A 57,671-nucleotide genomic window follows, 5' to 3' on the forward strand; every position below is an offset into this window, starting at 1 on the left:
GTTGACCCGGTGTCAGACACCCCATCCACCCCATCCACGGCCGCGCCGTCTGGGGAAGTTGACCCAATCGATGTGTCAGACACCCCACCCACCCCATCCGAGCCCGAGACTAAGCCTGTGTCTGGCAATGCGTCCGGACCTGGTCAGGCTCCCATCGGCCAACCCGACTACGGCTCTTACGAGGAGATCGACGGCGATGGTGCCGCAAACAGGATCGTCGGAACCTCGGCTGCCGAGTTGATCGATGGCCAGTCCGGTAGGGATACGCTCTTTGGTGGGGATGGCAACGATATCCTTGAGGGCGGCAATGGGCGTGACCGATTGACGGGGGGGGGCGGCAACGACTTCCATGAAGGCGGCAGCGGTGCCGATGTCTTTGTATTCCATGAAGCCAACTGGGGTACGGATGTGATACTGGACTGGCAGGCTGGGATCGATAGACTCGATCTGCGCGAGACTGGTCTGGAATTTGACGACCTGGAGTTTGTCCCCACCGACATCGATGGCGATAGCGCCAGGGACGACGTGTTCGCAGTCAGCGACCATGGTAATATCGGCATGCTTGATATTCATGCCGTGGACATTCATAACTCCTCTTTCATGGTGTGACAGATTGGCCAGCGCGGACTCCGTTCGCGCTGGCTTTCCTTGTCCAATGTAGGACGACACTGCAAGCGTCCGGTGAGTCCTACCGGGCCTCACCGGACGCATACGACACTGCTGGCTCATCCTTCGAGTAGCTGGCGGTTTCTCCTGGATAACGACCCAACGTCTAGCTTATGTTATTAGGATATCCGTAGCGATAACCGCTACGCTTTCCGCCGTCGCGGCTTGATCGTATAATTCCATTCAGGATGGAACGCGTCGCCGGTGATGTCGAGGCTCGCCATCTCGGCATCCGAGACCTTGACGCCCTTCTCGTAGGTCCGCGTATCGAGCGCGCACTCGACTTTGAGCCCGGTCTTGGTCGTCGTCGCGCCGATCAGTTCGACCACGGCGAGGCGGTCCGATCAACGGACGGTCGCGCCAGTTCTGCGTGACGTGGCAGAACAGCTGGTGCTCTATTCTGTTCCATTTCGACGTGCCCGGCGGATAGTGATGGACGCGGAGCGTGAGCCCGCTCTCGTCGGCGAGCGTCTGGAGCTCGCGCTTCCACAGCCGCACGCGCACCCTGTTCGATCCGCAGCAGTCGGCCGTGATCGCAACTCGTGGGCACTCGGATAGCGCCCACGCCCCATGCGCTCGCGCCACGTGCGGATCGATTGGACTGCAAGCTCCGCCGCGTCGGCGGTGACCCCGACGCTGACCCAGCCCTCGTTGGCGGCCACGTCGTAGACCCCGTAGGGTGCCACCTTGCCAAGGGTCTTGTCCTCGAAGTCGTGCAGCTTCACGCGCTGCGGATCGCGCTGCGGACGATAATCGGTTCCGCCATTCTTGAAGTTGCCGACCAGCTCCTTCTTCTTCGTGTCGACCAGACGACGGGCTGGCCGGCGGCCTGCGCGGCGACGACTTTCGCGTTGATGCATTCGAACTGCGCGTTGCGGTCGGGATGCTTCGAGCCTTCATCCGCCTTGCGGTTGGACCTTGAGGCCGCGCCCGATCGTCGAGCGGGCGAGCCCGGTGATCGCCGAGATCGCCGCCAGCCCGCCCAGGCCCGCCGCGCGCGCCTCGCTCGCGGCGAACACCCGCCGGCCCCGCTCGTCCCGCTTCGAGCCGTCCGCCGCCCACCGCTGCTCATTTCCGCGCCGGTCGATCATGCCGCCTTGGGTAACGCGCACCGCTATAACAGGGAATCGCATCTCCCTGAGTCACATCGCCGCAGGCGCGCGCCAGCCGACCCGATTCAGTTATCGTTGCAGATGTCCTTAAAGGTTTGCGGCCCTCGCCACAAGCGCTAGGCTAGTCGCGTTACCGCCCCCCTTTGTCTGCCAAGGCAGGTTGCCGAGCGGGATAAAAGAAAGCCCCGCCGTCTCGCCTTTGATGCGGCTGGCGGCGACGGCTGGGCCTCCAATCATCGTTCCGTCAGGGGTCAATGGTTTGCAGTCAGGGTAGAAGTCGTGGAGCAGAATTAGACCGCCCGGGTTCAACATCTGAAGGGCAGCGCTTATCTCGCAATAGACCGCCAGCGCGGAATGGTCGCCGTCAAGAAAGATAAGATCGTATCGCTCCGGACCTTTGAGCATTTCGGCGGCTGACAGCACAACGAATTTGGCAGACAGACCAAGGCGGTTGATAAGGTCGCTGGGGGGCGCTGATACACCATAGGCTTTCCATGCGCCCAGAGCCCCGTTGACATCGGTAATATCTGCCGTCGTCAGCTTCCCGCCAAACCTGCGCGCTGCAGCTGCGATATAGAGTGTCGAGGCCCCAACGTGCGTTCCGATTTCGAGAATGTTATGCGGTTTGAAACGAGCGATTAGATGATACAGCGCGCGGCGGTCGCCGGGGTTCACTCCGCCGGATATCTCGCCTGCACCGTAAGCCTCGGAAATCCTAGCGTGATCCTCGGCAAAGTCAGAAGCTATCCTCGAGTCATTCATCATAGCGGGAATGTCGATCTCGGATCGCGATCGCAAGTTGAGATTTGGGAACGGAAGCGGGGGCTGCACGCGAAGGTTACGCGCATTTACATAGTCGCGGACAACTTGCGGGACAAGCTCCTTGATGGCTGCCAACATGATCGTCACTCCTGTTGAATGGCGGACTTCGTGTCCATCACCGAACACTGGTCGCAGTTAGGATATCCGTAGCGATAACCGCTACGCTTTCGGCCGTCGCGGCTTGATCGTATAATTCCATTCAGGATGGAACGCGTCGCCGGTGATGTCGAGGCTCGCCATCTCGGCATCCGAGACCTTGACGCCCTTCTCGTAGGTCCGCGTATCGAGCGCGCACTCGACTTTGAGCCCGGTCTTGGTCGTCGTCGCGCCGATCAGTTCGACCACGGCGAGGCGGTCGATCAACGGACGGCCGCGCCAGTTCTGCGTGACGTGGCAGAACAGCTGGTGCTCTATTCTGTTCCATTTCGACGTGCCCGGCGGATAATGATGGACGCGGAGCGTGAGCCCGCTCTCGTCGGCGAGCGTCTGGAGATCGCGCTTCCACAGCCGCACGCGCACCCTGTTCGATCCGCCGCAGTCGGCCGTGATCGTCAACTCGTGGGCACTCGGATAGCGCCCACGCCCCATGCGCTCGCGCCACGTGCGGATCGATTGGACTGCAAACTCCGCCGTGTTGGCGGTGACCCCGACGCTGACCCAGCCCTCGTTGGCGGCCACGTCGTAGACCCCGTAGGGTGGCATCCCGAACGCAACGCGCAGTTCGAATACATCAACGCGAAAGTCGTCGCCGCGCAGGCCGCCGGCCAGCCCGTCGTCTCGGTCGACACGAAGAAGAAGGAGCTGGTCGGCAACTTCAAGAATCGCGGAACCGATTATCGCGTCCGAAGCGCGATCCGCAGCGCGTGAAGGTGCACGACTTCGAGGACAAGACCCTTGGCAAGGTGGCATGCGTGGGAGCGCGGCGCTCATGCTGGCTGCCCGATGGCCGACAGCAGCTTGCCCGCTTCGACCGACACATCGAACTCGCGCTCGACGGTGCGGCGAGCCATGACCGCCATCTCGCGCGCCGAGGCCGGGTCGGCGATCAGGCGCTCGATGCACTGGGCCAGTTCCTTCGCATCGCCCGGTTCGGCCAGCAGGCCGGAGGAGCCGTGTTCGACCAGTTCGGGGATGCCCGACACCCGGGTGGACACCACCGGCAGGCCCACGGCCATCGCTTCCATCAGGGCCACCGGAATGCCGTCGCGGGCGCCGCGCGCGGTGACGACCGACGGCAGCGCGAACACCCCCGCGCGGGCGAGGTAAGCCATGACCTCCTCCTGCTTGAGGGCGCCGAGCAGGGTCACCCGGTCCGACAGGCCGGCCGCATCGATGCGCGACTGCAGCGCGAGGCGCAGCGGCCCTTCGCCGATCACATCGCATTGGAACGGGACCTTGCGGCGAGCGAGGAGTTCGCAGGCGTCGACGAGGTGGCGGAAGCCCTTGATCTCGTGGAGCCGTCCCACCGCCAGGATCAGCCCCGGCTGGCGCCCGGCGGGTGCGAACTTGAAATCGGCCAGTCGCACGCCGCAATGGACGATGCGCATGCACTGCAACGCGAGGGGCGACACCTTGTCGGCGAGGTAGCGGCGGTTGAACTCGGAGATGGTCACGCCGAACGCGGCCGTGCGCATCTTGTCGGCCAGCAGGTGGTCTTCGAGGAAGATGTCGTGGGCGTGCGCTGTGAAGCTGTACGGCTTGCCGAGCCGGCGCGACGCGAGCATGGCCGAGGTGGACGGGTACGTGGCCCAGTGCGCGTGCAGGTGGTCGGGCGCGAGGCCCCGCAGCGTTGGCAGCAACGCCAGCGTGCGCCACCACACCACCAGCGTCTTCCCCAGCGCCATGGGGTGCCGCCACAGGCCGCGCACCATGCCGGCCAGCGCGGAGAGCTCGCGCCACGGATGCCGCAGGCAGGCGCCGAGTGCCTGCGCCACGGCACGCACGCCGCGCAACGGGTACACGACCCGGTCGAGCAGCGCCGCCGCGTCGGACTGCACCATCTTTTCCACCGGGTGTTTCAGCGACACGATGTGGACGTCCACGCCTAGCCGGATCAGTTCGTCGATCTCGCGGACGATGAAAGTTTCCGACCAGCAGGGAAACAGCGACGTGAAGTAGAGGACTTTTATCATGGGGCGGGCCGGGCCCACGGCTGGCGTTGGGGGCGTGTCAAGTCGCCCAGTTTCTGACCCAGCATATTCAATCCTTATACGCCGTTGATTTTTCTACTGAACGCCGAAATATTCGAGGTACCAATCGACAAATTTTTTAACTCCAAGCGTCACAGGTGTGTCAGGCTTGTAGCCAACTGCGTGAACAAGGCCCGAGACGTCGGCATAGGTGTCTGGCACGTCGCCAGGCTGCAACGGCAGCAGTTCTATAGCCGCATTCCTGCCAAGCGCCTCCTCCAGGGCCTCCACATATGCCGTTAGCTTTACGCGATTGTTGTTGCCTATGTTGAAGATGCGCCAGGGTGCACTGCTGGTTGCAGGGTCCGGATCAGCTGAGTTCCAGTCCGCATTCGGAGCTGCAGGCTGGTCGCTTGCACGAATAACGCCCTCAGCAATGTCTTCGACGTAGGTGAAGTCGCGTGTATGATTGCCGTTGTTGAACAATTTGATGGGCTCCCCGGCAAGGATACTTTTGGTGAACAGGAAAAGCGCCATGTCCGGGCGGCTCCAAGGACCATAGACGGTGAAGAAGCGAAGGCCGGTGGTGGGCAAGCCGAACAGGTGACTGTAGCTGTGTGCCATCAGCTCGTTCGCACGCTTTGTCGCCGCGTAGAACTGCAGCGGATGGTCGGCAGGGCGATGCTCGGAAAAAGGCATGTTGGTATTCGCCCCATAAACGCTTGAGGTGCTTGCATATGTCAGATGAGCCACACGACTGGCGCGACACGCCTCAAGTATGTTGGTGTAGGCGATGATGTTGCTTTCCACGTAGGCATGTGGGTTCTCCAGGCTGTAGCGAATCCCAGCCTGGGCAGCGAGATGGATCACGCGATCAAATGCATGAGCAGCAAAGCAGGCATCCACCACGCCCTTTTCAGCCAGATTGCCGCGGATGAAATGAAAGCCAGAATTGGTTCTGCGGTTCGCTTCGTCCAGCAGCCGCAATCTCGCTTCCTTGATTTCAGGGTCGTAGTAGCTGTTGACGCTGTCTATTCCGACCACCTCATCACCGCGCTCCAGCAAACGCTTCGATACGTGATAGCCAATAAACCCAGCGGCGCCGGTCACCAGAACTTTCATCAGAAGCGTCCATCCGTGATTTCTTTGGGAAACAAGCCCTTGATGTCGTAAATGACACCCGGGGTCTTGCGAAGCGCTTGTAGACCGGCAGCCCCCAGCGCGTGAAATTGCCTGTGTCCCACCGCCACAATCACGCCGTCATAAGCCTCCGTGGGATTGTCCTTCACACTGAGCACGCCGAGTTCTCGAGCACATTCCTGCTGATCGACCCAAGGGTCCCAGAGGTCAACCTGGGCGTTATATTCCTTCAACTGTACAACAAGGTCGGCGACCTTGGAATTTCGCAAATCCGGGCAGTTTTCCTTGAAGGCTGCGCCCATGACAAGAACTCGGCTGCCAACGACCGGTATTCCTTTGCGCATCATCAAGCGAACTGTCTGGTCCGCTGCATGTTTTCCCATGCCGTCGTTGATTCGACGGCCAGCGAGTATGACTTCTGGATGGTAACCGAGTTCTTGCGCCTTATGGGTGAGATAGTAGGGATCTACGCCAATACAGTGCCCGCCGACGAGGCCGGGTGTGAACCGCAAAAAGTTCCACTTCGTGCCGGCGGCTCGCAGGACCTCTGACGTGTCTATGCCAAGCTTGCCGAAGATCAGCGAGAGCTCGTTCATCAGAGCAATGTTGAGATCTCTTTGTGTGTTCTCGATCACCTTCGCCGCCTCTGCAACAGCAATGCTGCTCGTCTGATGCGTGCCCGCAGGTACAATCGACGCATATAACGCATCAATGGCGTTGGCGGCCTCTGGGGTTGATCCGCTGGTGACCTTCACAATTGTCTGCAGCCGATGCTCGTGGTCGCCCGGATTGATGCGCTCGGGGCTATATCCCAAAAAGAAGTCTACATTGTAGCGCAGGCCAGAGTGTTTCTCGATAAGCGGTGCACACACCTCTTCGGTACAACCAGGATAAACAGTCGACTCAAAGATGACGACTGCCCCACGAGAGATGACCTCGCCAACCGTCGTAGATGCACTAACCAACGGTCTGAGATCCGGGCGGTTGGCTCTGTCGATCGGCGTGGGAACTGTTACAATGAAAATTCCGCAGTCGCGCAGGTCATCTTTGTTCGTCGTAAATTTAAGCCGCGACGCCAACCTGATTTCTTCACGACTAGCTTCAAGCGTATGGTCTTCTCCACGCCTGAGGGAATCTACCCTCGCCTGGCTAATATCGAATCCGACCACATCCCTCGTCGCAGCAAAGGCTATTGCCAACGGCAGTCCAACGTAACCTAGTCCGATGATGGCAATTTTCCTGGACTCTAAGTTCATTCTGTCTCCTGCCTACGTTTGTGGAACCGGTAATTACATGCGCGATCCAACTGGCTAGGAATCGGACGCACCTGGGGTTGCAGTTATCAGTCCAAAATAATGAGATCGCAGGAACGGAATGCCAGCCAGGAGCGGATAGATGATGGGTGCCGTACGACCCAGGCCATTAGCCAAAGGAGGAAGCAGGGAAATCGACTTGAGTTGTATGACAGTACCTGGAAACAGACGGCTAATTCGCCTTCTGGTCATTGCTCGAACCGAGCGATTCCTGGGACTTGGATAACGGAGATCGTACCACAAGATTGCTCCCGATTTCTTGAGCACTCGGAGCATCTCGGACGCGATGTTTTCTGCCATTTTGCTGTCGGTCACTGACGAGAAAATGATGAAAGCGATTACTATGTCAAAAGCATTATCTGGGAAGCTCAGGTGCTCGGCATTTGACTGAATCAAGTTGAAGGTCGGATAGCGTTTGCGTGCGATTTCAATGTGAGCGGCCAGGAGATCCACCCCGAAAAGATTCTCGGGCTGCACGCCACGATCATTGAACCAGCCGAGTTGGTTGCCGTAGCCGCATCCAACGTCCAGAATCCGGCATTGGCTGAGAGGAGGCCCGGACCAAACGTTGATCAAGGTTTCGATTGCATCGCTCCGCTCCTTGGCGCACTGCTGACGGCCGGGGCTATCGTGCCTCCATCGTCCGGCCCGCAGGTATGCGATATAGGTTTCTTGAAGCCGTTTAACTTCATCGCCGGTCACTGAAGTCTCTCCTGGGACTCTCGGCTCGCTTCGACGAGGTCGTTGGCAGCTGGCAACCGTTCCCCAAATTCCAAACGCGCATGGCAATCACCTCCCCGACCACCAAGGCCCGACAGAATCGATCCAAGTTGCCGCCTGTGAAACTCCAACGATTCCGGGTTTTGCGTCCAGCTCCTCCAGGAGGCTCCAACAGTTCGTGCGATCTGCGCACCGATCTCGCCGCAACCCTTTCGCTTGAGGATCTCGATGAATTCGTAGTCCTCGACTCCGTCGCGCAGCCATTTAAGCCTCATTGAGGGTACCACGCCCTCTACCCCGACGGGCTGCCCCGGGTAAAGAAGCATACCCTCTCCTGGGTAATCATTACCTCCCGTCCGATAAGTCTGCACGTCCTTCCAAGGATCGTTTGTCCAGAGATCGACGCGCCAATACAACAACCCTGTCAAATTGAGGCTCTGATTGATGAAGCCGGGCTGGATACGATAGTTGATCGGCGAAAAGTCTATCTGCCACTTGGGAGAATATTCGTCCTGAACGAGCGCGTTGTATGACCAAACCTCATCACCCTTGGCCAGGACCTCAGCAATCCGCTCCGGTGCGCTCTCATACATTGTGGGAAGAAGCACCCAGATATCGATCGCAGAACGCCCGCTTCCGGTGTCATCGTCAAAAAGCTCGGGGGTAGGCGTCATCGTAACAAGATTGTCGATACCTGCCTCATGCAGGACGCGTGCCCAAGCTTTCATAGTTTCATAGGTGCTGCTGCAGCGGTCGATTTCGTCGGCTGTGTAGTTGAAGAGATGGAGAGCGGGATGGTGTTGAGCTGCCGCCTGTTGCACCTCTTCGAGCGATGGCGGCGGCGCCATCGCGCATTGAGCGTTGCTGGCATCGCTCCACAGGCCGAGATTGATGGATTTTAGTCCGAACCTGTCGACGAAGGAGGCTTGGTTTTGAACGTGCACTTCACGCGGCATTAGTTTGTGCTTGAGTAACTCCGCCTGAGCCTGCGGAGTATTCGCATCCCAGATAACGAAAACTGAGTTCAACGAGGGGGTAAGCGGGAGTGTGAAGTTCCACACATGAAGCACAACCTCGCCGACAGCATTGCCCTGATCACTTGACACCATCACGGTGCCGCTATAGCGGCCGGGTGGCGTATCGGGTGGAACGAGTATGTCGATCCAGATGGGCTGGTTACGGCGCGAAGGCACGAAAAAGGGAGTTGCAGGTCGGGAAACCCCGTCTGCCGCTAGAGTGTTTCCCTCGGCATTCAGCGGTATTAGTGCATCAGCGTACCATCCCGGGCCGAGTGGTCGGTTTGACCCTTTCAGGTCGGGACTGGACCGCGCCACATGGACGTAGTGTTCGCGATAAAGCCTCACATTCTTTGCAGCGATACTGGCCCGGTCGCCTTTTTTGACCAGATCCTGGACCTGAATCGTCACGTTGGTGAGGCCGATGCCCGGCGCACGGATTCCAACCTGGAACGACTCGGTTTCACCACGAGCTGCATAAAGCTCGATCGCCAGCTGATCGCCGGGGGCAGCGTTATGGCTGATTCGTTCCAAACTGGGCGCGAGCCATATGGCCGGTTCTCTCTGCACAGCACCGGAAGGCAGCAGGAAGTAGAAGATGCTCAGCACGAGCAAGAGGGCTAGCGTCGCGGGGCGACGCCAGCGCCAGCTACCGGCTTTTCGGAAGCCGTGCAAGGCGAGTCCGCAAAGTGAACCGCATCCATAGCTCAGGTGCACCGCCACCAGCACCGCGGGAAAGAGGAGCAGATGCATGCCGGGCGCTGTGCAAGCGGCCAGTAAGGTAGCGGACAGCAAAACAATTCCATAAAGCAACAGCATACCTGCTGCGGGGAGCAGCGCGGGCGGCCAAAATAGAGAAACCGCTAACGGGATTGACAGGCTTGCTACCAGTGCGAGCGGAGCGAGATGTCGGAGCCGCAAAGCGCGCCAATTCTCGAGCAAGGCGAGGGCGCCGCCGAGCCCGTTGCCAAAATATTGCTTGCAAAGCGCAGGCAGGGATCGCCGTGGCTGATAGAAAGCTCGGATTTCCGGCGAAAGATAGAGACCATAGCCGAGCCGCCGTATTCTTTCGTTGAAGTCGTTGTCCGAAGCACGCCAAAGATCTTCTCGTAGTTGGCCGATTTGGTCTACGATGTACTTCCAATAGCAGCCATTCCAGACCGTGTCGGCCCATCCTGCCGCTTTTTCTCTGCGGAACTTGGCTACTCCGATCCCGAAGGGACTTTTATGTGCCGCCACGATCGCACCACCAACCATCGATCGTGAAGGTAATGGACGCGCGATTGCTCCTACCCCTCCCGCACCCGTCGCCAGCAGTGCCGAGACGCTTTGCCGGACGACGTCGGGTTCATAGCGGGCATGGGCGTCAAGACGCAGTACGATATCGGTCCGCATGCGAGGAAGCACCAAATTGACTGCAGCGGCTGAGCTACGACGCGGGTTCTCGATGACGCGCCATCGTGGGTCGGCTCGCTGCATCTCTTGCAGCATCTCGAGTGTTCCGTCAGTTGACCGCCCGTCAACGAACCAGATTTCGGCAATCGCAGGATAGTCCTGACTGAAAACGTCGGAAGCGAGTGTCTCGAGATGCGCGATCTCGTTGTAGATCGGGATAACGATGCCAACGGTAGGCTGCTCGGAAATCCGCGCTCCCGGGTAGTCGGCGAGCGCCGACCGGTATTCAGGCGATTTTTGAGAAGGCTTCAGCATGAAGAGCTCCAAATCATCCGTTCGCGATTGGCTTCCAAGGTGTTGTCGACCATCAGCGTGCGCCCATTGCTGCGCAAGCGCTCCCGCAATTCCGGGCGGCATACCACTTGCTCGATCGCAGCGGCCAGCGCAGTGACATTGCCTGGCGGAACAAGCATGGCCGTTTCATTGTCTCTCAGGAAAAGCGGAATTCCTCCCACGGCGGTCGCGATCGTGGGTAGACCAATGCAAAGCGACTCATTGATGACCTGCGGAAAGCCCTCCGTGAAGGATGGGAGCACGAGCGCTCCAGCTTGCCGGTAAAGTTCGAACAAAGCCGGCCCGTAAGGCACGAAACCGCGGAATGTGACACTATCGCGGAGGTCGAGAGCCGTTGATCGAGCCTTGAGCTCCGGCTCCAGCGGACCTGTCCCAACGATATCGAGGTGGCACGACACCCCGCGCTGCTTAAGCTGCGCGAGTGCTTCGAGAAGCACGTGATGTCCCTTTTCGGGAGCCAGCCGGCCAACGCAGATCAAACGCCTTGGATTGGGCCCGGAATGCATTTCTGAAAAGGTCCTGAGCTGCGCGTCCCTCATCAGACAGGGCATATGCTCGTGCACATGGTTGCTGAAGCGGCGGTACTCCCGAGCAAGGTCTCGGCCTACAGCGAACACTGTTCGGTTACGTGCACGCCGCTTGAAATGCCAATCAAGCGCTTTTGCGGCCGCCATGGCAGCAAGGCGTTTCAAACCCCGATGCGTGCCCATTTGCTGGAGCAGGTTCTGGCGAACCACGAGGCTCACCGGCACACCGAGGGCAATGCACTGCTTCGCGATCATCTGCCCGATCGGATTTGGACCGCCAATCAGGATCGCATCCCAACTCCGCGCCTGCTCGGAAATTCGGCGGCGTATCTCCAGGAACGTACGAGGGCTGAGGCGCCAGAGCTGATACAGGTTCGGATAGTAGGGGAGCGGGCATAGCCTGATCGCCGGGTGGTCGAGCAAATAGGGCGCGCGCCCGGCTTGCCTTGCCTCGCGCCCGATGAAGATGATCTCGTCGACGGACTCGATGAAACTAGCCGGAGAAAGGATGTAAGGCTCATCCGTCGAGAGAGTGTCGCCCTCGCGCCAGAAAACCTGATCGACGAAGATTGCGAGTCGCATGGCCGATCCACTCCTTTGTATCGGCGTCGTCGTTCCCCGCCGCGCATAACGTCCAGAGTTGGCCTGACACCGATTTCGGCTGGAACTTCCGCTCGATCCAGGCGCGCGCAAGGGCGCCGATCTCGCGCCGCATGCCGGGGTCCGTCCCGAGGCTAAGAACATGGCGCGAAAGCTCGTCCGGTTCGGGTTCGGCTATAATCCCGGTCACGCCGTTCTGGATCAGGTCGGCCACGCCGTTCACTCGCGTGGCTATGCAGGGCACTCCCGCGGCCATGGCCTCCAGCACAACATTGGACATGCCTTCATAGTCGGAAGTCAGCAGGAAAATGTCGGAGGCGCACATGAGTTCTCGGGCATCAGGCACGCTGCCGAGAAATCGGACTGTGTCGTCGAGTCCGAGGCGCGCCACTTGGCTCCTCAACTCGTCGAGGCAGCCGAACTCCTGTCCGGCAATCACGGCCTGCACCGTGCAGTGCCGACCTACTCGTGCGATCGTATCGATGAAGCGGTCGAAGCGCTTCTGAGGCGCTAGTCGGCCTACCCCAAGCACCAACACTGCGTCATCGCGCAGATCAAGGCGCCGACGCCACACGGCACGCCACTGTGCTATCTGATCAGATGGGAAAATCTCGACCGCGTTGGGCACATAGACAACAGACTTTTTTGAGCTAACGCGGTGCGCGAGTTGCTCCTGTGTCTCGCGCGAATTGCAAACCACGGTAGAGATGCCGGCCACGCTCATCCAAGACCATAAGCCGCGCAATTCTGTCGGCAGATCAGCAAACAACGCGTTGCGGAACGATCCGATGCTTCGGATGCCCAGCCCCGTCAAAGCGAGCGCGAAGACATTGGTATAGGACGACCACGAGAAGAGGCATCGCGTTTTCCGTGCGACGCATGCCGCACGCAATTGCCGCATCTTATCCATTCGGCCGCCCTTCAGCAACACCACAGGAATACCGAGCTTGCGGATCGGAGCTTCCCAGAACCCGAGCTCGCCGGATACGTAGACCGTGGGGGTCCAGCGGCTAAAATCACAATGCGAGAGAAAATGATAGAGTTGCCGCTCTGTTCCGCCTTGCCCAAGCTGTGGGACGACCACGGCGATCGCCTCCGGTTGCGTCGCTTGCATCGGACCGCGTGCCGCGCGCATTAGTCAAACTCGCTTTTGAAGGCGTCTTCCGCACTTGGGATGTTCGGGCCCTGTTTTTGGCGCGTCTGGATCGCAGCTGACTGTTCCGCAGGCTGTTCCGCAGTTTGGCGGCTTCGCGACGCCTTATCTATTTCCCCGATCGCCGCCACACGGCCCGGCATCTGGTTGGAAGGGAGCAAGACTTCAACGACGTCGCCGGGCAACAGCTCGGTATGCTCGTCTGCCGGGAGGCGGCGCCAATCCTGCTCGATTTTGCGCATGATCGTGATCACGGGCTGCGCAGCCGTTCCAGGCATTTCAGAGGGTGAAGTGGCCCCGCCAAGGCGAAGCTTCTCGCTGGCGGCCCTCAATCGCAACTCCGCTCCGGCTAGTCTCTCGCTCGTCTCTCTAATGTCCTGGAGGAGTCCGATCCGACGCAAGTTCATCGTCCTGTTGAGAGTCCGGGCTGAGTCCTCCCGTCCTCGCTGGATCTCCATCATGTTCACAGTTGTCTGAAGCCGGCGCGTGGAAGACAGGAGTACCGCGCGGCGCGCCTCCGAGACACGCGTAGTTGGTACGTTGCCGGCCTCGAATAGCTCGGTAAGCTTTTCAAGCTCTTCTGCATCAGACTGTGCTCCGCTTTCTTCCTTCTCTTTCTGTTGAGCGAGAATTGCAATCTGCCCGTCCGCTTGCTCCATTGCGGCATGAATAGAGGCGATTTCCTGATCGTGGTTTTCTCGTGCGATTTTCAGCAAATTCAGTTCAGACTGAACGAGGTTTGCGAGATCGGCAGCGGGAATCGGCAGGGTTGCCGGAATATTCTCTTCGAAGGAGTCCGCATCGTTCAGTTCGGCTTGCAGCCGTAACAGGTGCACGGTTTCTCTGGCATATTCCAATGCGTGAAGATTGTAATCTTCGCGGAAATCCACCATTCGGGTAGGATCAAGCATGGCATGGCTTGCTCGTATGGTGCTGTAGCCCCCGGAAAGGGCCACGGCCTGGCGGACCGCCATAAGAGGCCGGAACGCATATTGGCCCGGCGTCAGGACGTCGCCATCGACGTAGATCGGTCGGTATTCGACAACGGTTGCGGCGATATCAGTCGGGAGAACCAGAACGGTATATTCGCGGCCCTCGGAAGTCCTTTCCCGGAAGAGTCGTGTCGGCAGGGCGGCAGCAATTTTGTTCCGCATTTCTGCGGCCGTCAAACCTCCGATTTCGATAGTCCCAAGCGTCGGCAGAGATATCGTTCCATCGAACTGGATGGTGACGCGGTGATGCCACTCCGGCAATCCCGCGATGGTGACTTCTATCGCGTCGCCTGGCGCAAGCTTGTATCCCGTTGCGGCTGCATTGCACACGAGCGTGAACAGGAGTGGAATCCAGCCAACGCTTAGCATTCGGCGCCATTTGCCTGATCTTGCTGCTTTCATGACATCCCCGACGCGTTTGCTCGTGAACCGGTTGGCTCGCAACTATGTGGCTAAGTAGAACTCGATCTATCCAGACTTTCCAGACTAACGGAAGGTCGAGGCGCCGTGCCTCCCTGTCCGGCAGGCTGAATCACGGCTTTCATTCGAGCGTTCTGTTCGAATTGGCTAATAGTAGCAGCAAGGTTCGCAGGGTCTTCATTCGATTGCACGACAGAGGAAGGGATTGACCCTGAAGATCTTGATCCCGCTCCTCAAAATCGCATTTCTCTTCTGTCCGCCGACACCATTTGAATGCATGAAGACGCTCGTCATCGGGCTCCTTAGGAATTGATTATCGGTTTGCTCCAGACGGCGCGGCATCGGAGGCCAAGCATGCCATCGACATTTCCGCAAGTTGCCCTGACGAAATAGAAGGCCGCAAGTATGGAACTTATGGAACGCGTTAAAGTACCAGGCGGGAGATACTCCCGAATAGACGTTCCGGCGCCTTCGGATTCGCGACGTGATCCTGGAGTCCCATCTTCCAAACTCACCGACATCGTGAGGCGGCACAAGGGCTTAATAGGCGCCATGGCGGGGTTCGGTACTTTCGTGACTGTCATTGCCGCCTTGGCAGTCCCGCCATCTTACACAGCAACGGCTCAGCTCATGATCGACCCTGGCTCGCGCGATGCGCGCTCAAGGCATTCGACTATTTTCGAGACGGTCGATCCGACCGTGATCGACACGGCAATCGCTATTCTAACTGCCCAAGATCATTTCCGGTCGGTTCAGGCCAGCCTGTACGATCACCCCGTCTTTCGGTCGGCAACGCCAGCCGAATCCTCGGTACTGAGGAATTCCATCGAAGGACTACGGGCAGGGCTCCGGGCGTTCATTGGCTCGATCAAAAACATCTTTTCCATACCGGATCCAGAGGCTGAAGGTGATGCACGGCCAGGTGTTCCCACCATCGGGGAACTCAGAGCCGGCTTAACGGTCAACCAAGAGCGCCGCTCCCGCATCATTTCCGTGAGCTACACCGACAAGAGTCCTGAAAAAGCCGCAGCCATAGTGAACCAATTCGTCGACCTTCACGTCAATGAGCTGCGTGATCGGAACCGACGGCAGGCCGAACTTTCCTTGGCTTGGCTGGACCAGCGGCTAGTGGAGGTCAAATCCGAGGTTCAGCAAGCGGAAGAGAGGGTGCAATCGTTCCGCATTGTCCACGGCTTGAGCAATATCGAGGCCGACGCAGAACTGATCGCGCAAACGAGGCGGCAGCTTGCACGTGCGAAATCCGAAGCAATGGTAGGAGAGGCTGCTGTCGATACGCCTCGTGGTAACGAAGCCGTAGGGAAGGGGGGCGGCGAGAATGGCGAGCCGGCTCCAGAACCAGGCCCAGTGAGCGACCTGGAGAATGAGCTTCCGCAGGCGCGGTTGAACAACGAGGCCGAAATTATTCGCTCACAAGCGTCGATGATGGAGCAATATCTGGAGTCACTACAGAGCGATGCCGCCGGCCGTCTCGCTTCCGAAGCTGAACTTCGCTTTCTTGAGCGCCAAGGCGCTGCCGCGGCGAAACATTACGACGATCTTCTTCAACGCAAGCAAGATATAGCCGAGGATCAGGATCGCTCGACGGTGGCGACGCAGGTCCTCGCATCTGCCCGAGTGCCGACGCGCCCAAGCTCGATCAATCCGATCCTCTTTATACCAGCCGGCCTGATCGCCTTCTCGGCTTTCGGAGGGGCTATCGCGGTTGTTCTCGAGCGCATGGACCGCACCCTGCGAAGCGAACGTGACATAGTTGACGCCCTCGGCGTCTCCTGCATCGGCCTCGTCCCGAATATTCCGTGGATTTACCGCCGCCAGAGCCCCCGCTATTTGTTCGATGGAGTTTCATCAGCATACGGTCAGGCTATCTATTCGATCATGGCCGCAACCCTCCAGCCTGCTGGTCCGCGTGCTGAGCCAATGGTCATTCTCGTGACGTCCAGCGTGCCTGGCGAGGGCAAGACGACGCTTGCGACAAGTTTCGCAGCGTGCGCGGCGCGTCTTGGACGCCGGGCCCTCCTGGTCGACGGCGACCTAAAGGATCCGGACACTGCAGCTGCATTCGAAATGGTCGCACACGAGAATGCAGGCCACGCGCTCCCGCCGGAAGATACGAGCGCTGGGCCGATTGGCCGGATCCCAGATCTGGATTGCGACTATCTTCCGGTACGCCGGACAGGTACTGACCAACCTTCGCTTGTTGTGGCTCAGAAAATCGTGGATATCTGTCAACGGCTGCGCGGAAGCTATGATTGCGTCATCATTGACGGCCTGCCGACTTTCGCAGCGGAAACCCGCCTCCTTTCCGCCGTAGCCGACAAGGTGATCTTCGCGGTGCGATGGGGAAGTACCAGACGCGAGGTCGCCGGCAATGCCCTCCAGCAGTTGCGACACACCAATCGGTTCGACAGCCTAGCCAATGTTCATGCGGTGCTGACGCGTGTCCATCTGCGAAAGCATGCACAGTATCGACTTGGGGACATGGGTGAATTCCTCCAGAAGCACCGAAAACATTATTCACGCTCCGGCCTTTGGAGTTAACCCGAAACGATCAGCACACAATGCTTTTTCGCCAAACAGTGGGAGCTGAAATTTGCGGTGGTGCTTTGTTTCTCCTGGATGCACATCGACTCAGGTCCTCGCCGGCGATACCCGCTCATCGGGCGGTGCTGAAGCACAGATAGCTCATCTTGCCGCGGCTCTTGTGGGTATGGGCCACGAGGTAGGCCTCATATATGGCGACGGGCAAACGCAGTCTGTCAGCCAGATTTCGGGGGTCATGTGCATCGCAGCCGCACCGGCGTGGCGATTCCCTGCAAGTCTCCCAGCATTCTGGCGAGCCATGGACACGTTGCGCCCGGAGGTTCTCTATGCGCGCCTTCCAACTGATTTTCTTTGGCTCATGGGCCTTTTTGCCAGATCCCGTCGGGATACCCGCTTCATATATGCCCTGGCCAGCGATCTTCATTGCACGCCCTGGACCGCTTACGATCACAAGAAATGGTTTCACGCTCCGCTCTTCAGCCTTGGCATGCGAAGTACCGATGTGATTGCGGTTCAGCACCACCAGCAATCGGCCACCCTCAATCCGCATTTGCGAGAGCGCTCGGCACACGTGCCGAATCTGGTGCGCTCGGTCTGCGAACATCCTCGCGCCTACGACACGACCACCATTGATGCGATCTGGATAGGGAAGATTCGCAGTATCAAACAGCTTCATCTCTTTCTGGATTTGGCGGAAGCTATGCCCAGCCTGCGCTTCGCAGTGGTCGGTGGCTTCGATCCCACCGAAAGCAGCATGCTACAGGAGGCGCTCGTACAGCGGATCCGCAAACTTAAGAACCTGACCTTCTACGGCCCGAAGCCCGACGACGAGGTCATTTCCCTGCTTTCGAAAGCCAAAGCTCTAGTAAATACATCCCGCGCCGAAGGTTTTCCAAACACTATGCTTGAGGCTTGGAGTGTTGGGGTTCCGGTCGTGTCACTCTCGGTGGATCCCGGAGAAGTGATCGAGCAGCAGGGGATTGGCTTCGTCAGCCGAACCGTGACTCAGTTGGTCCAAGATGTGGATAGGATCGTTCGAACGAAGTCGCTCAATCAGCGGTGCGGAGAACTCGCGCTTTCCTATGTTCGTCGGCAGCATAGCCTCGAGGCAGTGTGCCAGGCTCTGGAAAGGGCTCTTCCCGGAGTGCAGTTAGGCCGGGCGCCCGACCAGGAACGTCGCGACCCCATCTATGGATCGCAGCTGAATCGGATTCGAAGGCAGGAGTGACGAGCGGTGCCGAACCTTTATCCTGCTCTACCATCGCCGATAAGCCTGATGCATGTGGCCTCGGCCGTCCTGCTTGCCATCTTGATGGCTTTGGTGCTGATCCTGTGGGGCGATCCCCGGGCTCCGATCTTGGCCATCGGTGGAGCCGGCGGCGCCGCCATCGCTGTTTATCTAGTCATACGGCCCTTGAGCGCCCTTTATGTCGCGATCTTCCTTGCGCTGATGCCAATGGCGCTTCGGTTCGGGATTGTCTACGATGTCGCCGCTAATTCGGCTCTCGCGTTAGCGTTAGGGGCGTGGCTGCTCAATATCATCGTTCAGCGGCAGCACATTCAGTGGAACGCCGTATACGTTCTAATGAGCCTCTATCTTGTCTGGGCGGTCGTCACGCTGCTTTGGGCTCCCGATCTCATCCTGGCCCGGAAAGAACTTGTCGCCTATGCCAGTGGGGTCATTCTGCTGCTACTCATTTCTGAGCAGGTCAGATCGATCGCAGCCATAGACGGATTGATGCGCGTCCTGATGTTGATGGGCTGGATCCTCGTCCTGGGTGGATTGCACGCAGTTTTCGCGGGCGGTTTCCAGCCTGGTGAGCGACTGCAAGTCTTGGGTATGAACGAGAATCTCTTTGGTGTGGCGCTGGTCCTGACGCTTCCCGGCCAGATTTGGCCGGTATTGCGCTCGTCCGGCCCGAACCGCGCATTCCACCTGGTCCTCAGTATTTTCTTCATCCTTTGCACCTTGGGTCTCGTGGCTCTCAGCGGGTCCCGGGGAAGTTCGATCTCGCTCCTGCTCGTGCTGCTCGCGTTCTTCTTCTACAAGCCCATGAGGCCGTTCGGCATCCTCGGAATAGTACTGGTGGTTGGCATGTTTACCATTGCACCACTCGCCACGGATGTCCTTGTGCAACGCTTCGAGGATCGTGAGGGCGGAGGTCTGGGAGGACGCGTTTTGCTGTGGCATGCTAGTTCGCGACTTGTAGCCGACAACCTGTGGACCGGGGTGGGAATTGGCAACGGCCCATCCGAGCTCTACCAATATGTCGCTTCCCTGACGAGCATCTACGCTGATCGTCCTGCTGTGACGAGTCACAATCCGCTGCTCGAGGTAGCAGTAGAGACAGGCGTGCTCGGCGTCTTTCTCTATGCTAGTGCCGTAGTTCTCGCCGTATGGCAATTTTTTCGGTACGGCAGCAGATTGCAAACTCACAATGAGCTGGTCGCAAGCTATTTCCCGCTGATGCTCGGTGTGTCCGTAGGGTACTTCGCCTCCTGGTTGAAGGGCGGAGGCATGGACGCTCATCCGACCTTCTTCATACTTCTCGGACTGCTCGTGTTCCCGGCCCGATTGTTAGCATCAGGGAGGACTTGCTGATACGGGCCAACCACGGTTCGCCGGCGTGGACCATTGCCGAGAGGTGGCCTTAAAAATCTGGACAATTGGAAAGTGGGAATTCTGCTGAAAGCGGCGATGATTGCCGCGGATCAGGAGAAGACATGACGAACGGACAGGCGGAACCACACGCCGACTTTCAGCGGCGGCAATCGGTGGCAGAATAAGGAAGTAAGCACATGTGTGGACTATTCGGCTGGTTCGGCGAGAAACCTCGTAGCGGCGACGAACAGGTCGGGGTTCTATCCAGGCTGCTTCAGCATCGCGGGCCGGACGATGCGGGCTACGAGAGTGGGGCGGGCTGGGGGCTGGGCTTCCGCCGCCTGAGCATCCTCGACCTGAGCCCGCTTGGCCACCAGCCAATGGTGTCGCCTGAGGGTCGCTACTGGCTCATCTTCAACGGCGAAATTTATAACTACATCGAGCTGCGGCAGACGTTGGAGCGCGAGGGCGAACAGTTCCAAAGCGGCTCGGATACTGAAGTGCTGGTTCATCTTCTGGCGCGGGAGGGTGCGCGCGCACTGTGCCGTCTGAATGGCATGTTTGGATTCGCCTTCGTGGACACCCACGCGCGGACCTTCATCATTGCAAGAGACCGTTTGGGCGTGAAGCCGCTGTACTACCATCTCGGGCAAGGAAGTTTGCGCTTCGCCTCGGAGCTGAAGGCGCTGCTCGCATGGTCTGACGCCCCGCGTGAGGTGGACCCTGCCGCAGTTGCCGAGTATCTGGCCCTGAATTATCTCTCCACTGACCGGTGCATTTTCAAGGGCTATCAAAAGCTCCCGCCCGCACACTATCTGGCAGGGAGACTTGACGAGCCGCACCGCGCCCGATTGGGCCAATACTGGCAGGTGGCTGATGAGGAGGCTGGCACAGATGCGCTCTCGTCGGCCCAACTGGACCACCTGTTGGCCCTCCTGACCGACGCCACCCGCATTCGCCTGCGAAGTGACGTTCCAGTCGGCATTTTTCTGTCCGGCGGCATTGATAGCGGGCTGGTGGCCGCGCTGGCGGGGGAGGCGGCAGAGGGAACGCGCCCGCTCGCGCTCACCGTCGGCTTTTCCGAGCGTGATTACGACGAGAGCGACTTTGCCCGCGCCACCGCCGAGCGTGCCGGGTTGGAACACCGCCTCATCGTGCAACAGCCTGCCAGCCTCTCCGATATAGACCGCCTCGCCTGGTTCTACGATGAGCCGTTCGGCGATGCATCCGCGCTGCCTACCTTTGCACTGTGCCAGGCTGCGGCAGAGCACGCGACGGTCTTTCTGACGGGGGATGGCGGCGACGAGGCGTTTGGCGGCTACCGCCGTTACGTCGAGGCGCAACGGTATCGTTGGCTTGCAGCGTTACCCCCCCCGATAGGTTGGGCGATGCGCGGGCTGTCGCAAATGTTGCCGGTTCTTTCATCGTACCGTCACCGCTTGCTGAAAAGTGGGCTGCGGGATGGGGGGTACGCCGCCGCCTTTGATGGTGTGCCAACCGATCCGGCTCTGCAACTCGCCATCGGCCCCGTTGTGCGCGACCATTTCGCGGGGGCAGGCGCACCGCTCTGGGAGCGGTGGAGTGCCACGCGCGGGCAAACGATTCAGGCGCGCCAACAGGCACTGGATTACGCGCTGTACCTGCCGGACGACATCCTTGTGAAGATGGACCGAGCCTCGATGGCGCATTCTATCGAGGTGCGTTCGCCTTTCCTGGACTATCGCGTCGTCGAGTGGGCCGCGAGGTTGCCCCGTGCGGCACTCCTCAACACCCGTGAGGGCAAACTCCCCCTGCGAAAGCTGGCGGAGCGGCTGTTGCCGACGCAGGTGCAGCGCGGCAGCAAGCGCGGCTTTGGCGTTCCGCTTCGCGCCTGGTTTCAGCAGCCGAGTGGGCAAACGTTCCTCCGCGAACGGCTGCTTTCCCGGGAGGCGAAGGCGCGCGGCTTCTGGGATGTAACGTGCGTGGAACGCATCATCGAGGCCCACACCTGGGCGGGTGGGCGAGACTTCGGGCCGCTGTTGTGGCGGTTGCTCTTTCTGGATGCGTGGTCGCGCACCTATGTCGACAGTGATACATTCTTACAGGGGCCACCCTCTGCAATGGGCAATGGAAACCCACCCCGGCTGAAAGAAGTGGCCTGAAGAATCTGGACAGTTGGATAGGTGGGAATGCTGCCTGAAAGCGGAGATGATTGCCGCAGATCAGGGGAAGACATGACGAAACGGACACAGCGGAAGGCAAAGTGGCGCTGGCAGCGGTCAGAGGGGAGAAGCGGTGGTCGGATTTGCCCAGCAGTTCGAAAGCTTCAGCAAAAGGAGGGGCTGCCGCTCGTGGCGCCGTAAGCGCGAACTTCAGACACTTATTGTACAGCAGATGTGCTGTGCGGCGGCCGAGCAACGAGAGACACCGTATATCGGTACTTGCCTGAGGGCAGCTTCGGAATGGTGTCGACGAACTCGAAGGCCACCTGACATGCGGATCCCATAACGCGCTGCAGCGAACTGCGGATCTCCGCCAGAGCACCCTCTGGCGGCGACGTGGATGTGACCATCTTCACCAGGATCACGTTATAGTCTTGCTGGATAATCTGGGTCTTCCTCAGCCAGCCAGAGTTATGCACAACTCCGATGAAGTGTATAAAGAAGTTTCCGGGGATAGTCGAGCCGTCCTCGCGGACAAAGGCATCGGTTATGCGACCCGTTACTGTTGTCAGTCTTTCGACGGAGGGCGTCGGGGTTCTGACCATAGCACCGACCACCGCGCGGTCGCCGATCCGGTAGCGAATAATCGGCATGGCGTAGTTCGTCAGGCACGTGACCAGCACTTCGCCTTCTTCGCCCGGCCCACATGGCTCGCCTGCCTCATCCACGACCTCGACAAAATTGCTATAGGTGAAGATTTTCAGCCCTGCTCCGGCCTCGCGCTCGCCGGCGATGCTGCCGACTTCTCGTGAGCCGTAACGATTTAATACCGGGCAGTCGAAGGCACGCGTGACCTCTTCACGAATGAAGGGATACAGAGTTCCGGCGCTCGTGACGACGCTCCTGATACGGGGCAACTTGATCTGCTCGGCATTGATGTAGCGCGCAAGTTCGTAGATGCTTTCGGCGTAAGCTTCGATGATGACCGGGCGCACACGCTGAATTACTCTTACGTAGTTCTGCATGTGTTGTCTGCTTAGATCGAAGGAGTTGAGGAACGTTTGGTTCCGTATGAAGTTGCTGAGCTTGTTGCGCCATCCTAACGTCCCGAATAGTATGTCGCGGTCCGACCCCCAAAGTTTGACGAGGGGCTCACCTGCGGTTCGGCCAGCCCAGGAATAGTGCATCTCGGTCAAGGCCTGTCCCATGTCGTTGTAGTAGCGGTCCTGCAGCAACGTCACCGGTTCTCCACTGCTTCCGCCCGAGCTGTTCTTGTACCACGCCCTCGAGGCCAGATCATCGCTCTTCAGAAGGTCGAATTTCGTGTGCAACATCTCCCTGGTAAGCTCCGGCACCTGCCGAAAGCGTTCGAGGTTCACTTGATCGCCGTGCACCACACCAGTAGCGGCCAGCACATCACGGTAATTCGGCACGTTGCGCGCAGCGTGCCGCAAGAGTTGCGAAAGCCGCTCGTGCTGCTCCTCTCGCTGCCGTGATACCGGCTGACTGTGGAATTCGTGCAAGAAGGAACAATAGCCGGGGATCGGATTACGAGAAATCCATGTGTCGTAGACCTTCAAGACCGGTGCACGCCAATTAAGCACGGGGCCTCCCATCTAGAATGCTCCACAGCAATTCGCGATCTGAGCGATTTAAACACAAGAAATAAGCAATTATACTGTAGAATACAGCTATTGTCACGGCCATTGCGCCGAGAGCTAGCCAATTAGGTGGCCACCAAAGCTGTGAGATGAACCTGCCGGCGAAGCCGATAGCTAGCGTGCCGAGTGCCCCGGCCGTCAAGGGCGCATAGAACGACCACCAGGGGAGACGCAACAGGACCGCGCAGTAGCTAGACAAGAACAGACAATTCTTGATCGTCCACACGATGGCCGCGGCTGCTGCGACCCCGGCTATTCCCCACCCGCTCCAGCGTGCGAGCGCTATCGCCAGGCCGATATTGGCGAAGCCGAGGGCGAGCGTGACCAGCCCTTGCACTTTGACTCGGTTGTACGCCGTCACTACGTAGAGAAGCGGCCTGATGGCCAGGTTTACGGCCAAATGACCAACGAGAAGGATCAGCAGCACGTCAAGTTGAGCAAACTCGGGGCCAAGCCACAGATGCAGCAAAGGCCCGCCAAAGCCGCACAGCAGGCCAACCGGCAGGGCTAGTGCAACCGCAAGGAGCTTGACGGAATGATGAGCGATCCGTCGCATTCCCTCGATGTCGTCTACGGCGTAGCGCGCCATAATTGCCGGGCTTAACACCGTAGCGACGGCTTCCGTAAGCGTGTGTATCAAAGCAGGGATGAGCAACACGGCACCGTATCGTCCGGTCATCTCGGCACCGAACATGGCGTTCACAATCAGGAGGTCCACCTGCATCAGCAGGAGTGCGCCGGTCTGATTGACTGCCGACCAGCCGCCCAAATTCGCAAGCGCCCGAAAATGATGACGGTCGATGCTTCGGTAATTGAGTTGCAACTCCGGCGTCAAGCGCCTCCAGACGACTACATCGCCGGCAAGCCCAATCAAGGCGGAGATGACGAAAGCCGCTGCGACATGCCAGAGACTTGCCGGCCAGACCATGAAACAGAGTGCTATGGTGCCCACCCGGGTCAGCAACGTAAGTGAGAGCACGATATTTCGCAGGTCGAAGCGATGCCTGATCAGGCTTGCAACACCGAAATTGCTGCTCAGAATTGTTACAAGGAACGCAGCGCCGACACTTGCAAACAGAAACTGGGTCGCACGCTCCAGCCCGGTTGGAACATTGAACAGCGCCGGAAGGAAATAAGTCAGAATGCCGACCGGTACCAACAGGGCGCTACAAGCAATTGCCGAAAGCGCTAGGGCTGTGTTGAACGTCCCGTTCGCGCTGACTGTGTTGCCTTGATTCAGGTCTATCGCCAGAAATCGGGTAATCGAAACGTTCAGGCTGGTTCCAACCAAGGCGCCATACATGACCAGGGAACTTGATAGCGCGATCATCCCGTATGCTGCTACGCCGAGATTACTTACCAGAAACGGAATATACCACAGCATGAGAGCTGTGTTCAAAACGACGTAACATGCATTGGATGCCACATTGCTGACGAAGCGGACTCTCGCAACGTCAGCCATCGGCGTTACGGGTGACGCCGGCATTCGACATGGCATTCCCATCCTGCTGCCCTCGTTGGGACCACTGCCGGGCCGACGAAAGCAATCCAATTATCCATGATACAGCGCGCAGCTCGTATGAGGCGCCAAGATGTCAGCAAAAAACCCATAGCTTGAGTTTGACGCGCAAAACTGGATCCCGCAAGTCGTTTCAAGTCTGACGGGTGTCAAGTGATGAATGTATCGAAGCGCCGCTTAGCCTCGGCTTCAAGCACAGTCACCGAAGCTTCACGATGCGAAACGCACCTCAACGCGTTTAGCCCACCTAGCAGCGATTTGCTGGGGAACATAGGAATCGGCCAAACGCCGCGCTGAGCCATCCCCTCTTGAAACTCCGAGATCAAGTTGTTCAGCCGCAAGTAACTGTGTCGTTGCTGGAGACAGAATTCCTCCCAAAGCCTGCCCAGATGAGATGAATCTGCGAGAGCCATGTTAAGATTATCGAGACAGGAGAATTCACGTTGAGCTTCTTGCTTGGAAAGTATGCGAACACCATCATCAGGCGAGTACCGGTGGACAAGCGGCTCACCTATGATTCGTTTATGTTCGACGTCTAGAACGAGCGATGCAGCCATTCCTGTATTCCAATCGGCTCCCTTGTTGGGCCAATAGAAAAGGAAGTTTCCAAGCCCATAGAATATTGGTTTGCTCTTGTAGCTCTCGTATGCGCTTATCACGTGCGTATGGTGATAGATAACAGCATCTGCGCCAAAATCAGCATAGAGGCGGGCTCTTTGAATTCGTTCCGGAGAAGGTAGCGGAAAATATTCGGCACCTCCGTGAATGATAACGATTACGAAGTCAGAAACGGTCTTTTCCTCTATTATCCAGTAATACATTGATGCGATATCTTCTTTTATAACACCCACACGCCCCGCCTCAACGACGCCAAATTCTTGCTCCGCGACATTGATGAACGAAGCAGAAGTCCCTTGCGCGATGTAGCGAAGCCGGTGAGGTGCTTCTGCCCCTTTCATTCCAGCACCCAGATGCTCGATATTGTTTTCATCGAGGGCATTTAATGTGTCCTCAAGTCCGGAGATGCCGAAATCCATCATGTGATTATTAGCGAGTGTTGCCACGGCCAATCCGCTCTGAGCTATAGAGGGCAGGAGATCCTTATTCCCCCTGAGCGCGGGCCCCACCTTCTTTTCGCTCGTCTTTTTAGAAGTTATTGGTGACTCGAGATTGAAGATATTCAGGTCTGCCGCGCTCAAAAATCTTCTTGTGGAGCAAGAAAAGATGGCCGGCGAACCGGGCTGTCTTGCAAGCTCGTTGATGGGGTCCGTCAGCACGAGATCGCCGAGTACATTGATTTTGATCATCCTGGGTTAGCCTATATCGTCAGCTATGGGGTCCTATGGATAATACTTGGACCTTCCTGACGTAACGAGCAATACTTTAAGAGTCCGTTTTGAGAATCAGGGATGGGCATTTCGTCGGATCATGTTCCCACCCAATGGCGACGAGGATCATGGCGTGGGAGACGTCGATGCGCTGTTCATAGCCGCGCCCGAGCCGTCGCCAGCGCGTCATCCATCCGAAGGCGCATCGTCGTCCGCGAAACTTGCGAGGTCCGGCTCAAGCGCGAGAAGGCCGAAGCCGAGGCAGTGAAAGCGGACGAGGAAGAACTGGCGCGAATAACGAAAGTAAGCAGGCGATCTGACCAACGACAGACTCGCCGATATCCGGCGCGGTGTGATTCTCTCTTTCAGCCGGGCGCTCGAAACGTCGGTGACTCACGAGGACACTGACGCCAGCAGGATGATTTTGTCAGCAGCACGAGCGCGATGACAAGCTGAGAAGGATGGCTCTTTTGACCGAGCTGAAGGACACCAATGTGCGCCTTGCCGACATCACTGCAAGACTTCGCGCCGCCAGCCAGAAGATGCAGCCGACGTGGCGTCCGCCAAGCCACTGCCAGTGGCCGGCGAAACCTTCCAGGCTCAGGTCACGATCATCCGCAAGGTCGGCGAGGAATGGCGCAGACAGCCGGCCGGACAAGACACCGAAGTGTCACCGGGTGACACAAGAGGTAAGGTTCAGCAGCGGTCCGATCGCGCGGCGATCCGAGAGACTTGCCGATTGCGTCACTCTTTGAAAGCTCTGGAAATCTGGTCGGTAAAGGGTTTCAGCAAATAGGACCAGACATTGCGCTCGTCGGTGCGTATGTGAACTTCGGCGGGCATGCCGGGTTTGAGTATTTTCGCACCCGTCAGGCAGGTCGTTGCATTTTCGACGTTGATGCGTGCCGAAAAGTACGAGAGCTGACTTTTCTCATCTTTAATCAGATCTGCAGAGATGTGGTGGACCGAGCCTTCGCAAACAGGTGTCGTCCCTGCGTCGAACGCCGGAAAGCGGATTGAAACCCGCTGTCCAGGACGTACATCATCGATACGCTCTGGAGGAACGAGCGCATCCACGACCAGGTTGTCGGCATCGGGCACAATCATCATGAGCACTTCTCCGGGAGCAACCACGCCTTCGATGGTGTGGATCGCGGATTCTTGTACTGTTCCCGACTGTGGGGCGCGGATATCTGTCCTGGCGAGTTCGTCTTCCGCGACGACCTTGCGCTCATTGAGTTCGGTCTGTTTGGCTTCCGTTTCGCGAAGTTCAGTCGTTACCTCGCTGCGCATTTGCTCGTCGAGTTGAAGCACCTGCAGGTCAGTTTCACTGATACGAGCCTGGACCTCCGCGATTGCTGCGATAAGGCGTCCTAACTCGCCGTGAGTCCGGCTCTTCTCCAAGCTGATAGTGCTCAGCCTCTCTTTGGAGACCAACTTCTGCGCGTAGAGGGACTCGACGTCGGCAAGGTTCCGCGTCAGCAAATCCAGGGACTCGTCCATCGCCGCCTGCTGCGCTTTGAGGCCATCGATCTGACGTTCCAATTGCTTCGAGCGGCTTTTCAATTGTGCCTTCTGGCCAGCCAGCGCCGCGGCGCGGCTTTCGAACACGGCGCGTTCGCCACTGACAAGTGCCGCCAGTTGCGGGTCGTCCATCCGGACCCGAACGCTGGGTGGAAGTTTCATTTCCGGCAGGCCCTGACGCTCGGCCTCCAGCCGCGCCAGACGAATGGTGGCGCGCTCGAGATCCTCGCTGACTATCTGCAGGTTTGCTCGTGTCAACGTGTCGTTCAGCCTGACCAACACATCGCCGGCACGCACATGGTCTCCGTTCTTGGCGAAGATGCCGCCGACGGTGCCGCCGGTTTGATGCTGGACTTTCTTTATGTTGCTTTCGACCACCACGGTGGCGGGCGCAATCACCGCGCCGGCAATCTTGGTCAACCCCAGCCAGAGCCCTCCGCCGAAGATCAACAGGAAGGTGGTCGCCAGGCCAAGGATCAAATTGGCCCTGATACCATCCGGCTCTTCGATTGGATTCGTCCCGATCCACTGGCTTCCGCCGGCGACCGGAGCAAATGATGACAGCGTCACGTCAGACAAGGAGCAAGACCTCAAGACACGTAGCAACACCTCACGCATGGCCGCTTGCACCTTGCTGCAGCGGGACGACACTATTTGGCCGCGGGAAGGGCCGGATCACATTTGCCAGAACGTCTTCGCGCGAGCCAAATGAATGGAGCATGCCGTTCGACATGACGAGCACCTGGTCGATGTTGACGAGACCGGACGGACGATGTGCGACAACGATCGCGATACCACCGCGTTCGCGCACTGCCAGGATTGCCCCGCCCAAGGCAACATCGCCGTCTGCATCCAGATTGGAATTTGGTTCATCGAGAACGACAAGGAATGGGTCACCATAAAGCGCCCTGGCGAGCCCGACGAGCTGCCGCTGCCCGGCCGACAGGGCCGCTCCGCCTTCACCGATGCGCGTTTGGAAACCTTCCGGCAGACGCATGATCATCTTGTCCACGCCCGCAGCCTTGGCGGCTGCCAGCACGCCTTTTGCGTCACTCTTGTCGCCGAACCTTGAAATGTTGTCTGCGATCGTTCCGTCGAACAGTTCAACATCCTGCGGCAGGTAGCCAATATGAGTGCCGAGCAGCTCCGAATTCCATTGATCGAGCGAGGCGCCGTCCAATCTAACCGCGCCCCGAAGCGGTTTCCATGCCCCGACCAAAGCGCGCACGAGCGTCGTCTTGCCAGAGCCGCTCGGGCCGACGATCGCCAAGCCGGCACCTCTCGACAGGCGGAAGCTTACATTGACGACCGTTGGCTTCCGCTGACTTGGTGGCGCGACCGTCAGTTCCTCGACCACAAGCTGTGTCTGTGGGCGCGGCAGCTCCATAGGGTTTTTCTGGGCACCGAAAGCGTCCAACGCTGACGCCAGGGCGGAATAGCTTCGCCGAGTGGCCAGAAACCCTCTCCAGTTTGCGATCGCCACATCGACCGGCGCCAATGAGCGGCCCAGCAATATGGACGACGCGATGATCACGCCGGGCGAAGCCTCGCCGCCGATCACAAGGTAGGCACCAAGCCCCAGTACGGACGATTGCAGGGCCATTCGGAGTGTTTTCGACAAGGAACTCGCTGCGCCAACGACATCGGAGAGCTGCTCCTGGTTCCTGAGGTAAAGATGGCTGATCTCATTCCAGCGCCGACCGAGCTGGGCGGAAAGGCCCATCGCCTGAACGACCTCTGCGTTGCGGCGGCCGGAATCGGCAAGAAGCCGCTGTGCCACAAGCGTTTCAGATGCACGCGCGGCGGGTTTGCGGGCGACGACTTCCGCGACTACGGTCAAAAGTACGACAGTGGCCGCACCTACGGTCGCCAACACACCAAGCGAAGGGTGCAGCAGATAGATGACCACCATATAAAACGGTATCCAGGGAGCGTCGAAGACGACTGTCGGTCCCAGTCCGGAAAGAAAGCCGCGCAACTGGTCCAGATCGCGAAGTGGCTGCACCCGGTTCGAATCCTGCCCACCAGTAAGCGGCAGGGAAAGCGAGGCAGCGAACGCCTTTTGCTGCAGATCTCTGTGCAGGCGGCTGCCAATGCGGACCAACAGGCGAAGCCTGACGAAATCGAGGAGCCCATAGACGGCGTAGACGCCAAGCATCCCGATCGTAAATCCGACAAGTGTCGGAATGCTCTGCGAAGGCAGCACGCGATCGTAGATCTGGAGCATGTAGACGGAGCCGGTCAAGGCGAGAACGTTTATCACTGCCGAGAAAACGCCGACGCCAACCAGTCCGTGCATTGAGCCGAACAAAGCGGAACGTAATTCGGGCGAGCGCCCTTGCGCTGACTTCATGATTGGCGATCTTTCGTGCGAGATTGCCGCGCGAACGTGTTGGTCATGTCGATGATGGGTAAACCCTCTTGCCTTGCGGAAAACGGCTGCTTTCCGTTAGCTACTGAAACATTACGTTTTGCTTACGTATGTGCCTTTTGATTAAAATGTAGCAAAATCGTGACGCCAGACCGAGAATTCGCGAATTGGCTCTGCAAGGCTGGGGATAACCAGGGTGGGGAACCACATATTCCTCAATGATGAGACAATATTCCCAATCAGGTGACAGATCAGAGGCTTGCGATCACCTTTTGTTGCATCATGTCTTCAAAGCCTATGGCGGCAAGTGTTTTTCAATTTGTCCATCGAGAATTCAATGAATTCGAGATACACTTATTTGGTACTCAATTGTCGGGCACCGCGACCGGCAAGACGGAAGGGGGCTGTCGTGAGCGAAGAGATCAGTGTCGCCGAGGCCTACCGCAAAGGCCGCATCATCTTCATGGGGCTGGAGTTGCTTATCGCGCCCGGTGCGCTCGTTCCCCGGCCGGAGACGGAGTTGCTCGGCACGACAGCACTTGATGTTCTGCGGCGAATGGACCTGTCGGCGCCGCGCGTTGTCGACATGTGCTGCGGGGCCGGCAATCTGGCCTGCGCCATCGCGCATTACGCTCCTGCCGCGCAGGTCTGGGCGAGCGATCTCACCGATGGATGCGTCGAGGTCGCGCGCCGCAACGTCGCCCATCACAACATGGCAGATCGCGTGTCGGTGCTGAGGGGTGACTTGTTCGGTGCTTTCTTGGGCCTGGAGCTCGATAACACGATCGACGTGATCGTCTGCAACCCGCCTTACATTTCGGAAAAGCGGCTCGATGGCGACCGCGCGCATCTGACCGAGCTCGAGCCGCGTGAAGCGTTTGCAGCCGGCCCCTACGGCCTGAGCATCCATATGCGGGTGATCAAGGACGCGCCGCGCTACTTGCGGCGCGGAGGCATCCTGCTCTTCGAGGTCGGTCTCGGCCAGAACCGGCAGGTCATGCGCTTGCTCGAGCGCTCCAAGTCCTTCGAGGGGATCCGGGCGGTCACGAACGAAGCCGGCGAGGGAAGGGTGGTTTTGGGACATACCACGCCCTGAGCGTCAGCCATGCCGCAACTGCTGGCTCAAATTCGCGGTGTTCACGGTTCAGGCGCGCTCCAGCAAAAAGCAAAATAGTGGCGCTTACTCGCGTCCCTGATCAGCCTTTTGGGCTTTTCTTGATTTGTTCGGTGCTATTACAAGCCCGCTGGTGTCTGGGTTTGCGTCGGAGACAAAGCTGTACGCAAAGATATGTCCCCGGTTCTCGTCGGTTACTCGGATCCAATCCTTTTCCCATGTCCGGAGCGTAACGTGTCGATCTGTCGACATGGCGGCGGCTTTGAAAGGGCTCGGCGCGTTGACGACACGCACCGTAATCACGTCATCACCCTCCATTTGTTCGACGAGGTACGTCTGCATAAAGGCCTTCCCACCGCCCATTGTAAGCTAACGTCAGCCAAAGGGTTCGGTTGCAGCGTAGCAAAAGGATTTTCGACAAATGTGACGAACCGAGGAGGCCTCTGCCCGGCCGGTCCGAGAACGGCGGCTACGGCTCAGTAAAATACGGAGGTTCTACATATGAAACCTCGCCGCCCAAGCTCATTTGTTGGGTGGGGGTATTGACGCAAGCCGCTTACAGGTCGCTTAGGTTTCGGATATTGCCGCCGCATTTGATGAGAAAGGAAGCCCGTTCCAAGGCGCGCGGGCGAGGGTTAGCCCTGGATCGACCAAGCGGCGCGCAGGTCGTTGGCCTGGGCGATCCTGACGCCGCAAGCAGTCAGAGCGCCTTTAGTCGCTGTTACGAGCGCGGCATTGTCCTTGGCAGTTGTGCCGTCGGCCAGGGTGAAATTGTTCTCGAAGCCGACGCGGGGATGACCGCCCAGCAGCGCACCGGCCGTAACGCAAGCGGTTTCTTGCCGACCGAAGGCGCAGACCATCCAGTGCGCGAAGCGCGGGCGGTCATGCGCAAGGAAGGGAAGCAGATCGGCCGGTCGCGAAACCTGTCCCGGCGTGTAGCGGCCGAGCACATAGAGCACCGGGATGTCATCGAAAGGCACCAGCCCGCGCTGCTGCATGGCGGCTAGGGCCGACGCCTCTTCGGGCGCGTAAAGGATCATCTGAGGGGCGATCCGCTCGCTCTTCAACCACGACAGGAACTGCGCGAAAGCGGTCTCATGGGCAGCGTCCGGCACCAATTCGCGCAGCGCCAGCGAAACCGCCTCAGGGCGGGCAGCGCGCACCACCGCCATCTGCTCGGCCGGCTGGTAGCGGTCGACCGCTTCGCTGGTGATCTGGATGATCAGCCGCTCGCCCACCGCATCACGTATCGCTTTCGTCGTCTCGCGATAAGCGTGCGCGTCGAGCAAATGGCCGCCGTCGCGGTCGCGGACATGCGTATGGATCATGGCGGCGCCCGCCTCGAGGCAGGCGGCGGCAGTCCGGGCCAGCTCCTGGGGGCCGATCGGCAGGGCAGGGTGGTCTTGCTTGCCACGCCGTCCACCATTCGGCGCAACGGCAATTGCCGTCGGTGCGACAAGTCCGGGGCCGGTGGCGTCCCTGTTGACGGTCATAAGCTCAGTCCAATTGTTTCAGTATTGCGCAGTATGTAACATATGTTGCATGATAGGTTCGCTGCAAATCGCGCCATCGTCAATCGGGGAAGGCATGACACACATCCTGCATCGCCAGATCCATGCGAGCCTGCCCGTCGCGGCTGGCGGCAAGGGCATCGAACTCTTCGACCGCAATGGCCGCGCCTATATCGATGCGTCAGGCGGCGCGGCGGTTTCCTGCCTCGGCCACGGCCATCCCGAGGTGACGGCCGCGCTCCACGCGCAGGCCGACAAGCTCGCCTATGCCCACACCAGCTTCTTCACCAATGAGCCGGCCGAGACATTGGCCGACAAGCTCGTCGCTGGCGCGCCACAAGGTATTAGCCACGCCTACTTCGTGTCCGGCGGCTCCGAAGCGGTGGAGGCGGCGATCAAGATGGCCCGCCAGTTTTTCGTCGAGACCGGCAAGCCAGAGCGGCGAAACGTCATCGCCCGCCGCCAGAGCTATCACGGCAACACGCTCGGCGCTCTCGCTGCCGGGGGCAATGAGTGGCGCCGTGCCCAATTCCGCCCTTTGCTGATCGACACGCATCACATCGACCCATGCTATGCCTACCGCTATCAGAAAGCCGGTGAGAGCGAGGCGGCCTACGGACTGCGGGCCGCCCAGGCGCTCGAAGATAAAATTCTCCAACTCGGTCCGGACACTGTCATGGCCTTCGTCGCGGAACCTGTGGTCGGCGCGACAGCAGGAGCGGTGCCCGCCGTTCCCGGTTACTTCAGCCGTGTCCGTGAAATCTGCGACCGCTACGGTGTGCTCCTCATCCTCGACGAGGTGATGTGCGGCATGGGCCGCACCGGCACGCTGCACGCCTGCGAGCAGGACGGCGTCGCGCCCGACCTGATGACGATCGCCAAAGGCCTCGGCGGCGGCTACCAACCCATCGGTGCGGTGCTGCTTTCGCGCCGCATCTTCGACGCTTTCGCCGAAGGCTCCGGCTTCTTCCAGCACGGCCACACCTATATGTGCCATCCGATGGCCTGCGCGGCGGCGCTCGCCGTCCAGGAGGTGATTGCTCGCGACGATCTGCTCGCCAATGTCCGGGCGATGGGAGCGCATCTTTCGCGGCGACTGGGCGAACGGTTCGGCAAACATGCCCATATCGGCGAAATTCGCGGGCGCGGCCTTTTCATGGGTGTAGAGCTGGTCGAGGATCGCTCTACCAAGGCGCCCTTCGAACCGAAGCGGAAGCTCAATGCGAAGATCAAGCGCGAGGCGATGGCGCGCGGACTGCTAGTCTATCCCGCAGGGGGAACGATCGACGGCGTGCGCGGCGATCATGTGTTGCTGGCGCCGCCCTTCATCATAGACGCCGCGGCAGTCGACGCAGTTGTTGAACGGCTTGGCGACGCGATAGACGCTGCGGTGGCATAGCCAGCGGTCTTCATTCCGGCAGATAGGCGCCGAACGCCTGCAACTCCAGTTCCGTCTCCCTGACACGAGCCGCCGCAGCTGGCCCGCTGCGCGCCAGCATCGTTGCGGCCAGCGCTTCCACGATAGCCATGGCTGCGGCTACCGACGGGAAGAAGGACGGGCTGTCGGTAGAGAATCGCAAGACAACCTGCGCATGCCGCGCGATCGGAGCGGCCATGCTGTCGACGATAGCGACAATCGGAACGCTGTGTCGTTGCGCAGCCTCCACCACGGGCCCGAGTTCACGCGAATAGGGCGAAAAGCCGATCGCGACGACCGCTTCCCTCTTCCCAAGTGCTGCGAGTTCCGCCTCGATCGCACCGCCGTCGCCGCCGAGCAGCGTGATCTCGCGCCGAAACATCCGGCAGAGATAGACGAGCGCGTGGGCGGGCGCGCGGCAGCTTCGGAACCCGGCGACACGTATGCGCTGAGCCTTCTCCAGTATCGCGCAGGCCCTTGCGATTTCTTCGCTGCCGTTGACCGCTTCGGCCGCCGCCAGATTGGCCACCGTCGTCCTCAGCGATTCGGCGAAGATCGCCTCCGACCTGCGTTTGACAAGCGCATCGGCCCTTGCGGCGAAAAGCGCTTTGCCGGAGCGCAGCCGGTCCTCGAACGGCTTGCGCAGCGCCGCCCAGTCGCCGAAGCCCAGCCGCCGCGCCAGTCGCACGAAGGTCGTCGGTGTCACCTCTGATCGCGAGGCCAGCACCCGCATGGAAACCAGCGCCACCTCGTCGGGATGATCGACCAGGAATCGCGCCGCCTTGCGCAGTTCCGAGCTCAATTCGGGGAGTTCGGTCAGTATGCGCGCCAGAAGCGCGTCGAAACCCATCTCCCCACTGTCCATTGTAACAAGCATATCCCTTGATTGATAAAGCGCAACAATTGTAGCATGCATCGACGTGCCTTGACACCAAAACAGAGGACGGCCGCGACGGCACGCAAAGTACCAAGGGAGAACCAGATGAAACATGCCCGGACTGCACGCCTCGGAGCGCAGATTGCCGCCTTGTCGGCGGCGCTGCTGTTTTCGGCCAGCGCAATGGCGCAGCAGAATTTTGTTACCATCGGGACCGGTGGCGTCACCGGCGTCTACTATGCCGCCGGCGGCGCTATCTGCCGGTTGCTCAACAAGGATCGCAAGACACACGGCATCCGCTGCTCGGTCGAATCGACCGGCGGATCGGCATTCAACGTGAACACGATCAAGGAAGGCGAACTCGACTTCGGCATGGCGCAGTCCGACGTCCAGTACAACGCCTACAAGGGTCTGGAATCATTTAAGGACGGTGGCGCCCATACCGACCTGCGCGCGGTTTTCTCGATCCATCCGGAGCCGTTCACGGTGCTGGCACATCCCAATGCCGGGGTAACGAAATTCGAGGACTTCAGGGGCAAGCGTTTCAACGTCGGCAATCCCGGTTCCGGGACACGCGCTTCCATGGAACGTCTGCTCGGTGCGATGGGCTGGACGTTGGCCGACTTTTCGCTCGCATCGGAGTTGAAGGCTGACGAGCACGGCCCGGCGCTCTGCGACGGCAAGATCGACGGGTTCTTCTACGGCGTCGGCCATCCCTCCGCGAACATCCAGGATCCGACGACCACCTGCGCCGCCAAGCTGGTGCCGTTGACTGGAGAAGTCGTGGACAAGCTCGTCGCCGAGAATCCTTACTACGCCAAGGCGATCATCCCAGGCGGCCTTTACGCAAACAATCCCGACGATACCGGGACTTTCGGCGTGCTCGCCACGCTCGTGACTTCGGCCAAGGTTCCCGATGAGAGCGTCTATCAATTGACCAGGGCGGTGTTCGAGAATTTCGACGAGTTCAAGTCGCTGCATCCGGCCTTCGCCAATCTCGATCCTGCCAAGATGGTTGCGGAAGGAAATTCCGCGCCGCTGCATCCGGGAGCTGAAAAATACTTCAAGGAGAAGGGCTGGTTGAAGTAGGCTTCGTGACCTGACGACGGTCCGGCGGGTCCAGCTGATCCGCCGGGGCCATCCGCAACAGGAGACGACGTCATGAGCGAAGTGAAGGCACAACCGGCCGGCGTCGATCTCGAAGAGCTCGAACAACTTGTCGCGGAAGCCGACACGGGTGGCCGGCATCCGGCTGGAACGGTCGGGCGCATTCTACTCTGGGTTGCAGTCGCGTGGTCGCTTTTCCAGCTCTGGTACGCTTCGCCTTTGCCGTTCGTGTTCGGCTTCGGCATCCTCAACGACACGGAAGCGCGCGCCATCCATCTTGGCTTTGCGCTGTTCTTGACCTTTCTCGCTTATCCGGCGCTAAGATCCTCGCCTCGCGACCGCGTGCCGCTGCTCGACTGGGTGCTGGCCGTGGTCGGGGGATTTGCCGGCGCCTACCTCTTTCTGTTTTACGTCGCGCTTTCCGGACGGCCGGGCCAGCCGACCACGCTCGATCTGGTGACCGGCACCGTTGGCATCCTGTTGCTGCTCGAGGCGACGCGCCGTGCGCTCGGCCTACCGATGGTGGTCGTGGCGTGTGTCTTCATCTTCTACACCTTTGCTGGCCAGTATATGCCGGACGTGATTCAGCATCGCGGCGCATCGCTCACCAAGTTTCTCAACCATCAATGGCTGACCACCGAAGGCGTCTTCGGGATTGCGCTTGGCGTGTCGACGAGCTTCGTCTTTCTGTTCGTCCTGTTCGGCACGCTTCTGGAAAAGGCAGGCGCCGGCAACTGGATGATGCAGATCTCCATCGCGCTGCTCGGCCATCTGCGCGGCGGTCCGGCGAAAGTCGCGGTGGTCTCATCGGCCCTCAACGGCGTCGTGTCCGGCTCGTCCGTCTCCAACGTGGTTTCAGGCGGCATCTTCACCATACCGTTGATGAAGCGCACCGGCCTTTCCGGCGTCAAGGCTGGCGCCATCGAGGCTTCAGCCTCGATCAACGGCCAGATCATGCCGCCGGTCATGGGCGCGGCCGCCTTCCTGATGGTCGAATATGTCGGCATTCCCTATTCGGAGATCGTCAAGCACGCGCTGCTGCCGGCGGTCTTCTCTTATATCGCGCTGCTCTACATGGTTCATCTCGAAGCGATAAAGATGGGCCTGAAGACAATCCCGCAGCGTCCGACGCCGGCAAGAGAACGGATGCTGCGGATGGGGCTCGGGCTGTCGGGCAGCATTCTCGCCGTCTGTATCGTCTATTACGGCATCGTTGTTATCCAGGCTGTCTTCGGCGGGACCGCGCCGCCGGTGCTCGCGCTCGCCGGCGTCGCTCTCTACGTCGCCTCGGTTTGGTATTCCTCGCGCTATCCGGATCTCGCACTTGACGATCCGAATGCGCCAATCCTGGAACTGCCGCGCGCCTGGGACGTCACGCGGACCGGGCTCGATTTCCTCATCCCGATCGCGGTGCTTCTGTGGTGCCTGATGGTCGAGCAGATGTCACCCGGCCTCTCGGCGTTCTGGGCGACTGTTTCAATCCTCGGTATTGTCGCCACCCGCAAGCCGCTGATGGCGGTGTTCCGCAACGAAAACCTCGCCGCCTCAGTGCGGGCTGCCTGGGACGACCTAATTGACGGGCTGGCGCTCGGCGCCCGCAACATGATCGGCATCGGTATCGCCACGGCCACCGCCGGCATCGTCGTCGGTACGATCACGCTGACGGGTCTCGGCCTGATGATGACGGAACTCGTCGAGTTCATCTCCGGCGGCAACGTCATCCTGATGCTGATCCTGATCGCCGCGATCAGCCTTGTGCTCGGCATGGGCATCCCGACCACCGCAAACTACATTCTGGTCGCCACGCTGATGGCCCCGGTCGTAGTCGATCTCGGCGCGCAGGCCGGACTGCCGATCCCGCTGATCGCGGTCCACCTGTTCGTCTTCTACTTCGGCATCATGGCCGACATCACCCCGCCCGTTGGGCTGGCAGCGTTCGCGGCGGCGGCGATTTCCAAGGAAGATCCTATCGCCACCGGCTTCCAGGGCGCGCTCTATTCGCTGCGTACGGCGATCCTGCCGTTCGTCTTCATCTTCAATCCGGCGATCCTGCTGATCGGAGTCGACAGTTGGCCCCAGACGATCTGGGTGGCGACCGTGTCGCTGATTGCAATATTGCTGTTTTCGGCCGCGACGATGAACTGGTTCGTGACCAAAAGCCGTCTCTGGGAAAGTGCGGCGCTGCTGCTCATCTGCTTCACGCTGTTTCGGCCGGACTGGTGGCTCAACCAGGTGTCGCCGCCTTACGAGGAACTGCCGGCAAGCGAGTTCCTGTCGGCGGTGGCGCGCACGCCGGCCGATGGCCGCATCAATTTCGTCGTCGAGGGCGTCGACCTCATGGGCGAAGATGTGCGCAAGACGGTCAACGTACCTCTCGGGGCGCCGGGCGAGCCGCTAGAGCGGCTGCGCGGCATTGGACTTACCATCACGCAAGCGGGCGACGCGCTGATGATCAGCAATGTCGATTTCGGATCCTACGCCAAGCGCATCGGGCTGGATGTCGGATATGACGTCGTGGCTGTGCTCAGAAAGGCCGACCAGCCCTCGAGCCTCATTCCGATCGGCCTGGCGCTCGCTGCAACCGCTGGCGTCGCCGGGCTGCAGTTTGCGCGGGCGCGCAAGCAGGCGGACAGGAGGGAAGCCGGGCCAGCGCGCTGAGTCTGGAGTGGTTGATAACAGCTGCTGACAGCCCCCGGGGAAAAACTCCTCAGTCGGCGATCAGCACCACCTTGACGCTCTGCGAGCGGTCGGCGGCCAGGCGAAAGGCATCGCGGGCCGAGGCGAGGGGGCGTTCGGCGGACACCAGCTTCAGGACGTCTATCTCCCCGCCGACGATGAGATCGACCGCCTTGTTGAATTCCGCGCCGAAACGAAACGTGCCGTTCAGATTGATTTCCTTGGCCATCACCGCATTGGCCGGCACCGGAATCTGACCACCCGGAAGATTGCCGACCTGAACGACCGTGCCGCCGCGCCGGACGCTGGCGATCGCCGCGGCGAGACCGGCTGCGGTGCCTGAAATCTCGAACGCGACATCGATCGCCTTGTCGGCCGCGAGCGCCTTCAGCTCGTCGTCGCCGCCAGACAGGTCGATCGTCCTGTTTGCTCCAAGTTTGCTGGCAAAGGCGAGCGGCGCCTCTGCAATGTCGGCGACGGTGAGCTCGCCACATCCCTTGAGCCTGGCGGCGAGCATGGTCAGGAGCCCGATGGGGCCGGCGCCGAACAGGATGACGTCGCGCCCGGCGATGTCGCCGGCCCGCGCCACGGCATGCAGGCTGACGGCGAGCGGTTCGGCGAGTGCCGCCGCCTGGTAGGCGACATCAGGCGGGACCTTGATGCATTGCGCCGGTGTGGCGTCGAACAGGCTGGCAAAACCGCCTTGCATGTGCGGCATTTTCGACGCCGAGCCCATGAAATAGATGTCTTCGCAGAGATTGGCGCGGCCCTCCGCGCATCGCGCGCATTCTCCGCACCAGCGCGACGGATTGACCGCCACGCGGTCACCGACGGCAAGTCCTGGCGCGTCCGCGTTGATTTCGACGATCTCTCCGGCAACCTCGTGGCCGAGCACGAGCGGCGACGTGACGACAAAATCGCCGGTCCGCGCATGGCGGAAATAGTGCAGGTCGGAACCGCAGATGCCGCCTGCGCCGAAGCGCACGCGCACCATTCCCGGCGCGAGGGGGCCGAGCGGATGCTCGATAACGCGCAGATCCTCAGGGCCGAACAGCGTCGCGGCGATTGCGCTGTCGATCAACGGATCAGCCCCATTTGCGTCGGCAGCCACAGCGTGATGGCGGGGATGAAGGTGATCAGGATCAGCGCGACGATCAGCGGCACGAGCCAGGGCAGAATTGCCATGGTCGTCCGCTCGACCGACAGCTTGGCAACCCGCGAGAGGACGAACAGCACCATGCCGAGCGGCGGATGGAGCAGACCGATCATCAGATTGAGCGTCATGATCAGACCGAAATGCACAGGGTCGATGCCGTAGAGGACGACGATCGGCAGGAGGATCGGCACAAGGATCGTGATAGCGGCGACCGTGTCGAGAAAACAACCGACTACCAGCATCAGGATGTTGACCAGGATCAGGAACACCCATTTGTTTTCGGTCAGCGATGTGATGAAGACCGAGAAGACCTGCGCCGCCTGGCTGACCGTGAGCAACCACGCGAAGATCGACGCTGCGGTGACGATGAAAAGCACCGACGCGGTCGTCTCGATCGTATCGAAACTGGCCTTGGCCAGGGCTGCGAGTGTCATCGTCCGATAGCGCACGAGCCCGAGAAACAACGACCAGATGACGGCGGCCATGGCCGCTTCGGTCGGGGTGAACCAGCCCATGGTCATGCCGCCGATCAGGATGATCGGCGTCATCAGCGCCATGACGGCGGAGAAATCGAAATACCAGTCGCAGGCGATCAGGACGACGAGCGCGATGCCAACGGCAATATTGAGCGACAGTCCCATCTGGACAAGGATATAGACCGCGAGCGGAAAGCAGCACACGACGGCGACCTCGATCGAGGCGGCGGCGAGCCGGTTCAGTTTGAACGGCGTGTCCGACCCCCAGCCCCGGCGGTGGGCGAAGATCGCGACCGTCACCATCATCAGCACCGTCATGACGACGCCGGGCAGGATGCCGGCCATGAACAGCGCGCCGATCGAGACGTTGGCCATCATGCCGTAGATGACGAAGGGCAGCGACGGCGGGAAGATCGGGCCGAGCGTCGAGGAGGCTGCGGTGACGCCGACCGCCGCCTCCACGGGATAACCATGGTCGCGCATGGCCTTGATCTCGATGGTGCCGATGCCGGCAGCATCGGCAAGGGCTGCGCCCGACATGCCGGCGAAGACCACCGATCCGATGATGTTCACCTGGGCGAGGCCGCCCTTCATCCAGCCGACAAGCGCCAGCGCGAAGGAATAGATCCGCCCGGTGACACCGGCGATGTTCATCAGATTGCCGGCGAAGATGAAGAACGGCACGGCAAGCAGCGGAAAGCTCTCGACACCGGCGATCATGCGCTGCGCGGCGATGATATCGGGCGCCACGCCATAGAAGACGAGATAGAGCAGCGACGACACCGCCATCGACACAGCGACGGGCACGCCGACCAGCATCAGGACGAGAAAGGCTCCGATCAGAAGCAGCATGGCCTATTCCCCCAATCCGTCGAACGCGGCGGGGCGCTCCAGCGCCGAGTAGCCACGGCGGATGTTGCCGATGAATACCTGGATGGCGCGCAGCATCATCAGCACGAAACCGGCGAAGACGGCGTAGAAGACGACGTTGCGCGGCAGGTTGATGGTGACCATCCGCTCGCGGTGGACGATCCCGACATAGCGCCAGAGGAGCCAGGACATGTAGGCGAAGAAGCAAATGGTGATCACATTGACCGCGAGCGCCAGGTAGCGCCCCGCCCCAGCGGGGAGATAGTGATAGAGCACGTCGACGTGGATGTGGCGCGTAGTGCGCGTGCACATGACCGAGCCCAGGAAGACCACGACGACGAGGCAATTGATGGCAATCTCCTCGGTCCAGGCAAAACTGTTGTTCATGACGTAGCGCGTGAAGAACTGCAGGAACACGCAGAACGACATGCCCCAGAACACTGCGAGCGTGACCCAGTCTTCCACCGCGTATCGCGACAGATCGACGGGCGGCGCTTCTTCCTCGAATGCATGCGCCAGTTCTTCGGGGGTAACCTGGGTGTGGACCTCTTGGGTCATCGGCAAGCTCCGGGCACTGTTGGACAGCGGCTCGACAGACCCGACGCGCTTGTTGCGCCGGGCCCGGATTGATGCGGCCTACTTGACGGCGCGGATCGCCTCCCAATCCTCCTTGCGGTAGCCGAACTCCTCGAACGTCACTTTCTCCATCACGTTCTTTTCGAAATCGGCGCGATCGACTTCGGTGACGGTGAGACCGCGCTCCTTGAAGGTTTCAACCAGGGCTTTCTCGCGATCGACAATTATCTTCGTCGCTCGCGCGGCAGCTTCCTGCATCACCTCGGTGAAGATCGCCTTGTCCTCGTCCGACAATTGCGACCAGCGCGATTGCGACACGATCGTGTTGAGATGATCGACGATGTGCCCAGTCAGGATAATATGCTTTTGCACTTCGTAGAACTTCTTGGCCTCGATCGTCGTCAGCGGGTTTTCCTGCGCTTCCACCGTGCCCTGCTGCAAGGCGAGATAGACCTCGGCGAAGGCGATCGGCGCGGTGTTGGCGCCGCAGGCGCGCGGCATGGCGAGATAGGCCGGCACATCAGGCACGCGGATCTTCAGGCCCTGCATGTCGGCGCATTTCTCGATCGGCCGGTTGGAGGTCGTGTGACGGGTGCCGTAGTAGGTGGTCGCCGTGATGTGATGGCCGGACGCCTCTTCGTAGCCGCCGGTCAATTCCTTGTATTTGTCGCTCTTGGTGTAAGCGAGCAGGTGATCCGCGTCGCGGAAAGTGAACGGGAAGTAAGTGACGCCGATCGGCGGGAATTCGCGGGCGGCGAAGCTCGATCCGGAGATGATGATGTCGACCGTGCCGAGGGTCAACCCCTGGTTGATGTCGGCTTCCTTGCCGAGTTGCGAAGCCGGGAAGACGTCGATCGTATAGCGGCCATCGGTGCGCTTCTTGATCTCTTCCGCCGCCCACACGGACTCCGTGTGGAAGGGTTCGGAGGTTTCGTAGACATGGGCCCATTTCAGCGCGGTTTGTGCAGAGGCCGAAGCCATGGGCAGAGTGATAGCGGCGATCGTGCCGATCAGAACAGCGTATTTCCTCAACATCATATTCCTCCCTATGAATGGATTTTGACTGTGCCGACAGGATCCTCCCGGTCGGCCGACTCCTATCCCGCGGCCTCCCTGGCCGCGGATTTCTCACCGAAATTGCGTGAGAATCTCAGTTGCGACTGACGCAGATGTTCCTGCATCGCGGCCTTGGCCCGTTCGGGCTCGCGCGCCGCGATCGCGTCACGCACCGCGCGATGCTCCTCCGCGGCGGCTCGCCAGGACTCGCTGTTCTCGAAATAGCTCGACAGGCGTTCGAAATATGGGTTCATGCGCTGGTCGAAAAGCTCGCCGATGCAGCGCACCAGGACGGCGTTTCCAAGTATGCCCGCCACCATCGTATGGAACTCGCGGTCGAGCGCGATCGTCATCCTGGTCGGGTGAGGTATCTGCTCCATGCGGCGCAGCACGTCGTCCATATGTTCGATGTCGATCGGCCGAACCCGGAGGGCGGCTTCGGCGGCGATCGCCCCTTCGATGAACTCGCGCGCCCGCAAAAGCTCGAACGGGCCTTCATCCATCTCTGCCCTCAAAATTTCGGCACGCGGCGGTTCGGTGACGTAGATGCCGGAACCGACGCGAATGCGTATGCGCCCCTCGACCTCGAGCGCGATCAGCGCTTCACGGACGGTCGGGCGGGAGATGCCAAGCTGATCGGCCAGTTCGCGCTCGGTTGGCAGCCGATCGCCGACTGCGAACTCGCCGGCGTCGATCAGCTGCCGAAGCTGGTCGGCGATCTGTCGGTAAAGTCGACGCGGTTCAACGGCCTGGATCGGCATTGTTACCCAGTTCTACTTCAACGGAATCATCTGGCTGATCCCGGATCGGTAAATTGGTCTGACCTATTGATCGAAAGCCTGCCGCGGAAGAAGGAAGGAGTCAAGGAGCAGAGAGCGTCTTTTTTCGGCGCGGGAGGTCATCGACCGGCCCGGCTTCCATCGGCTTTAGCAAGAGTGATAGATCCAGCACCACGGACATCAATGCTTCAGCTCACCACTTCTCAATAGAGGGCGTGCCTGTCGCTTTGGGGTCATCGTCCTATTCTCAAGACCACTTTTCGCCCATCGGAAAGGATTCCCGTTCCTGTGCCAGCTGGAGGTTGTCTGCTGGTCAGCGAGAACACGAATCGGGTTGAGAGTTGCCCGCAAGCCATCGTTCCTTCTCCACGCGAAAAGGTAAGGTTGATGGTAGTTGTCCCTCGGCATTCGACCCCGGTATTGGTCTGCCCGCGAATAGTTCCGCGCCGTGTGATACTGTTGACGGCAGCCGTCCCGGAAAAGGAGAGCGTCCCATCAATAGTCTGACCGGAGACTGGTGCCGTGATGATGAGCGGGTTTTGCGCCTGCGCGTAGCCGACACCCCCGGCAATCAACATTGTCGCTAAGATTCGCCAGAAAGTACGGTGCATTTGGACGGTTCCTATTGAGACCGCTGCAGTGCAGACTACGAGACGGCCATGCTCGGCCTTGCCTGCCAGTCGGTCGTGTCCCACCGCGTGGTGTAGGTCGGCGGTAGCGAAGCCGCTCGCGAGCGCGCTGTAGCGAGCGAGCGGCGTAGCGGCGGTCATCGATGTTCTTCGGTAGGGTTGGGTTGCTGACACCACCTGATTCGAAGGAACCACCGATGACCAGCGACATGATGAACCTGCGCACGCTCGTAGAGAAGACCCCCGACGCCGATATCCTGCGCGAGATGATCGGCTTTGCCGCCGAGCGGCTGATGGAGCTGGGAGCGGCCCTGCTTATGACTTGATCCTGCTACCGCATATCCGTGCCCCCTTAATGTTCAGAGGCCATTGGCGGAAGCTCTTGACCTTCCCAGCGACCGGAAGTCCTTATTCTGTGGTTTTGGAGCGATAGGGAAGGCGATGTCGCGTCTAGCAGCCGCGTCGGCCCGGAAAAGTGTTTATCCATCCCGGATATCGGGCATCATGCGAACAACAACAATGCTGAGGGAAAGGTGGTGGCGGACTCATGGTCGTGATCGACGTGCAACCCTGACGCCCGCTCCGCAAGGCGAAACATAGATGGATGACTTTGCCGTTTACGGCGGCTTGTTTCTCGTTGCGTTCGCCGCGGCGACCACCCTTCCGGCGCAGTCGGAGGCTGCCCTTGCCGGGCTCCTCGCTACCGGTTCCTTCTCGCCCGCAATGCTGGTTGTTGTCGCCAGCATAGGCAACATCCTTGGTTCGGCGGTGAACTGGGTTCTTGGTCGAGGGCTCGAACGCTTCCGGGACAAGCCCTGGTTTCCGCTGCGTCCCGCGAGGCTCAACCGCGCCACGAACTGGTATCGCCGTTATGGAAAATGGTCGCTCTTGTTAAGCTGGATGCCGATCGTCGGCGACCCACTGACCGTGGTCGCTGGGGTTTTGCGCGAGCCGCTATGGAGCTTTGTCGCAATCGTCGCCGTGGCGAAGGTTTCTCGCTATCTGGTTGTCGCCGGAGCGGTGCTGGGCCTGATGTAAGACCGATTTGGTTCATCAGCGCACACTATTGCGCGCCCGCACCTTCCAGATAAACGATGATCGCGGCGCGCTGGGCGGCGTTGGGAACGCCCACTGCCATAGACGTGCCCGGAACCCTCTGGCGCGGTGCCGCTAGGAAGGCATCAAGCGCACCGCTGTCCCAGACGATGTCAGACTCCCGCAGCGCGGCCGAATAGCGGGCACCCTCGACGCTGCCGGCCTGTCGGCCGATGATGCCCGACAGATGCGGGCCGGCCCTGTTCTGGGCGGGCTCCAAGCTGTGGCAGGCCCCGCAGCGCTGCCGGAACAGCCGCTCGCCGTCGGCCTGCTGCGCGGAAGCGGCGACCGGCAACAGCAGGCCGCCGGCTGCCAAAAGCGCAGCCAGGGACGTACGCGCTCGCGTGATCGACGTGGCCAAGGATGCGGTCACAACTCCAACGGAAATAAATTGGTTGCGTGTCGTGGCTTGTGAATGGCTCATCGGATGACCTCTGCAGAACGTTGAAGGGAGGGGCTTTGCTGGTGACCGGAAGCTTCCGGCAGGACCAGCCCTCAGCAGCGAGGGCGGCGGCTGGGCTAAGAAAGGCACTGGTGCGGGTGGCTTGTCCTTCGTTGCGACGACATTGATCGATCGTGGCGCGACAGCGCGGGCGTTCCGATCGCGGGATGGGTTTCGATCAAGCCGGCAAGGATCGCAGTCCAGTCGGAGGGCTCGTCTCAGGCACAGGCGCCGGGGCAAGCTGCTTGGCCATGTCGATGAGCGGCAGCCTGATGACCGCGCGAAGGCCGTTGCTCCGGTTTTCCAGCACGATGTCGCCGCCGTGGTGGCGGGCAATGGCGCGGGCAATTGACAGGCCGAGCCCGACGCCGCCGGTCTCCCGGTTGCGCGACTGCTCCAAACGGAAGAAGGGCGCGAACACCTGTTCCATTTCGCCTGGCGGAATGCCGGGTCCGGCGTCCTCGACCACAATGTCCAGGCTGTCGGGACTCCTGACCAGGCTTACCTTGGCCCGCTCGCCGTAGCGGACGGCATTTTCGACGAGGTTGCGGATCGCCCGGCGCAGCGAGTCCGGCCGGCAGCGGTACAGCACCTTGGGCCCGTCGCTGACGGTGACGTTTTGGCCAAGATCCGCGAGATCGTCGCAGAGGCTGCCGACCAGCGCCGAAAGATCGACGGTTCGCGTCTCCTCCACCGCGGCGTCCTCGCGCGCGAAGGCGAGCGCTGCTTCCGTCATCGTCTGGATTTCCTCGATGGTCTTCAGCATTTTTTCCTGGAGATCGTGATCCTGGACGAATTCCGCGCGCAGCCGGAGCGAGGTCAGCGGCGTGCGCAGGTCGTGGCTGATCGCCGCCAGCATGCGTGTGCGGTCCTCGACGAAGCGCTGCAGGCGCTCCTGCATGCGGTTGAACGCCTCGGCGGTCTGGCGGATGTCGTTCGGTCCGGATTCCGGCAGCCGCGGCACGGCCTCGCCGCGGCCGAACAGTTCAGCGGCATTGGCGAGCCGTCGCAGCGGACGCGCGATTGCCTGCGCCCCGAAGATCGCAATGGCGGACAGGATGAGTGCGGTTAGCGCCAGCGATATCGCCGATTGCGTTGTCCAGAAGGCACTCGGCATCGCTTTGGCGTAGGCGGCGTTCAGCCAGGTGCTGTCGTCGAGGCGGACGGAAAGCCCCATGCCGTTTGGGGCGCCGTTCATATAAAGAAACTTGGCAGGTCGCGTGAACGGACTGCCATTGCCGGACAGGTCCAGCATGCGCGGCGGCACCGAAGGATCGGCGGCAGCGACTGCGTTCGAGGCCTGCCCGTTCATGTAGGCTGCATATTTGGCGGCAATCCCGGGCAGCGGCTTGGCGAGTTGCGTCAGTGCCTCCTGTTGCCAGGCGAGGGGATTGCTCGGCCCGTCGTGCGAGGTCCAGAAGCGCGTATAGGCCGTGCCGCTTACGTTGAGGATGTCGGGTCGAAGCGAGGGCGGCGTCGTGTCCAGCAAAATGGCAAGGGAGGACGTGCGGCTGACGAACTCGCCCTTGGCCGCCGCCTGCAGGGCTTGTCCGCGCTCGTCCCACGAGATCAGGAAGGTGATCGCCTGCGACAGGCCGAGCGCAAGCAGCACCAGCATGAGAAAGCGGGCCGCCAGGCTTCGTCTCCACAACAGCATCATGCCTGGGCCACCTCGGCTGTGAAGCAGTAGCCGCCGCCCCAGTGCGTCTTGATCAGCATCGGATTCTTTGGATCTGCCTCGATCTTCTTGCGCAGCCGGCTCACCTGGTTATCGACGGCCCGGTCGAAACCGTCGGCCGAGCGCCCGACGGTGAGGTCGAGCAACTGATCCCGGCTGAGCACGATCCCGACATGCTCGATGAAGGCGGTGAGAAGGCGGAATTCGGCCGTGCTGAGCGCGACCGCCACGCCGTCGAGCCCGACCAGCTCGCGGCGGCCGACATTCAGCGTCCAGCGGTCGAAGCGCAGCGCGTTCGATTTGAGCCGGCCGCGCTGCGGCGGCAGGCTGTGGACGCGCCTGAGCACCGCCTTGATCCGCGCCAGCAATTCCCGCGGATTGAACGGCTTCGTCACGTAGTCGTCGGCCCCGATCTCGAGGCCGACGATCCGGTCGACCTCCTCGGCCATGGCGGTAAGGAAGATGATCGGAACGTCGACCGTTCCGCGCACGTGCCGGCAGGCGGCAATGCCGTCCTCGCCCGGCATCATGACGTCGAGGACGATAAGATCGGGCAGGCTGCGGTCGAGCAGCCGCTTGAGCGCGGCCGTGCTGTCGGCGACGCTGACGCGATAACCCTGCTGGGTGAGGTATTTCCCCACGAGATCGCGGATGTCCCTGTGGTCGTCGACGACCGCGATGTGCTGCGCCACTTCCATGCAATGCTCCGAGGCCGCCGCTGAATAGTCGGTCAGTATCGACGATATCTAGTTTGCGTCTACACGGATGATCACCTTCCGCGCCATGGCGGCAATCTCGCGCGGCATCAACAAAGCGTGAGAAGTGTAACGAAATGTATCAGAGCGCCGCGCCCGCGACAACTTGCGATGAACTGCCGGTGTTCGGGACAAGGTTCTGCGACAGCTCCCGCCTAACTTGGCCTCGTCGCTAGCCGGGACATCCGGTCTTTGTCGCCAGGCCATGCCGCGCGGCATCCAGACTTCGTTCCTCGCCAGCCTTTGATCGAAAGGATTGCACAATGGCCAGATTGATCATCAACGGCACGCCACGTGACATCGAGGTCGATCCGGACACGCCGCTGCTGTGGGTGATCCGCGAGCAGATCGGGCTTACCGGAACAAAGTACGGTTGCGGCGTTGCCGCCTGCGGCGCCTGCACCATCCATATAGACGGCGTCGCCACGCGCTCCTGCGTGCTTCCGGTGAGCGCGGTCGAGCCCGACCAGCAAATCACCACCATCGAGGGGCTTTCGCCGGACAGCTCGCATCCGGTCCAGCAGGCCTGGCTGGCGCTTGATGTGCCGCAATGCGGCTACTGCCAGGCCGGCATGATCATGGCTGCGGCGGGTCTGCTCATGCAGAACCCGAACCCCGCGGACGAGGACATCAACGCCGAGATCACCAATATCTGCCGCTGCGGCACCTACAACCGGGTGCGCGCTGCGATCAAGCTGGCCGCCAAAGCCGGCGAAGCCACGCAACGCGGTTGAGGAGAACAGTCATGAACGCCATAATTTCCATCTCCCGCCGCAGCTTCATCATCGGCGTGGCCTCCACGGCCGGCGGCCTGTCCCTCGGGTTCAACGTGCCGTTCATCAAGCCGGCCCTCGCCGAGGGCAGCGAGACGGCGCCGGAGATCAATGCCTGGGTGGTGATCAGGCCCGACGATACGGTGGTCATCCGCATCGCCCGCTCCGAGATGGGGCAGGGGACGCTGACCGGCCTGGCGCAACTCGTCGCCGAGGAGCTGAACTGCGACTGGTCCAAGGTCACGACCGAATACCCGTCGCCGGCCCAGAACCTAGCGCGCGACCGCGTGTGGGGCAATTTCTCGACCGGCGGCAGCCGCGGCATCCGCGAGTCGCACGAGTATGTGCGCATTGGTGGCGCCGTTGCGCGCGAAATGCTGATTGCCGCCGCGGCCGCCGAATGGGGCGTGCCGGCCAGCGAATGCACCGCAAGGATGGGCATGGTCACGCATGCAGCATCAGATCGCGCCACCTTTTATGGGCAGTTGGCTGCCGCCGCCGCGCGAATGACGCCGCCCGCCAATGTCACCCTGAAGGACCCCAAGGATTGGACCATAGCCGGCAAGCCGCTGCCGCGGCTCGACACCGCCGACAAGCTCAACGGCAGCCAGGTCTACGGCACCGATCTCAAGCTGCCGAACATGCTCAACGCGGCGATCCGGGCCTGCCCGTATTTCGGCGGCAAGGTGGAGAGTTTTGACGCGGCGGCTGTGGCCGGCATGCCGGGCGTGCGCACTGTCGTTCAGGTCGATGAGACCGCCGTTGCGGTGGTCGCCGACACGTGGTGGCGGGCGAAGACCGCTCTCGATGCCATGCCGATCGTCTGGGACGAAGGTCCCAACAGGCAGGTCACCAGCGCCTCGATCGCGGCGATGCTCGAAGAGGGACTCGCCGCAAATGACGCCTTCGTCGGCGCGAGGCAAGGTGACGCCGGTGCTGCCCTGTCCGCCGCCGGTCGGACGGTCACGGCGACCTATGCCTACCCCTACCAGAACCACGCGACCATGGAGCCGATGAACGCGACGGCGCTCTACACCCCGGAGCGCTGCGAGGTATGGGTGCCGACCCAGAATGGCGAGGCCAGCCTTGCTGCAGCGGCCGAGGCCGCCGGCCTGCCGGTGCAGCAATGCGAGGTGCACAAGATCCATCTCGGCGGCGGCTTCGGCCGGCGCGGCAATTTCCAGGACTATGTGCGCCAGGCGGTCAGCATTGCCAAGCAGGTGCCGGGAACGCCGGTAAAGCTCATGTGGTCGCGCGAAGAGGATATGCTGCACGGCGCCTATCACCCGACCACCCGATGCCGGCTGACGGGCGCGCTCGACGCGGACGGCAACCTGACCGCTCTGCACATGCGCATATCCGGCCAGTCGATCCTTGCCGCGGTGCGGCCGGAAGGCATGCAGAACGGCATGGACCCGGTGGTCTTCCAAGGCCTCGTCCTCGCCGGCACGGAAGGCACGCTGGGATATACGGTCGACAATCTGCTTGTCGACCATGCCATGCGCAACCCGCCGATCCCGCCAGGCTTCTGGCGCGGCGTCAACCTCAACCAGAACGCGCTCTACGTCGAGTGTTTCATGGACGAACTCGCCCATGCGGCCGGCATCGACCCGCTCGCCTTCCGCCGCAAGCTGATGGCCAAACATCCAAAACATCTCGCCGTGCTGGAGGCGGTCGCCGAACGGATCGGCTGGGACAACCCGCCCGCGGCCGGCGTTCACCGCGGCCTGGCGCAGATCATGGGCTTCGGCAGTTACGTGGCGGCGGCAGCGGAGGTTTCGGTCACCGATGGACAGCTCAGGATCCATCGCATCGTGGCGGCCACCGATCCGGGTCATGTCGTCAACCCTGCCCAAGTGGAGCGGCAGGTGGAGGGTTCCTTCGTCTATGGCCTTTCCGCCTGCATCTACGGCGAATGCACCGTCAATGGCGGCCGCATGGAGCAGGAAAACTTCGACAGCTACGAGGTCCTGCGCATGGCCGAAATGCCTGATGTTGAGACGATCATCCTGCCGTCCGGCGGCTTCTGGGGCGGCGTCGGCGAGCCGACCATCGCCGTCGCCGCGCCGGCCGTCCTCAACGCGATCTTCGCCGCCACCGGAAAACGCATCCGCACGCTGCCGCTGAAGAACCATGACCTCGCATGATATGAGGCGCGCGAAGAACAGGCGCGGCGGACGATCGCTCGCGCCTGTCCTGCTTGCGGCGCCTGTCTTGCTTGCGGCCAGCGCGCCGGCATGGGCCGACGCGGCGCCCGGCGCTGCGGCATGCACCGGCTGTCATGGGCCGGCGGCGCTCGGCTCAGCCATCCCCTCGCTCGACGGCCATGCGGCAGACGAGATCGTCACCCAGATGCACGCCTTCCGTTCCGGTGAGCGCAAGGCGACGGTCATGGACCGCATCGCCAGGGGATTTACCGAGGAGGAGACGCGCGCCATCGCCGAATGGCTCGCCAAGCCGGAGGCGGCACGCCATGCCCAGCCGTAGAGCCCTGATCGGCGGCGTGGCGGCCAGCGTCGCCGCGACCGTCCTTGCCGCGCCGCAAGTCCGCGCACAGACGCAGCCCGGCGTGATCGTCGTCGGCGGCGGCTTTGCCGGGGCAAGCTGCGCCCGCGCGCTGAAACGGCTGGATCGCGATCTTGCCGTGACGCTGATCGAGCCAGAGGCCGCCTATCTGGCCTGCCCGTTCAGCAATGCCGTGCTTGCCGGACTGCGCGGCATCGAGGCGCAGACCTTCCGCTATGACAAGTTCGGCCGCTATGACCAGTTCGGCGACATCGCGCTGATCCGCAAGCGGGCCGTCGCCGTCGATGCAGAGCGCCGGCGCGTTCGGCTGGAGGATGGCACTGATATCGGCTACACCAGGCTGGTGCTGGCGCCCGGCGTCGACCTGCGCTTCGACGCTTTGCCGGGCTACGACGAGGCGGCGACGGCGACCATGCCGCATGCCTGGAAGGCTGGGGCGCAGACGCTGCTGTTGCGCGACCAACTCGCGGCGATGCCGGACGGTGGGATCGTCATCCTCTCCGCGCCAGCCAATCCGTTCCGCTGCCCGCCCGGTCCCTACGAGCGGGCAAGCCTGATCGCGCATTATCTCAAGACCAGCAAGCCACGCTCCAAGCTGATCATCCTCGACGCCAAGGACGGTTTTTCGAAGCAGCGGCTGTTCGAAGCGGCCTGGCAAGAGCTCTATCCCGGCTTGATCGAATGGGTGCCGCTGTCGTCGGGGGGCAGGGTGACGGAAGTCGACCTCGCGACAAGGACGCTGGTGACCGAGTTCGGCAGCCACAAGGCCGATGTCGCCAACGTGATCCCGCCGCAGCGCGCGGGCGGGATCGCGCAGTCGGCCGGGGTTGCCGACCAGACGGGCTGGTGCCCGATCGACCCGGTCACCTTCGAGTCCCGCCTGCAGCCGGCGATCCACGTCATCGGTGACGCGGCGATCGGCGGGGCGATGCCGAAATCCGCCTTCAGCGCCAACGCCCAGGCAAAAGCGTGCGCCGCGGCGGTCGCCGCCCTGGTCAGGGAGCGGCCGCCGGTGCAGCCGAAACTCATCAACACCTGCTACAGCCTGGTCGCGCCCGGTTATGGCATTTCGATCGCCGGCGTCTACCAGCCGCGTGACGGGCTGCTTGCCGAGGTTGAGGGTGCGGGTGGCACCAGCCCGCTCGAAGCGCCGCGTTCCGTCCGCGAACTGGAAGCGGCTTATGCGGAGGACTGGTTCCGGACGATCACCAGTGAAGTGTTCGGATGATGAGGGTGGCCTTTCTGGCTCTTATGGGATTGCAGCTTGCCGCCTCGCCCGGCGCCGGCGAGGAGAGGGGGTCTTATGAGGAGACGGGGTCTTATGTCGTGACCGGCGATGCGATCATGCAGCCTCTGGTCGGCGGCAAGGGTGATCCGGTGCGCGGCGCCGCGCTGATCGCGGACCGGCAGCGCAGCCTCTGCACGCTCTGCCACAGCGGGCCGTTTCCGGACGCGCATCTGCACGGCACGCTGGCGCCCGACCTGACCGGCGTCGGGGCAAGACTTTCGGAAGGCCAGATCCGGCTGCGCGTGGTCGACATGAAGCGGCTCGTGCCGAACACGATCATGCCTTCCTACTATCGGGTCGCGGATGAGCAAGGCCGGCGTGTCGCCACCGTCTGGCGCAGCAAGCCGATCCTGGGCGGCGCCGATATCGAGGATATCGTCGCTTATCTCACGACGCTGAAGGGGTGATTATGCACGAAGACCCGCTTCGAGCTTACGCAGGCCTGGTCGGACGTCGGCAGTTTCTTCGGGCCGGTATGACCGGCCTTCTGGTGATCAGCCTGCCGCGCTGGGCTGTTGCCCGTCCGAGCCTCGATGAAGCGATCCGGACCTTTACCGGGGGAGCCAACGTTCTCGACGGCCGCGTCCGGCTCGACCTGCCGCCTCTGGTGGAGAACGGCAACGCGGTCGGGATCACAGTCGTCGCCGAGAGCCCGATGACCGAAGACGACCATGTTCGGCGCATCGCGGTCTTCAACGAGAAAAACCCGGAGGCGAATGTCGTGGTCTTCCACCTCCGGCCGCGCTCCGGCCACGCCATGGTCTCGACGCGGATCCGGCTCGCGACCTCGCAGGTCGTTGTCGCGGTCGCCGAGATGAGCGACGGCAGCTTCTGGTCGAGCCGGGCGAGCGCCATCGTCACGCTGGCCGCCTGTATCGAGGACCTTTCATAATGGCGCGCACGCTCGTCAATGTGCCGAAAGTGGCCAAGCAGGGCGAAGTCGTCGAGATCAAGGCGATGATCGCCCATCCCATGGAAACCGGCTACCGTATCGGACCGAACGGCTCCAACATCGCTCGCGACATCATCCGCCGTTTCACCTGCACCTACAACGGCGAGGAGGTGTTTTCGGCCGATCTCTTTCCAGCGGTATCGGCCAATCCGTTCATTGCCTTCACGCTCGTTGCCACGACGAGCGGCACGATCGACTTCACCTGGACCGACGATGCCGGGAAGACCCAAACGGCGTCGGCGACGATCACGGTGAACTGATGCATGCGCTCTGGCGGCTTGCAGCCGTCGCTGTCGCCGCTGTTTGCGGCATTGTCTCTGCCGCTGGCATCGAAGACGGCGAGAAGCGCTCCGGCTTCGACTTCATGGCGCCGGCGACGCAGGCGCTGCAGGCCGACGACATGAGCAATCCCGGCATGCTGTGGGTGCTGCAGGGCGAGCAGCTCTGGCAACAGGCGCAGGGCAGGGCGGATGTCGCCTGCTCCGGCTGCCATAACGATGCCCGTCAGACGATGCGCGGCGTTGCCGCGCGCTACCCGGCCTTTGACGCGGCGACGGGCCGGCCGATCGACCTTGCCGGGCGTATCAACTCCTGCCGAGCGGAGCGGCAGCAGGCCGAGCCGCTGGCGCCGGAGTCCGACGCTTTGCTCGCCCTGACGGCCTATGTGACGCATCAGTCGCGCGGCATGCCAATCACACCGGCGACCGACGCCCGGCTCGCGCGGTTTCGCGACAACGGCCGGCGTCTGTTCCAGAGCCGCATCGGACAGCTCGATCTCTCCTGCGCCTCCTGCCACGACGACAATTGGGGCAAACGGCTCGGCGGCAGCGTCATCCCGCAGGCGCATCCGACCGGCTATCCGCTCTACCGGCTGGAGTGGCAGACGGTCGGTTCGCTGCAGCGGCGCCTGCGCAACTGCATGATCGGGGTCAGAGCCGAGCCCTTCGCATTCGGCGCAGCCGAACTCGTCGACCTGGAGCTCCATCTGATGGACCGGGCCCGCGGCCTGCTGATCGAGACGCCGGCCGTCCGGCCGTGATGCCGGATTGCGGCTGGCCGTTCACCTGCCGCCGACGGACAGTTGAGCGCAACTTCGGTCGTCTTATTCTCTGAAGCGCAGACGTTGCAGAATGAGGCTGAAGGCTGGCGATGGCTGCCGCCGACTCGGGTAGTAGAGATAATAGCCGTCGAACGGCTCGCACCAGTCCTCAAGGACACGGACCAGCACCCCTTCGGCCACCAACGCTGCTGTCCGGTCCTCAACCAAGAAAGCGATGCCGTGTCCTGCGACGGCGGCAGCGACGATAAGTTCGACATCGTTGAACGTCAGCTGACCCTCGACCTTGACATTCAGCTCGCGCCCGTCCTTCTCGAACTCCCAAGCATAGATGCTTCCGCTCACCATCCGGAGATTGATGCAGGAGTGCTTCGCGAGATCGTGAGGCGTCAGCGGCTGCCCGTGCTGCGCAAAGTAGGCCGGAGAGCCGACCGCGGCCATCCTCAGCCTGGGTCCGATCCGAACCGCTATCATGTCCTTCTCTAATCGTTCGCCAAGGCGAACGCCCGCATCGTAACGCTTTGCGACGATGTCGGTCAGGCCCGACTCGATGTTGAGTTCGACCTGAATGTCGGGATGCTCGGCTGCAAGCCGATCGACCACTGGCCAGAGCACTGATTGAGCAGCGTGTTCGGACGTGGTGATCCGGATTCTGCCGGCCGGTCGCTCGCGCAGTTCTGTCAGCGCTGCAAGCTTGGCCTCGATCTCGTCCAGCGCAGGCCGGAGGGTCTCGACCAACCGCTCGCCAGCCTCGGTCGGCGCTACACTGCGCGTCGTGCGGGTCAGCAGGCGCAGGCCCAGCTTGGCTTCCAACCGCCGCATCGCATGGCTGAGCGCCGACTGGGAGATGCCAAGCCTTGCAGCCGCTCTGGTGAAGCTCTGTTCCTCGGCGACCGCCAGGAACATAGCCAAACTGCCCAGATCCTCACGGTCGCATGCCAGTCACCTCCCGCTATTCATGACACATAGTCATAGACCCATGCGGCTTACCGTGTCTAATCGCTAGGACGCTGCGGGGATATCTTGCTCAGATGGAAAGCTGCGCTGCGATGCCGACTACCAGCGAGAGGATGAGACTACCAGCGAGAGGACGAAATGCAGAAACGAACATTGGGCCGGAATAGATGCGCTGGACCTAGGGTCGCCGCGGCCCGAACCCGGCCACATCGACACGAAGCGATTCCGGATCGAAGACTGATCCCGACCCGGTGAGAGGACTATCAGACATGGCAAACGAACGCACATTGAGAATGGGGCACCGGGCTTTTCTGGGGGCCGCGGGAAGTCTCGCGGCGGCGCCACTGCTCGCCGGTACGCACACGCCGGCGTTAGCCCAGGCAACTGGTTCCGGCAGCGACGCTGCAGCACAGGCGAGTGGGCGGCGAAAGCTTGGAGCGCTGGAAGTTTCCAGTGTCGGGATCGGCGTCCAGAACATGAGCCGCACCTATCAAACGACGATCCCCACCCGATCCGAGATGATCAATATCATCCGAACGGCCTTCGACCGTGGTGTCACCTTCTACGACGCGGCCGAGGCTTATGGACCTCATGAGGTGGAACGCATCCTCGGCGAAGGCGTGGAGCCGTTCCGAAATGAGGTCGTGATCGCAACCAAGTTTGGCTGGAACATCGATCAGGAGACCGGCGAGCGGCGCCCGGGCCTGAACAGCCGTCCGGACCACATCAAGCGGGTGGTCGAGGGGATGCTGAAGCGCCTGCGCACCGACCGCATCGATCTCCTCTACCAGCACCGCGTCGACCCTGAGGTACCGATCGAAGACGTGGCCGGCGCGGTCAAGGACCTGATGGCGGAAGGCAAAGTCCTGCACTGGGGCCTGTCGGAGATGGGGCTGGGGACGCTTCGCCGCGCGCATGCCGCACTGCCTGTCACCGCCGTCCAGAACGAATACTCAATGCTGTGGCGTGGTCCGGAAGAAGAGGTGATCCCGCTCTGCGAGGAACTTGGCATCGGCTTCGTGCCGTGGAGCCCGCTCGGGGTGGGCTTCCTGACCGGTGCTATCGACGCCAGGGCACGGTTCGCCGAAGGCGACATCCGCAGGATCGCATCCCGGTTCTCGCCCGACAACGACAACCTGCCGCATAACCTGACGCTGGTGGATCTGGTGAAGACCTGGGCCAAGCGGAAGCAGGCCACGCCCGCGCAGATCGCCCTGGCCTGGCTGATGGCGCAGAAGCCCTGGGTCGTGCCGATCCCCGGTACGACCCAGATGCCGCACATGCTCGAGAACATTGGCGCGGCCGACCTCCAGTTCACGCCTGCCGAAGTCGCTGAGCTCAGCCTGGCGGTTGCCGCGATCGAGATCAGAGGCGCACGCCTTCCTGACGCCGTGCTGGTCTATTCGGGCGTAGAAGCGCCTCCGAAAGGCTGATCGTCATGGCTAGCCGTGACAGGAGGCCCCGGTGACTTTGACTGCCTTCATCTCGCGCCGGCAGGCCCTGCAACGCTCGTTCCTGCTGCCTATCGTGGCGGGAGTGAGTTTTGCGGCAACAAGCGCTGAACCTACTGCGGCCGGTCGCAGCGCCACGGTCCTGGTGGCCTACTTTACCCGGACCGGCAACACGCGCCTGATCGCCACCCAGGTTGCCCGCGCGCTCGACGCAACCCTGTTTCAGATCGTACCGGCGGCCGCCTATCCGGAAGACTACGAGGCACAGGTCGCGCAGGCAGAGGACGAGCGGCAGCGGGGTTACGAACCGCCGTTGCAGGCCATGGTGCCGGATCTGGACTCGTATGAGACCGTGTTTCTCGGCTTTCCGATCTGGGGAATGACCG

General features: G+C 61.2%; 46 protein-coding genes and 4 pseudogenes (1 of these 50 running past the window's edge). 22 read left to right on the top strand and 28 right to left on the bottom strand.

Annotated features, from left to right (window positions below; genetic code table 11):
* Positions 1-609, top strand: a 609-nt coding sequence (locus NMG80_RS24870; protein WP_436798677.1) for a M10 family metallopeptidase C-terminal domain-containing protein, incomplete at its 5' end; no start/stop codon positions are given.
* Between the two features lie 200 nt (positions 610-809).
* Here NMG80_RS24870 and NMG80_RS24875 read toward each other — a convergent pair.
* From NMG80_RS24875 to NMG80_RS24885, 3 genes and pseudogenes are all read right to left on the bottom strand, one after another.
* Positions 810-1,757 (bottom strand): annotated as a pseudogene (locus NMG80_RS24875) (ISAzo13 family transposase).
* Positions 1,758-1,865: 108 nt separating this feature from the next.
* Positions 1,866-2,678: an O-methyltransferase gene (locus NMG80_RS24880; RefSeq protein WP_254020554.1), complete on the bottom strand. Its 813-nt coding sequence runs from the start codon at positions 2,676-2,678 to the stop codon at positions 1,866-1,868.
* An 81-nt stretch (positions 2,679-2,759) separates the two neighbouring features.
* Positions 2,760-3,296, bottom strand: a pseudogene (locus tag NMG80_RS24885) (ISAzo13 family transposase); the annotation flags it as partial.
* A gap of 3 nt (positions 3,297-3,299) precedes the next feature.
* Between NMG80_RS24885 and NMG80_RS24890 the strand changes: the two are divergent.
* Positions 3,300-3,502, top strand: a pseudogene (locus NMG80_RS24890) (ISAzo13-like element transposase-related protein); the annotation flags it as partial.
* Between the two features lie 24 nt (positions 3,503-3,526).
* Here the strand turns inward: NMG80_RS24890 and NMG80_RS24895 are convergent.
* The 8 genes from NMG80_RS24895 to NMG80_RS24930 all read right to left on the bottom strand — a co-directional run bounded on the left by NMG80_RS24895 (position 3,527) and on the right by NMG80_RS24930 (position 14,341).
* Positions 3,527-4,732, bottom strand: a complete 1,206-nt coding sequence (locus NMG80_RS24895) for a glycosyltransferase (RefSeq protein ID WP_254020555.1) — start codon at positions 4,730-4,732, stop codon at positions 3,527-3,529.
* Between the two features lie 93 nt (positions 4,733-4,825).
* Positions 4,826-5,851: an NAD-dependent epimerase gene (locus tag NMG80_RS24900; RefSeq protein WP_254020556.1), complete on the bottom strand. Its 1,026-nt coding sequence runs from the start codon at positions 5,849-5,851 to the stop codon at positions 4,826-4,828.
* Positions 5,851-7,125: a nucleotide sugar dehydrogenase gene (locus NMG80_RS24905; RefSeq protein ID WP_254020557.1), complete on the bottom strand. Its 1,275-nt coding sequence runs from the start codon at positions 7,123-7,125 to the stop codon at positions 5,851-5,853. Before NMG80_RS24905 ends, NMG80_RS24900 begins: the two co-directional genes overlap by 1 nt.
* Before the next feature lie 54 nt (positions 7,126-7,179).
* Positions 7,180-7,884: a class I SAM-dependent methyltransferase gene (locus tag NMG80_RS24910; RefSeq protein WP_254020558.1), complete on the bottom strand. Its 705-nt coding sequence runs from the start codon at positions 7,882-7,884 to the stop codon at positions 7,180-7,182.
* Complete coding sequence (locus NMG80_RS24915; protein ID WP_254020559.1) at positions 7,881-10,628, bottom strand: glycosyltransferase; 2,748 nt, start codon at positions 10,626-10,628, stop codon at positions 7,881-7,883. The genes NMG80_RS24910 and NMG80_RS24915 overlap by 4 nt, the downstream gene beginning before the upstream one ends.
* Complete coding sequence (locus NMG80_RS24920; RefSeq protein WP_254020560.1) at positions 10,622-11,617, bottom strand: glycosyltransferase; 996 nt, start codon at positions 11,615-11,617, stop codon at positions 10,622-10,624. The genes NMG80_RS24915 and NMG80_RS24920 overlap by 7 nt, the downstream gene beginning before the upstream one ends.
* A 94-nt stretch (positions 11,618-11,711) precedes the next feature.
* Positions 11,712-12,929, bottom strand: coding sequence for a glycosyltransferase (locus NMG80_RS24925; RefSeq protein ID WP_254020561.1), 1,218 nt, complete (start codon positions 12,927-12,929; stop codon positions 11,712-11,714).
* Positions 12,929-14,341 (bottom strand): polysaccharide biosynthesis/export family protein, encoded by a 1,413-nt coding sequence (locus NMG80_RS24930; RefSeq protein ID WP_254020562.1) that lies wholly within the window; start codon positions 14,339-14,341, stop codon positions 12,929-12,931. Before NMG80_RS24930 ends, NMG80_RS24925 begins: the two co-directional genes overlap by 1 nt.
* Before the next feature lie 648 nt (positions 14,342-14,989).
* Here NMG80_RS24930 and NMG80_RS24935 point away from each other — a divergent pair.
* From NMG80_RS24935 to asnB, 4 genes are all read left to right on the top strand, one after another.
* Positions 14,990-16,918 (top strand): GumC family protein, encoded by a 1,929-nt coding sequence (locus NMG80_RS24935; RefSeq protein WP_254020563.1) that lies wholly within the window; start codon positions 14,990-14,992, stop codon positions 16,916-16,918.
* Between the two features lie 52 nt (positions 16,919-16,970).
* Positions 16,971-18,149, top strand: a complete 1,179-nt coding sequence (locus NMG80_RS24940) for a glycosyltransferase family 4 protein (protein WP_367186007.1) — start codon at positions 16,971-16,973, stop codon at positions 18,147-18,149.
* A gap of 6 nt (positions 18,150-18,155) precedes the next feature.
* A complete protein-coding gene (locus tag NMG80_RS24945) occupies positions 18,156-19,523 on the top strand; it encodes an O-antigen ligase family protein (protein ID WP_254020565.1) in 1,368 nt (455 codons plus the stop codon).
* A gap of 197 nt (positions 19,524-19,720) precedes the next feature.
* On the top strand, positions 19,721-21,664 hold the full coding sequence (asnB, locus tag NMG80_RS24950) for an asparagine synthase (glutamine-hydrolyzing) (RefSeq protein ID WP_254020566.1): 1,944 nt from the start codon (positions 19,721-19,723) through the stop codon (positions 21,662-21,664).
* A 218-nt stretch (positions 21,665-21,882) separates the two neighbouring features.
* Here the strand turns inward: asnB and NMG80_RS24955 are convergent, their stop codons facing one another.
* From NMG80_RS24955 to NMG80_RS24980, 6 genes and pseudogenes are all read right to left on the bottom strand, one after another.
* Complete coding sequence (locus tag NMG80_RS24955; protein WP_254020567.1) at positions 21,883-23,244, bottom strand: phenylacetate--CoA ligase family protein; 1,362 nt, start codon at positions 23,242-23,244, stop codon at positions 21,883-21,885.
* A 16-nt stretch (positions 23,245-23,260) separates the two neighbouring features.
* On the bottom strand, positions 23,261-24,787 hold the full coding sequence (locus NMG80_RS24960; protein WP_254020568.1) for a lipopolysaccharide biosynthesis protein: 1,527 nt from the start codon (positions 24,785-24,787) through the stop codon (positions 23,261-23,263).
* A gap of 206 nt (positions 24,788-24,993) precedes the next feature.
* Positions 24,994-26,151 carry a CapA family protein gene (locus tag NMG80_RS24965; RefSeq protein WP_254020569.1) on the bottom strand — a complete coding sequence of 386 codons (1,158 nt, stop codon included), beginning with the start codon at positions 26,149-26,151 and terminating at the stop codon, positions 24,994-24,996.
* Between the two features lie 96 nt (positions 26,152-26,247).
* Positions 26,248-26,374, bottom strand: a pseudogene (locus NMG80_RS24970) (IS5/IS1182 family transposase); the annotation flags it as partial.
* 542 nt (positions 26,375-26,916) lie between these two features.
* Positions 26,917-28,266, bottom strand: a complete 1,350-nt coding sequence (locus tag NMG80_RS24975) for an HlyD family type I secretion periplasmic adaptor subunit (protein WP_254020595.1) — start codon at positions 28,264-28,266, stop codon at positions 26,917-26,919.
* 40 nt (positions 28,267-28,306) lie between these two features.
* Positions 28,307-30,049 (bottom strand): type I secretion system permease/ATPase, encoded by a 1,743-nt coding sequence (locus NMG80_RS24980; RefSeq protein ID WP_254020570.1) that lies wholly within the window; start codon positions 30,047-30,049, stop codon positions 28,307-28,309.
* 427 nt (positions 30,050-30,476) lie between these two features.
* Between NMG80_RS24980 and NMG80_RS24985 the strand changes: the two genes are divergently transcribed.
* The gene (locus tag NMG80_RS24985; protein ID WP_254020571.1) at positions 30,477-31,163 is read left to right on the top strand and encodes a N5-glutamine methyltransferase family protein; all 687 of its coding nucleotides are present in this window, start codon (positions 30,477-30,479) and stop codon (positions 31,161-31,163) included.
* Positions 31,164-31,816: 653 nt separating this feature from the next.
* Here the strand turns inward: NMG80_RS24985 and NMG80_RS24990 are convergent.
* Positions 31,817-32,674, bottom strand: coding sequence for a beta-keto acid cleavage family enzyme (locus NMG80_RS24990; protein WP_254020572.1), 858 nt, complete (start codon positions 32,672-32,674; stop codon positions 31,817-31,819).
* Positions 32,675-32,768: 94 nt separating this feature from the next.
* Here NMG80_RS24990 and NMG80_RS24995 point away from each other — a divergent pair, with 94 nt between their 5' ends.
* Entirely contained in the window at positions 32,769-34,091 is a 1,323-nt protein-coding gene (locus tag NMG80_RS24995) for an aspartate aminotransferase family protein (RefSeq protein WP_254020573.1), read from the top strand.
* Positions 34,092-34,101: 10 nt separating this feature from the next.
* Here the strand turns inward: NMG80_RS24995 and NMG80_RS25000 are convergent, their stop codons facing one another.
* Positions 34,102-34,974: a MurR/RpiR family transcriptional regulator gene (locus NMG80_RS25000; RefSeq protein WP_254020574.1), complete on the bottom strand. Its 873-nt coding sequence runs from the start codon at positions 34,972-34,974 to the stop codon at positions 34,102-34,104.
* Positions 34,975-35,091: 117 nt separating this feature from the next.
* On the opposite strand from NMG80_RS25000, the gene NMG80_RS25005 reads away from it, so the two are divergent.
* Both NMG80_RS25005 and NMG80_RS25010 read left to right on the top strand, forming a co-directional pair.
* A complete protein-coding gene (locus tag NMG80_RS25005; RefSeq protein WP_254020575.1) occupies positions 35,092-36,075 on the top strand; it encodes a TAXI family TRAP transporter solute-binding subunit in 984 nt (327 codons plus the stop codon).
* A gap of 72 nt (positions 36,076-36,147) precedes the next feature.
* The gene (locus NMG80_RS25010) at positions 36,148-38,751 is read left to right on the top strand and encodes a TRAP transporter permease (RefSeq protein ID WP_254020576.1); all 2,604 of its coding nucleotides are present in this window, start codon (positions 36,148-36,150) and stop codon (positions 38,749-38,751) included.
* Positions 38,752-38,800: 49 nt separating this feature from the next.
* On the opposite strand, the gene NMG80_RS25015 is transcribed toward NMG80_RS25010, so the two are convergent.
* From NMG80_RS25015 to NMG80_RS25035, 5 genes are all read right to left on the bottom strand, one after another.
* Positions 38,801-39,850, bottom strand: coding sequence for an L-idonate 5-dehydrogenase (locus NMG80_RS25015; RefSeq protein ID WP_254020577.1), 1,050 nt, complete (start codon positions 39,848-39,850; stop codon positions 38,801-38,803).
* A complete protein-coding gene (locus tag NMG80_RS25020; RefSeq protein ID WP_254020578.1) occupies positions 39,847-41,253 on the bottom strand; it encodes a TRAP transporter large permease in 1,407 nt (468 codons plus the stop codon). The genes NMG80_RS25015 and NMG80_RS25020 overlap by 4 nt, the downstream gene beginning before the upstream one ends.
* 3 nt (positions 41,254-41,256) lie before the next feature.
* On the bottom strand, positions 41,257-41,829 hold the full coding sequence (locus NMG80_RS25025; protein ID WP_254020579.1) for a TRAP transporter small permease: 573 nt from the start codon (positions 41,827-41,829) through the stop codon (positions 41,257-41,259).
* A gap of 78 nt (positions 41,830-41,907) precedes the next feature.
* Positions 41,908-42,882, bottom strand: a complete 975-nt coding sequence (locus NMG80_RS25030) for a sialic acid TRAP transporter substrate-binding protein SiaP (protein WP_254020580.1) — start codon at positions 42,880-42,882, stop codon at positions 41,908-41,910.
* A 62-nt stretch (positions 42,883-42,944) separates the two neighbouring features.
* Positions 42,945-43,664 carry a FadR/GntR family transcriptional regulator gene (locus tag NMG80_RS25035; protein ID WP_254020581.1) on the bottom strand — a complete coding sequence of 240 codons (720 nt, stop codon included), beginning with the start codon at positions 43,662-43,664 and terminating at the stop codon, positions 42,945-42,947.
* Between the two features lie 844 nt (positions 43,665-44,508).
* Between NMG80_RS25035 and NMG80_RS37090 the strand changes: the two genes are divergently transcribed.
* A complete protein-coding gene (locus tag NMG80_RS37090; protein WP_280178792.1) occupies positions 44,509-44,637 on the top strand; it encodes a hypothetical protein in 129 nt (42 codons plus the stop codon).
* A gap of 274 nt (positions 44,638-44,911) precedes the next feature.
* The gene (locus NMG80_RS25040; RefSeq protein ID WP_254020582.1) at positions 44,912-45,349 is read left to right on the top strand and encodes a YqaA family protein; all 438 of its coding nucleotides are present in this window, start codon (positions 44,912-44,914) and stop codon (positions 45,347-45,349) included.
* A 25-nt stretch (positions 45,350-45,374) separates the two neighbouring features.
* Here NMG80_RS25040 and NMG80_RS25045 read toward each other — a convergent pair whose 3' ends face one another.
* The 3 genes from NMG80_RS25045 to NMG80_RS25055 all read right to left on the bottom strand — a co-directional run bounded on the left by NMG80_RS25045 (position 45,375) and on the right by NMG80_RS25055 (position 48,224).
* A complete protein-coding gene (locus NMG80_RS25045; protein WP_254020583.1) occupies positions 45,375-45,779 on the bottom strand; it encodes a c-type cytochrome in 405 nt (134 codons plus the stop codon).
* A 247-nt stretch (positions 45,780-46,026) separates the two neighbouring features.
* Positions 46,027-47,508 carry an ATP-binding protein gene (locus NMG80_RS25050; RefSeq protein ID WP_254020584.1) on the bottom strand — a complete coding sequence of 494 codons (1,482 nt, stop codon included), beginning with the start codon at positions 47,506-47,508 and terminating at the stop codon, positions 46,027-46,029.
* Complete coding sequence (locus NMG80_RS25055; protein ID WP_254020585.1) at positions 47,505-48,224, bottom strand: response regulator; 720 nt, start codon at positions 48,222-48,224, stop codon at positions 47,505-47,507. The genes NMG80_RS25050 and NMG80_RS25055 overlap by 4 nt, the downstream gene beginning before the upstream one ends.
* Positions 48,225-48,544: 320 nt before the next feature.
* On the opposite strand from NMG80_RS25055, the gene NMG80_RS25060 reads away from it, so the two are divergent.
* Genes NMG80_RS25060 through soxA form a run of 8 tightly spaced genes read left to right on the top strand, consistent with a single transcriptional unit; the run spans position 48,545 to position 54,859 of the window.
* Positions 48,545-49,015, top strand: coding sequence for a (2Fe-2S)-binding protein (locus tag NMG80_RS25060; protein ID WP_023798506.1), 471 nt, complete (start codon positions 48,545-48,547; stop codon positions 49,013-49,015).
* Positions 49,016-49,026: 11 nt separating this feature from the next.
* Entirely contained in the window at positions 49,027-51,201 is a 2,175-nt protein-coding gene (locus tag NMG80_RS25065; RefSeq protein WP_254020586.1) for a xanthine dehydrogenase family protein molybdopterin-binding subunit, read from the top strand.
* Positions 51,188-51,541: a c-type cytochrome gene (locus NMG80_RS25070; RefSeq protein WP_254020587.1), complete on the top strand. Its 354-nt coding sequence runs from the start codon at positions 51,188-51,190 to the stop codon at positions 51,539-51,541. Before NMG80_RS25065 ends, NMG80_RS25070 begins: the two co-directional genes overlap by 14 nt.
* Entirely contained in the window at positions 51,528-52,808 is a 1,281-nt protein-coding gene (locus tag NMG80_RS25075; RefSeq protein WP_254020588.1) for an NAD(P)/FAD-dependent oxidoreductase, read from the top strand. Before NMG80_RS25070 ends, NMG80_RS25075 begins: the two co-directional genes overlap by 14 nt.
* On the top strand, positions 52,808-53,275 hold the full coding sequence (gene soxX, locus NMG80_RS25080; RefSeq protein WP_254020596.1) for a sulfur oxidation c-type cytochrome SoxX: 468 nt from the start codon (positions 52,808-52,810) through the stop codon (positions 53,273-53,275). The genes NMG80_RS25075 and soxX overlap by 1 nt, the downstream gene beginning before the upstream one ends.
* 2 nt (positions 53,276-53,277) lie before the next feature.
* Complete coding sequence (locus tag NMG80_RS25085; protein ID WP_254020589.1) at positions 53,278-53,760, top strand: SoxY-related AACIE arm protein; 483 nt, start codon at positions 53,278-53,280, stop codon at positions 53,758-53,760.
* A complete protein-coding gene (gene soxZ, locus NMG80_RS25090; protein WP_254020590.1) occupies positions 53,760-54,080 on the top strand; it encodes a thiosulfate oxidation carrier complex protein SoxZ in 321 nt (106 codons plus the stop codon). The genes NMG80_RS25085 and soxZ overlap by 1 nt, the downstream gene beginning before the upstream one ends.
* Positions 54,080-54,859 (top strand): sulfur oxidation c-type cytochrome SoxA, encoded by a 780-nt coding sequence (gene soxA / locus NMG80_RS25095; RefSeq protein WP_254020591.1) that lies wholly within the window; start codon positions 54,080-54,082, stop codon positions 54,857-54,859. The genes soxZ and soxA overlap by 1 nt, the downstream gene beginning before the upstream one ends.
* Before the next feature lie 63 nt (positions 54,860-54,922).
* Here soxA and NMG80_RS25100 read toward each other — a convergent pair whose 3' ends face one another.
* On the bottom strand, positions 54,923-55,783 hold the full coding sequence (locus tag NMG80_RS25100; RefSeq protein WP_254020597.1) for a LysR family transcriptional regulator: 861 nt from the start codon (positions 55,781-55,783) through the stop codon (positions 54,923-54,925).
* A 320-nt stretch (positions 55,784-56,103) separates the two neighbouring features.
* Here NMG80_RS25100 and NMG80_RS25105 point away from each other — a divergent pair, with 320 nt between their 5' ends.
* Together NMG80_RS25105 and NMG80_RS25110 are read left to right on the top strand one after the other, a co-directional pair.
* Positions 56,104-57,267 carry an aldo/keto reductase gene (locus NMG80_RS25105; protein ID WP_254020592.1) on the top strand — a complete coding sequence of 388 codons (1,164 nt, stop codon included), beginning with the start codon at positions 56,104-56,106 and terminating at the stop codon, positions 57,265-57,267.
* 31 nt (positions 57,268-57,298) lie between these two features.
* Positions 57,299-57,671 carry the 5' portion of a flavodoxin gene (locus tag NMG80_RS25110; RefSeq protein ID WP_254020593.1) on the top strand. Its footprint extends 227 nt past the window's final position, so the window shows 373 of its 600 coding nt (coding positions 1-373); the start codon lies at positions 57,299-57,301; its stop codon lies beyond the right edge, outside the window.

It is taken from the genome of Mesorhizobium escarrei, from assembly GCF_935825525.1.
In the GTDB taxonomy this organism is placed as follows: domain Bacteria; phylum Pseudomonadota; class Alphaproteobacteria; order Rhizobiales; family Rhizobiaceae; genus Mesorhizobium; species Mesorhizobium escarrei.

Coding starts and splice junctions, on each gene's coding strand:
- NMG80_RS24880 (WP_254020554.1), bottom strand. CDS start 2,678: ATGTTGGCAGCCATCAAGGAGCTTGTCCCGCAAGTTGTCCGCGACTAT.
- NMG80_RS24895 (WP_254020555.1), bottom strand. CDS start 4,732: ATGATAAAAGTCCTCTACTTCACGTCGCTGTTTCCCTGCTGGTCGGAA.
- NMG80_RS24900 (WP_254020556.1), bottom strand. CDS start 5,851: ATGAAAGTTCTGGTGACCGGCGCCGCTGGGTTTATTGGCTATCACGTA.
- NMG80_RS24905 (WP_254020557.1), bottom strand. CDS start 7,125: ATGAACTTAGAGTCCAGGAAAATTGCCATCATCGGACTAGGTTACGTT.
- NMG80_RS24915 (WP_254020559.1), bottom strand. CDS start 10,628: ATGCTGAAGCCTTCTCAAAAATCGCCTGAATACCGGTCGGCGCTCGCC.
- NMG80_RS24925 (WP_254020561.1), bottom strand. CDS start 12,929: ATGCGCGCGGCACGCGGTCCGATGCAAGCGACGCAACCGGAGGCGATC.
- NMG80_RS24930 (WP_254020562.1), bottom strand. CDS start 14,341: ATGAAAGCAGCAAGATCAGGCAAATGGCGCCGAATGCTAAGCGTTGGC.
- NMG80_RS24935 (WP_254020563.1), top strand. CDS start 14,990: ATGATCGACCCTGGCTCGCGCGATGCGCGCTCAAGGCATTCGACTATT.
- asnB (WP_254020566.1), top strand. CDS start 19,721: ATGTGTGGACTATTCGGCTGGTTCGGCGAGAAACCTCGTAGCGGCGAC.
- NMG80_RS24960 (WP_254020568.1), bottom strand. CDS start 24,787: ATGGCTGACGTTGCGAGAGTCCGCTTCGTCAGCAATGTGGCATCCAAT.
- NMG80_RS24965 (WP_254020569.1), bottom strand. CDS start 26,151: ATGATCAAAATCAATGTACTCGGCGATCTCGTGCTGACGGACCCCATC.
- NMG80_RS24980 (WP_254020570.1), bottom strand. CDS start 30,049: ATGAAGTCAGCGCAAGGGCGCTCGCCCGAATTACGTTCCGCTTTGTTC.
- NMG80_RS24990 (WP_254020572.1), bottom strand. CDS start 32,674: ATGACCGTCAACAGGGACGCCACCGGCCCCGGACTTGTCGCACCGACG.
- NMG80_RS24995 (WP_254020573.1), top strand. CDS start 32,769: ATGACACACATCCTGCATCGCCAGATCCATGCGAGCCTGCCCGTCGCG.
- NMG80_RS25000 (WP_254020574.1), bottom strand. CDS start 34,974: ATGGACAGTGGGGAGATGGGTTTCGACGCGCTTCTGGCGCGCATACTG.
- NMG80_RS25005 (WP_254020575.1), top strand. CDS start 35,092: ATGAAACATGCCCGGACTGCACGCCTCGGAGCGCAGATTGCCGCCTTG.
- NMG80_RS25010 (WP_254020576.1), top strand. CDS start 36,148: ATGAGCGAAGTGAAGGCACAACCGGCCGGCGTCGATCTCGAAGAGCTC.
- NMG80_RS25020 (WP_254020578.1), bottom strand. CDS start 41,253: ATGCTGCTTCTGATCGGAGCCTTTCTCGTCCTGATGCTGGTCGGCGTG.
- NMG80_RS25025 (WP_254020579.1), bottom strand. CDS start 41,829: ATGACCCAAGAGGTCCACACCCAGGTTACCCCCGAAGAACTGGCGCAT.
- NMG80_RS25030 (WP_254020580.1), bottom strand. CDS start 42,882: ATGTTGAGGAAATACGCTGTTCTGATCGGCACGATCGCCGCTATCACT.
- NMG80_RS25035 (WP_254020581.1), bottom strand. CDS start 43,664: ATGCCGATCCAGGCCGTTGAACCGCGTCGACTTTACCGACAGATCGCC.
- NMG80_RS37090 (WP_280178792.1), top strand. CDS start 44,509: ATGACCAGCGACATGATGAACCTGCGCACGCTCGTAGAGAAGACCCCC.
- NMG80_RS25040 (WP_254020582.1), top strand. CDS start 44,912: ATGGATGACTTTGCCGTTTACGGCGGCTTGTTTCTCGTTGCGTTCGCC.
- NMG80_RS25050 (WP_254020584.1), bottom strand. CDS start 47,508: ATGATGCTGTTGTGGAGACGAAGCCTGGCGGCCCGCTTTCTCATGCTG.
- NMG80_RS25055 (WP_254020585.1), bottom strand. CDS start 48,224: ATGGAAGTGGCGCAGCACATCGCGGTCGTCGACGACCACAGGGACATC.
- NMG80_RS25060 (WP_023798506.1), top strand. CDS start 48,545: ATGGCCAGATTGATCATCAACGGCACGCCACGTGACATCGAGGTCGAT.
- NMG80_RS25065 (WP_254020586.1), top strand. CDS start 49,027: ATGAACGCCATAATTTCCATCTCCCGCCGCAGCTTCATCATCGGCGTG.
- NMG80_RS25070 (WP_254020587.1), top strand. CDS start 51,188: ATGACCTCGCATGATATGAGGCGCGCGAAGAACAGGCGCGGCGGACGA.
- NMG80_RS25075 (WP_254020588.1), top strand. CDS start 51,528: ATGCCCAGCCGTAGAGCCCTGATCGGCGGCGTGGCGGCCAGCGTCGCC.
- soxX (WP_254020596.1), top strand. CDS start 52,808: ATGAGGGTGGCCTTTCTGGCTCTTATGGGATTGCAGCTTGCCGCCTCG.
- NMG80_RS25085 (WP_254020589.1), top strand. CDS start 53,278: ATGCACGAAGACCCGCTTCGAGCTTACGCAGGCCTGGTCGGACGTCGG.
- soxZ (WP_254020590.1), top strand. CDS start 53,760: ATGGCGCGCACGCTCGTCAATGTGCCGAAAGTGGCCAAGCAGGGCGAA.
- soxA (WP_254020591.1), top strand. CDS start 54,080: ATGCATGCGCTCTGGCGGCTTGCAGCCGTCGCTGTCGCCGCTGTTTGC.
- NMG80_RS25100 (WP_254020597.1), bottom strand. CDS start 55,783: ATGTTCCTGGCGGTCGCCGAGGAACAGAGCTTCACCAGAGCGGCTGCA.
- NMG80_RS25105 (WP_254020592.1), top strand. CDS start 56,104: ATGGCAAACGAACGCACATTGAGAATGGGGCACCGGGCTTTTCTGGGG.